Raw genomic sequence first — 57671 nt, 5'->3', positions numbered from 1 at the left:
GTTTTTTGTATCAAGTTTCTGCTTACAAGCGGAAGGTTCGAATAGAGTCTTGCATTTCCGCTGACAACCGCGCCACTTCAGCACTTGCCTCGTCGGTTTGAAGCGCTCCTGATTCTGCTCGTTCTGCAATTGCAACGATTTGCTCAAGCTTCTCACTAATCTCTTGGCTTGTTGCGTTTTGCTGCTCTGCGGCAGTAGCAATGTGCGTACTGCTGTCAGATGCTTGATGAACAGAGTCGGTAATGGCTTGCAATGCCGCAGCTGCTTCTTCGGTTTGCGTAACACAAGTTTCTGCCTGCGTACGGCCTCGGTCCATCACCTCAACGGCACGCCCAGAGTCGGTTTGTAGGCTTTCAATCATAGACTGAATTTCTTCTGTAGACTGCTGCGTGCGGCTTGCCAATGTGCGTACTTCGTCGGCAACCACTGCGAATCCACGACCTTGTTCACCTGCACGTGCAGCCTCGATAGCAGCGTTTAGTGCTAGCAAGTTAGTCTGGTCTGCAATGCCTCGGATTACGTCAAGAATACCGCCTATGTTCGAGCTGTTTTCTGACAATTGGTTAATCACTTCAGAGGCATTTTGAATTTCGCGAGCAAGACCTTCAATCGTTCTGCGGTTTTCGTCAGAAATAACCTTCACGCGACCTGCTTCTTCGTCCGAATGCTGAATTTCGCGTAACGCGTCGGTTGCAGCGCGTGCAACTTCAGCGGAAGTGCTTGTCATCTCTTGTGTCGCTGTAGCTACCTGTTCAACTTGGCTACGCTGCTCTTGGATAGCATTGCGGCTTTCGGCTGAAACTCCAGACGACTGCTCGGCTGCAGTTGCAAGCTGTGTTGCTCTTTCTGAGATGCCTTCAATAAGCGCTCGTAGGTTATCGATGAGCTTATTAACATAGGTCGCCAACTCGCCGAACTCATCTTGGCCAGAGTCATCCAGACGCTGCGTTAAGTCGCCGCCAGCTAGAGTATCTAACACCGTGTTAACTTCGCTAAGTGGACGGGTAATTGCACGAACAGTAAGGAAACTAATACCCGCTGCAAGCGCTATAGATACGATGGTTAGAATAATATTAATAACACTGCTACGCGTGATGACACTTTCCGCATCGGTTTTAGTTTGATCCGCAATTTCTTGAACCTGGCTTTGCAACGTAGCTAAGTCTTGCAGAAGCGTATCCATTCTGTTGGCGTTGTTTGAAACGATCTCATTCGCACGCTCTCTTAGACGCAGCGCTCTTTCCTTGGTTTCTACTAAGCTACCACTTGAACCAATTAAAGAGTCCTGCGCAGATTGCATGTCTCTTTGCACATTGCCAAGAAGTTCACTATTTGGAGCTAGTGCGCGAACTGCTTCGAAGCGTGTCGCTAGTGTTTCTTGCGCAACTTGGATTTCGCTGCGAATAATTTCGGCGCGACCCAGTTCTTCTACTTCCAAGAAGTCATAACCTAGAGTGATCAGGCTGTTTAAAGTATTTTCTAACTGACCTGCTTGGTTAAATAGCTCTCGAGAAATACCGTCTTGGTCTGTGAAGTCGATCAAACTCATAGCGGCGTCGCCAGCCGAGAATTCAACGTCGAGAATAAGGTCTTCGGTGCTTGCTGTTAGCGTAAGGTACTGTTCTTGAGCGTCTATAACCTCAAGAGTTTCACGAGTAAGGTTCGTCGCTCTGTTTTCTACTTCTTGAATGTTTGTACTATGACCGGCTTCGCGAAGAATTCTGTTTAATGTGCTAAACGAACGCTCTAATTGGTTTTGGTTTTCCTCAAAACGCGTTCTAGCTTGTGTAACAGCGTCCACATCTTGCGCGTAGAACGTTTCAAGCTCGATATTACTGATTTTCAGTAGTTGAGCTTGAACGTCGCCTGCACCCGTCAGTGAAGGTACCGCAACTGTATTAACTTCTTCATTAGAGGAACCAATGCTGCGTAAGCCAACAAACGAGCTTACACTTATCACGAACAGTAGTGCTGTGATTACAGCAAAGCCACCTATAATTCGCAGGGCAACAGTTATCTTCATAAACAGCTCCAAATATAGCCGGTGTCTTGGTGTTCATCGCAAGCTTGCTTTTAGTCGCAATTGGCTAGCGAAATTCTTTCTTGCTTGCTCCAGTCGTAAATGGTTAGGTTTTCACCCCACACACAACCAGTGTCTAATCCTATAATATCGTTTCGCTGAGTTTTTCCAGCGAGCGCAGCCCAATGACCAAAAAAAATAGTTTGAGGGACTGCTGGCCAGAAAGTATACCACGGTTCTAATGGCTCTGGCTTTGCTTTGTCAGTCGGTGCTTTCCAGCTCAACTCTAACGACTGATCGGGTCTTAAATACCGCATACGCGTTAAAACGTTGATTATAAATCGGTATCGGTCTAATTCAGATAAACTTAAGGACCAATTTTCCGGTTTGTTGCCATACATATTTTCTAATATTTTTTTGAAATCTTTTGACTGTAAGGACTTACTAACTTCATCCGCTAGCTGACTGGCGAGTTCTAGGTTCCAAGCTGGGTGGATTCCAGCGTGAACAATCGCAAATTTATCCGATTTTTTGTCGAGTAAAGGTTGCTCTCTTAACCAACTTTCAATCAAGTTGAATTTGGAGCTCGAAAGAATGGCTTGAGTATTGTCCTTTGGGTTTTGTGGCTTTATGCCATGGGCAACGGCCAAAAAGTGTAGGTCATGGTTGCCCAAGACACAGCGAAACGAATTCCCCAGCCCCATTAAATATTCAAGTGTTTCGAGTGCTCTCGGTCCTCGACCAATAAGGTCACCTACCGACCACAATGTATCTTTACTGGGGTTAAACTGTAATTCCGCAAGGAGCTTCTTTAATGTGCGCTCACAGCCATGGATGTCTCCGACAATGTATGCGCTCATAATAACCCTTTAATTTAATGCAGGAGTGTAGGAACAGCCAAACGAAAGCACGGAATAGGAATATCGACAGGGTTGCTGTCATTTAAAGTGATGATGCCGTATTGACCTTCCATAGTTCCAATTGGAGTTTTGAGTACAGCCCCACTGGTGTAACTGAAAGACTTACCCGGACCTATCATGGGTTGTTGGCCTACCACACCTTCGCCAGATACTTCAGTTACTTTGCCGTCCGCGTCAGTAATTGTCCACTCCCGGGTGAGCAGCTGAATGACTTCTGGGCACTGATTGGTAATCGTAATGGTATATGCAAATACGTAGTAGTCTTCATCAGGTTTAGACTGACCAGACAAGTACTTGGTTTTAATCTTTAAGCCAACTTCTACTTCACTCATGTTTTAACTTTGCTGTTCTACCCAATTTGCTATTTTTACAAAATCACTCACGGCTAGTGTCTCAGGGCGTGCCGACGGCGATAGCCCTAACTCAATGATTTGCTCTTCAGACATTAATTTCTTCAAGTTATTCCGCAGTGTTTTCCGGCGTTGATGAAAAGCCGTATGACAAACATGATTCAATGTTGCCAAATTCTCTACTGGATAGGGAGGGTTTGCATAAGGGGTTAGCCTAACCACTGCCGAATCGACTTTTGGGGCTGGTGTAAATGCATGAGGCGGTACATGAAGTACAGGCTCTACTTTGCAGCGCTGCTGTACCATCACCGACAAGCGGCCAAATGTTTTGCTACCAGGACCCGCCGCCATGCGGTCAACGACCTCTTTCTGCAGCATAAAATGCATGTCTTGTATGTGTTCCGCAGAATTCAGTAGATGAAAAATAAGTGGGGTTGAAATGTTGTAAGGCAAATTACCAAATACACGCAAGGGTTGCCCTAACTGTTCACTAAGTTCTATGAAGTTGAACTTCAGCGCATCACTACGGTGAACAATAACTCGATCGCCAATAGTGGGGTGGCTTTCTAGTCGGTCGGCTAAGTCGCGGTCGAGTTCAACTACATGCAATTTCTGAATGCTTTCCGCGACTGGAAGCGTTAGTGCAGCCAGGCCAGGACCTATCTCAACTAGAGCCTCACCATCTTGGGGTCGAATGGCCGCAACAATATTGTCGATAACTTGTTGGTCATTCAGAAAGTTCTGACCAAACCTTTTTCGGGCTCTGTGACCGTCTAATGAATTATTCATATTTTTTACTCTTCACCATCGAGATTGCTTGCTCAATGGCTAATTTAAAACTGCCTATGTCTATAGCTCCGCTACCCGCGAGGTCTAATGCGGTTCCATGGTCTACTGAAGTGCGAATAAAGGGTAAACCAAGGGTAATGTTCACAGCGTTGCCGAACCCTTTATATTTTAATACAGGAAGGCCTTGATCATGAAACATGGCGAGAACAACGTCTGCATCTTCTAAGTATTTAGGCTGAAACAATGTGTCCGCAGGAAGAGGACCTGAAAGGCGGTACCCTTTCTCTTCTATTAAGGCTTCGAGTGTCGGTGTAATAACCTCTATTTCTTCTCGGCCTAAATGCCCGCCTTCACCTGCATGTGGATTAAGCCCACACACTAGAATATGTGGTTTCTTGATACCAAACTTGTCTTGCAAGTCGTTGTGAATAATATCAATAACCTTGGTTAAACGATCTTGAGTAATGGCTTTAGAAACGTAGGCTAAGGGTATGTGAGTAGTTACTAACGCCACTCTTAAGCCTTCGGTAGCGAGCATCATAACGACATCTGAGCATCCTGCTTGGTGGGCGAAATATTCGGTATGCCCACTAAACGCGACGCCGGAGTCGTTAATAATGCCTTTATGTACAGGTCCGGTGACTACAGCATCACATTGTCCGTGCAGGTTCATCTCACTCGCTACGCGCAATGTTTCTACCACATAAGGACCATTTTCAGCGTTTAGAGTGCCTGGTTCTACTTGCGTTGCTAGTGAAACGTTATAAATAGTCACTTCACCGGCTTCAGATGAACGAGCAGGTTGGCTTACATCGAAGTCTCGAAATGTCAGATCAATTCCACGTTGCTGCGCTCGTTCTTGAAGGAGTTTTTTGTCAGCGATAACGACAAGTTCAGCCGGCCAATCAAACTGGGCCAGCTGAACCACTAAGTCCGGACCTATTCCCGCAGGTTCACCCGGAGTTATCGCTAAACGTGGTGTCATTCGGTTACGAACTCTACGTATGCTTCGTCTCTAATTTCCTGTAACCAAATGTTAAGTTCTTCACTGAACTTACGGCGATAAAGTAACTGTTGTGCGCGCTCTCGAATACGCTGTTCTGTAATGTCTTGAGTTCTGCGCTCGAGTACTTCCACAATGTGCCAGCCATGTGTACTTCTGAAAGGCTCACTAATTACGCCAATTTCCATACTCTGAATACGGTCACGAAACTCAGGTACAAATACGCTTGGGTCTGCAAAGCCTAAGTCACCGCCATTTTGCGCTGAACCTGTGTCACTTGAGTGTTCGCGTGCTAGTTCAGCAAAGTCTGCTTCACCACTTTCTAGTTGCTGTTTAAACTCAGAAAGCATCTGTTGAACACGCTCTTCAGACAAAATAACTGAAGGGCGAATTAAGATGTGACGCGAGCGCACTTCTTCAACCTGAGCCTGTTGTAATCCTCGAACATCATGAACTTTCAAGATGTGATAACCCACGCCGCTTCTTAATGGACCAAGAACTGCGCCAGGTTGATTGTTTGCTTCAACTGCTTCTGCGAACAAAGTAGGCATGGCGTTTAAAGTGAGCCATCCCATGTCGCCACCCTCAAGAGCATTCGACGCCGACGATGCAGATATAGCTATATCTTCAAACGGTTCTCCTGCTTCTAGCAACTCTAGAACTTGTTCTGCACGAGCTAACGATGCGTTCATATCTTGCTCGCCATTTTCGTCTTGGGTACGAATAAGAATGTGGCCGATGTTGTATTCCGTTTGAGAACCGCCTTGCTCTTTAATCATATTCACGAGCATGTCTACTTCTTGCGGACTCATGTAAATACGACGCTGAATAGCAATACGCTGTACTTCTTGAATCACAATTTGCTTGCGAATGTCTTCTCGATACGCTCTCCAGCTTTGACCTTCTCGCTCAATTTGGGTACGCATTTGGTCTAGTGTTAAATTATTTTCACCGGCAATACCCGTGATTGCTTGGTCTAGTTGAGCATCGTTAATGACAAGGCCCATGCGTTCCGCCATTTGAAGTTGCAAAGCTTCTGCAATCAGACGCTCTGTAACTTGGGTTCTAAGCGCTGAGCTTGAAGGCAGTGAGCGGCTTGAAGCCTGAAGTTCAGAGCGTACTTTGCCCATCATATCTTGAACTTCGCTTTCCAATACTACGCCGTTGTCCACGACAATTGCGATGCGATCGCTCATCTGTGCATTGCTTGGTGTACTTGTCACCGAAAATGCCAAGATCAAGCTGGCGATCATTACCTTAAATTGCTTCATACTTCTTCCATCAATCGTTTAAATAAAAAGGTCTTCGGTATCCGAAAATACTTTGTTGCAGCATATTAATTATTCCGCCACCACCGCCCAGTCCAGTTAACATAAACTGTAAACTTAACCCGTTGTCGAAACGTGCGTCAGGCACGTTATCGCCAGGAACCGTAATGTCGAACCTACGGTTTATGCGACGGTAAGCACTTAGTCTCAAAGACCAGCAACAACTTTCATACTGTAATGCGAGAAGAGCATCCATAGTCGTGCCTTCTCTAATGTCTTGGTATAAATGTGACGCGAGCACCCAGTCTTGGTTTAACCGCCACGCCGATACCACACCTACTTGCTCCACTTGCTGGTTGGCTTCGGTTAGGCCACGAACACGTCGATAGTTAAACTGTACCAAGTTCTCGCTATCTTTTCGATATTCTGCGGCTAGTCTTGCCTTGCGCGCCAATTCTAAGGTCGTGTCGTATTGAATTGCGCTACTAAAATACCAATTGTCAGACACTCGGAAATCAAGTTCGCCAGAAAGTTCCGAATTACTTGCAGTTATTCTGCTCGACTCGTCAAAAAGTTGTGTTTGGCTTTCGTCCAAGTAGAAAATTTGTCCCAAACTAAACCGAAGTAATTCTTGGCCTGTATCTGCGAAATAGCTGGTTGAGGCTCCAAGCGTTACTTGGTGTGCGTCGGCTATACGGTCTAAGCCAGCAAATCGCCTTGGGCGGAATAGGCTGTAGTAGTCGTCTTGAATTAAAATAGTGTCGTATATTCCTATTTCGCTTTGGTCTTCATATGGAACATACAAGTATTGTATTTGGGGAGATAGCGTTTGCATACGTCCGCTCTCGTCGAGAGAACGTTCTAAATGAATACGAGCACGCGCTCTAAGCTGAGGCAAACCGCGAGTAATTGACCGGTCTCTTCCTGAAAGGTCATTACTTTGTTCGTAATGGGTAAGGTAGTAGCTTAAGTCACTTTCAACGTCCCAGCCGGGTCTTTGCCACGCAAATGAAAGTTTTGGTTCTAAGTGTAAGCGAGTGGCGTAGTCATCCGCGTTTTCTGAATTACGGAAATGAGTAAACTCACTGAATAAAGAGACTTCTGTATGGTTGGCAAATGGCATCGTTTGCATGTAGCTGATACGAGGAACTGTTCTGTAAGGGCTGGTGTATGGCCCTAACATTTGGAAGTCTTCTATTTGAAACTGAGCTTCTATATTTTCGGCTTTGTAGTTAAGTTGCGCGCGGCGATATAAATGGGCGTCTGCCCGATTGGCAAACTCGCTGGTAAAGTCGTTGATATACCCGCTATCACTAACCTCCATAACTTCGATATAGCCCGTAAATTCATCGTTAAACTCAGTAAATGACTCGAGTCTGAAGGCATATCGGTCAGCCCGATCGTCTTGCTTTTTGTCAGAGCTTAAATACTCGATATTAAATTGATTGGAGGTGGTTTCGTCTAAGGTTCGATACTCGGTCATCATCATTAACCCACGTTCACTCATGTAGCGTGGGGTAATTGTGAGGTCTTCATTCGGCGCTAGGTTAATGTACCAAGGTGTCTCAACTTCAATTCCGTTTCTTGAGGTACTTTTCACTGTCGGGTAAAGCAGTCCTGTTTTACGCTCGTCAGTGAGTGGAAAAGTAAACTTAGGAATATAAAGTAGGGGAATATTAAACACTCTGAACTGAGCATTCCGAGCCGTTCCCCACGACTCTTGCTCGTTCATTTCAATGTCTTGAGCAATAATTTGCCACGCAGGATTTTCTCCGGGACAAGTGGTAAAACTACTTCCCCCCAAACGAACACTGCGTTGTCCAGCTTGCGCATCAATGTCGATAGACTCGGCTCGACCATGCGCGGAGTTTCTCAACATGACATACTCGGCTGCGCCTACGTGCGCATTCTGCCGCTCCATGTCAGCTGTAATTTCCTCTGCTCGAATTGCAATGTAGCCGTCACCGTATCGAATACCGTCAAAGGCTTTAATTTCTCCGGTAAACTGATCTACTTCTGCGCTCTCGGTGAGTAACCATTGGTTTTCCTGCCTGAAAGCGACATTACCCGAATATAAGGCGTTTCGGTTGCCGGTAATTTCCGCATAATCAGCCCATACATCAACACTACCTGGCTGACTCTCACCATTGAAAACCTCATCAGATGGCAGCCAGTCTGGGTCTGCAGAACATTGCTGAGTAAAAAGTGAAGATGACGACTGAGGTTCTTGGTTAGACACGGGCGAACGCGTATCAAGTGCTTGTGCATGGGCACTTAATGATACGGCAGATGCAATTAGAATAGTGAGGTGTCTAACGACCATTGAAACTCATGTTGTTTATCTATTTTATAACCGCCTATGATAAAGCAATTTTCTTCATGCGGCTATTTGATAAGATGCCATTTTAAAGGCACGAAAAAGTTTTTATCGTGTTCTCAAAATATTTTAACTTCGAGATCCTTTATGAGTAGTGAAAATCGTCAAGAGTTCCTGAAACAATGGATAAATAAAAGTGAACTTATATCGATTGAAAACATAGAGTTGCTAGCGGGCGATGCCAGTTTTCGTAAGTATTTTCGAGTTTCAGGGAAATTGAGAGATGATGCAGAGAAAAGTACGTTAGTTCTAGTTGATGCTCCACCTCCTGAGTCTTTAGAGCCGTTTGTGTCTGTGGCGATGGCTTATGAAGAACAGGGTGTTCGGGTTCCGCGTATTTATCTTTCAGACGAAAACCTCGGCGCAATGTTGCTTGAAGATATTGGAGATCGTTTACTGCTTTCAGATACCAACAACAATATTGAAGCCGTTACGCAAAGGTATAAACAAGCAATTGATTTGTTGCCGGGAGTTATGGCTGTTACAGGCACTCGCCAAGGCGATTTACCGCCCTACAACGAAGAGCTGCTGGCGCGCGAAAACGCATTGTTTAAGGACTGGCTACTCGAGCAGTATCTGGGTTTAACGCTGGATCATGAAGAGCTGAAGCTGTGGACCGAGTTTAGTACTCAACTTACTCAGAAAGCTCTTGCTCAGCAACAGGTTGGCGTACATCGTGATTATCACTCACGAAACCTTATGGTAAACGAACAGAACGAACTCGTGGCTATCGACTTCCAAGACGCGGTAGTTGGACCTATTAGTTATGATCTGGTGAGCTTAGTGAGAGACTGTTATGTAGATTGGCCAGCAGAACTTGTCGAGAACTTGCTGGGATATGGTTTCGATACTTTAAGAAAGCACAACTTATTAAACTCTTCATGCAGTGCCGCACAATTTCAGTCTGATTTCGACTGGATGGGTATGCAGCGTCATACTAAAGCAAGTGGTATTTTTGCACGGTTGTTTTTGCGAGACGGCAAAGCGGGTTACTTAAACGATATACCTCATACTGTGAATTATTTATTAGCTGTTTCAGCTCAATACCCTGAATGTGCCGAATATCATGACTGGTTAAAAAGCAGAGTTGTACCGGCATTAAATAAGGTTAGCTCATGAAAACTGCGATGATTCTCGCTGCGGGGCGCGGCAAACGAATGCAGCCGCTAACGGACCATTGCCCTAAGCCATTGCTTAAGGTCGGAGGGAAGCCTCTTATCGTTTGGCATATTGAGAAATTGAAGCGCATGGGCGTTACCGACATTGTTATTAATGTTGCTTGGTTGCCTCAGCAAGTCATTAGTACGCTTGGAGGTGGCGAACGTTGGGGCGTTAATATTCACTATTCAGAAGAGCCGGAAGGTGGCTTGGAAACCGCAGGCGGTATTGTTCGGGCACTGCCTATGCTCGGTGACGCTCCTTTTATTGTTGTAAACGGTGATATTTGGACTGATTTCGACTTTCAGCGCTTTCCTGAGCTGCCCTCGGATGAGCTTGCTCACTTAGTGCTGGTTGAAAATCCGAGCCATAACGAAAGCGGAGATTTCGGTTTAGTGCAAAACAAAGTTGTGAACAGTGGTGCTAGGTATACGTTTTCCGGAATGAGCGTGCTTCGTCCTGAACTATTTACGGGTATCACCGACTCTTTTTTAGCGCTCAAACCCATTTTTGATCAAGCAATTACTGGAGGCTATGTTTCTGGTCAATTATATCAAGGGGCTTGGACTGACGTAGGCACGCCGGAACGGTTGCAGGCGATCAACGCATCAATTGAGGAAAGTGAGTAAACGGTGACGGGAAAAATACTGGGTATATTGTTAGGAGCTTTGTTGGCCAGACTACCTGGAGCTGTCGTCGGCTTTCTTTTGGGCGCTTGGTTCGACTGGCAGTACGGCAAAAATCTATACGGCAAAGGTGGCTTTGGTGCCTTTTTTGAAGGTGATAAAAAGGCGGAAAGTGAAGCTTCATTTTTGTACGCGCTGTTTTCTGTTGCCGGCCATATCGCTAAAGCGAAAGGGCATGTCACGCAACAAGATATTCGAGCGTCACAAAGTTTAATGGAAGAGTTTGGTTTAGACCGAACTTTTACGAAGGAAGCTCAAGCTGCATTCCGAGAGGGGAAAAGTAAAGACTTTCCGGTGCGCCAGGTCCTCAAACAATTTCAGGAAGATCATCACGGCCGACGTGACATGCAATTGCTCTATTTAGAGTATTTAGTTGGGCTGTCTGTCGCTGCACAATCTCACGACAACCAAACGCTAAAAACATTAGTTAGAGCAGCCTCTTACTTAGACTTTGAAAAGGCCGATGTTGAACGTTTTATAAGTATGGTTATCGGGCGGAAAAAGTTCGAGCGAAACGCTTCAACACATAAACAACGCAATACTGAGCGTTTAGCTGCGGCTTATGAAGCGCTTGGGGTTAAAAGTCAGTGTAGCGACGAAGAACTGAAGCGAAGCTATAGAAAACTGATGCGAGAACATCACCCTGATAAGCTCGCGTCACAAGGCCTGCCAGCCGAAGTAGTGAAGTCTGCGACTCACAAAGCTCAAGAAATCCAGTCGGCTTACAATTTTATTAAGACGGTAAGAGAAAAAAGTTAGAACCCTTCGTAACTTAGCCAACCATAAATGACTTGCGCAAATGTATGCTCATTTTGACGATGGGTTTGTGGGCTTAATCCGCGTTGGCGATAACCCATATGTTGGTAGCGACTGGCTAACATGACTCTGCGCTCGGCTTCTTCTAAACTCCAATGGGTTGCTTCTGAACTTTGAAGGTCAAGCGTAGGAATGTCGAGTCGAGCTAATTTTCGACTCATCTCACGATTGAGCTGCCATTGCGGAATATTAGGATTAATCACTACTAACGCATCAATATCAGTAAGTTCACCGCGACTTATTAAGTCTATAACTATGCCTGCTGAAACCCCTTCGCTAATAAGAATCCTAAAGCCAGGTTCATCCGCTAAATGAGTCATTACAGCTTCGACACGAGTAAGTACTTGCTGCCTAATGTCATCAAGCTCACGGTCCTCTGCTGCGGTTGGGTACGGAGTACCATTCTCGGTTTGCCATGGGAAGGTCGATAAGTCAGAAGTGGGCGCATGAACTGCTAAGGTTTCCCAGCCATACTGTGGCATGGCTTGGTAAGACATTTTTGAATATGTTGTTGTGAGTGGGTGAAAGCCCCAATCCGGAAGAATAATGGCTGCTCCGCGTAAGAAAGGAAGCTGGTTTTCTCGATGCAAAACTAAATAGCGCGATTCTTCACTATCACCTAACCAAAAGTATTCGTGCGGCGGCAAATAATAGGCAAGATCGTCTTGCCCGGCCTGTAAAGGCTGGGAAATATAAAAGATTATAAATAGCGGTAACATTAAGTATTTGCTCATACGTTTAGTATCGGCAAAGACTTAGATATCTGGAATGATTTAACGAAAAAATGCGACGTTTAAAATGGTGTCGGAATCTCGAAACACATGGGTTCGTTTGTTATGGGGTGGTGAAACTCAATTTCTCTTGCATGCAACAACAACCGCGGTGATTGTTTAACTGCGACGGGTTCACCATATAATCGGTCACCTAAAATCGGATGTCCTAAAGACAACATATGAACGCGCAATTGGTGAGAGCGGCCCGTAATAGGTTTGAGTTCTACTCTTGTTGAGTTCGTTTGATGCGACAACACTTTGAAGTTCGTTTGCGCAGGTTTTCCTTCTTCGTGATCAACCATTTGCTTAGGTCGGTTGGGCCAGTCACACCGAAGAGGTAAATTCACCATTCCTTCATGTTCTGCGAGCTTCCCCAACACTTCTGCTTCGTAGGTTTTATGCACGGTGCGTTTTTCAAACTGCTTACCCATTTCACCTTGAGCTTTTTTATGCAAGGCCATAACAAGTATCCCAGAGGTAGCCATGTCGAGGCGATGAATAATTCGTGCGCTGGGTAAACTCGTGGTTACTCGGGTGTATACACTGTCTTTATGCTGAATATCTTTGCCTGGGACGGTGAGTAAGCCGGGCGGCTTGTTCACAACTATGATGTCTTCGTCGCGGTAAATAAATTCGAGCCAAGGCTCCGTAGGTGGGTTATAGACAAACATGACAGCCTCGTTGCGAATATGCGGCGAATTGTAACAATGTTTTCAAAAAAATTTAATCGATGTCATTACTTTTTAATCTCGGTCGGCTATGGTTAAAGTAACTACAACAAAAAATAATCGAGGCAAAAACTATGGCTGAAAGCGGTGGGAAATATTACCTTCTCGACACCAATATCCTGTTACATGAACCCCTCGCATTTCTTAATTTCCAAGAGCACAACGTTGTTATTCCCATGGTTGTTCTGGAAGAACTAGACCGCATTAAAGATCGCCAAAAAGACGTCAGTCGAGACGCCCGTGTAGCTATTCGAGCATTAGAAGATGCGTTAAGTGACGCCTCACCTGAAGATATTACAGCAGGTGTACCGCTGAAAAATATGGCAGGCGAACACAAAGCCCAAGGTACTCTTTCTATCTTCCCCGACTTCCAGCTGCGCCAAAACGAATCGGAACTTTCCCTAAGCGAAAACGATCATCGTATTATTCAAGCTGCTCTGGAGATGCAGAAAAAGCACAAGTCAGCGAGAGTCGTACTCGTTACAAAAGACATCAATATGCGCTTGAAGGCAAAAGGTGCGGGCGTGAAATTGGTGGAGGATTATCGTACCGACCAGCTAATTGACGATATCCAATTTTTAACGAAAGGTTTTTACCAATTTGAGGGCGATTTTTGGTCTAGCGTTGGTGATGTCACTAGCGAACAAGATGGACGTGACACTTACCATTTCTTGCCCCGTGAAGTATTTCCGTCGCTGTTCCCAAATGAGTATCTAATTGATGAAGAGGGCGCTTTTGCGGCGCGAGTAGAAAGCTTTACCGACACGCATGTAAAAATACTTGATTTAGGCCATGAGCGGCTGATGGCTCAACGGGCTTGGGGAGTTGCACCGAAGAACATTTACCAAGCTATGGGTATGCAGGCGTTACTTGACCCTACGTTAGACTTAGTCATCCTGACTGGTCCTGCAGGTTGCGGTAAAACCATTTTAGCCTTAGCAACAGCTTTAGAGCAGGTTATTGAGCGTGGCATTTATGAAAAAATTATTGTTACGCGTAATACCCCTGAAATTGCTGAGTCTATCGGTTATTTACCGGGCACTGAAGAAGAAAAAATGGCGCCTTGGCTAGCGGCGATTACGGACAGTTTAGAAGCGCTCCATAAGCAAGACGAAGACATGGAAGTAAGCCTGAACTACATTATGCAAAAGGCTAATATTCAGTTTAAGTCGCTTAATTTCATGCGCGGCCGTAGTATCCAGAACGCTATTGTTATTCTCGACGAAGCTCAAAACCTCACTGCTTCTCAACTCAAAACCATTGTAACGCGCTGTGGGGCAGGAACGAAGATTATTTGTTCAGGTAACCTTGCGCAAATAGACAGCTATTATCTTACTGCTGTGACGTCTGGCTTAACCTACATTGTAGAACGATTTAAAAACTACCATGGTAGCGCCACGATGAACTTAAATGGTGTTGTACGTAGCCCGTTGGCACAGTACGCAGAAGAGAATTTATAAGTTTCTAGGTGTAAAGTAGCGTAACGCAATAGAACCGTTCGCTAAATAAATGAGGCTAAATGGGGCTGGCTCTCCTAACTTTAATAGCGCTGGTCCCGTAGGCTCCATAATAAGAAGCTCAGCACCAGAATTTCTTATCGTTGTCTCATGATTTTCTGGCGATATGGCAACGGCAAAAACTGCGTGTTGAGGTAGATAAACGATAGCCATTTCTAAGTTAGGCATAAGGTTTCTAAGGATTGATGCCAGTAAAGTCACCTTACTGTCGCAATCACCTTGGTTGCTTAATAAAACATTCACGGGCGACTGAAAACCTGCACCATTGCTCTCCATACGATTAGAAAGCTCGTTATACGGTATAGACTGCACAAAGCTACTAATAACTTCGATATATTGGCGTGGTGTAGCGCCGCCTAAATACTGATAAAAAGCTGTTGCCAGCGGTGCTACTGCCTCTTCTGACTCTCGCGCAATTCGAACATGGTCTGGAATGTAGCCTGAAATATTTGGTGGCATTGAAATTCGAGTTAAATAATTCTCAGACAGGATGTTGTCAATTTCTTGCTGTGCTTGTGCGTGCATAAGCCGGATGCGACGCGAACTTTCCTCTTCATTTCTTATGTTGGGATTAAAGGTCACGTGTTCGCGCGAAGAGTCATAAGAGATATGCATTTGAAACCAGTCTCGGCTTCGAGCATAGCTCTGTAATGGCCGAACGATGTCACGCTGAAGGCGCGCAGGACTTAAATGTCTCAGATTGTTGGCGGCAAAGTTCTTTTGTTCTTTGTCTAGAGTGAATGATATCTCGTGTTGCCTTTCGTATTGGTCTTCCCAAACATAGTGAAAAGAAGTGCCGCTCTCAGTTGACGTCGTTTCAAACGCGAGTTGTTGTGCGTAAACAACAGGGGAGAGGAGAAGGGCAAAACAGGTGTAAAGCAAGACCCCGCGATAAATGGGTGAAGATACTCGCGAGGTCGCCATAAAGTTAAAGTTAAAACTTAACTTCGCTAATGGGCGCGTCTGCAAACTTCAAATCGACCTGGAATTCAACGCCGCCTGCGTTCACGAAAAAGTAGAGCTTTTCGCGCTTAAACAATTCGCTGAGATAGACATTTTTTACCCCAGGACGACGGTCTGGTTTCCAGTCCGTCATTTCTACGCCGTACCGGCTAACCAGAATATTGTCGAAGCGTTCTGGTGTAACGAGCAATAACTGCTTGTTCTCGTCTATTAGCGTAATGGTGTTCCCCGTAATGCGGTACGGTTCTTCTTGTCTGTACAAAGCTAACTCTCCTCAATAGGTTTCTGCTATCACTATAACTAAAGTTAATGAACTCGCCAAGTCATTGAAACTTTGTTGTGGTGTTCTCGTTTTCAGAATGTATTTGCCTAATTTTCCTAGTTCGAGAAAAAGTCTTCCGCAATTAAGCAGGCGGAAACGCTGTCTACCTTATCTTTGCTCAGACCTTTAAAGCCATACTCAGAAAAAATCTCTTCCCGAGCACTTACCGTTGTTAGTCGCTCATCTTGTAGCTCAACTTGAATGCCAAATCTGCCGTGTATGCGATTCGCGAACTTTCGTGCTTGCTGTGTAAGCAGTTGCTCGGTTCCGTCCATATTGAGTGGCAAACCCACGACGCATAAGTTTGGTTGCCATTCTTTGAGTAGCTTGTCGACAAGCTCCCAATTGGGCTTGCCTTCATTGGCTTTTAGGGCTGCCAATGGCGTAGCGCTTCCGGTTAGACTTTGCCCCACAGCAACGCCAATGCTTTTAGTTCCGAAATCGAACGCCAGAATAGTGATCGCGTTGCTCATGAATTAGGCGTGTCCCGCTTGGCTACTTAACTGCCACATGTCGATACCCAGCTTGCTGGTAGCCTTCTCCCAGCGCTCGTTGCTTGGGGTATGAAACAGGATGTCGGCGTCGGCCGGAATAGTTAGCCAGCTGTTTTCCGCAATTTCTTCTTCCAGTTGGCCAGCTTCCCACCCAGCATACCCCAGCGTAAGCAAGTAGTCGTGCGGTGCGCTGTCAGAGCCAAATGCCGCCAATATATCTTTGGAAGTTGTGACCATGATGTCGTCGCTCAACTGTAAGCTACTTTTCCAACCTTTTTGTGGCGTGTGTAAAACGAAGCCACGGTCGGTCGCAACTGGGCCTCCAGCGTAAACTGGCTTGTTGTCTAACTTTGCACCCTGCGGAGGAGTAATCTCAATTTGCTCTAATAGTTTAAGCAAAGAGAACTCTACCGGTTGGTTCACAATCAAGCCCATGGCCCCGTCTTGGTTGTGCTCGCAAATATAGGTTACAGACCGATTAAAAAAAGGGTCTTCTAAACCTGGCATAGCAATCAGGAAATGGTTTTGAAAGCTTTCAATCGTTTCTGTCAAAAGTACCACCTAGTTCACGTCTTCAGTTGCGCGTGAAGTCTGCTTCAATTGCCTCAAAGAACTGCTTTGCAATGTTAATGTCGAAGGCCGCTTCAATTTCTCTCATGCAGGTAGGGCTGGTGACATTAATTTCAGTAATTTTATTACCTATCACATCCAACCCAACTAAATATAAGCCTTTCTCTTTCAGGATTGGACCGATAGCTCTTGCTACTTCCCAGTCAGTGTCTGAAAGTGGTTGCGCACGACCTGTACCTCCTGCGGCTAAGTTGCCTCGCGTCTCACCTTTACTCGGAATTCGCGCTAGTGCGTAAGGTACTGGCTCGCCATTAATAATCAGAATACGCTTATCGCCGTCGACAATTTCAGGCAAAAACTGCTGCGCCATCGCGTATCGAGAACCATGCTCTGTTAGGGTTTCAATGATGACGCCTAAGTTGTTTCCATCAGGATTCACTTTAAATATAGACGCACCGCCCATGCCATCAAGCGGTTTCATGATAACTGTGCCATGTTTTTCATGGAATTTACGGATTTGCTGAGCGTCGCGAGTGACTAAAGTTGCTGGAATATGCTCGGGGAACCAAGCTGTGAATAGCTTTTCGCTGCAGTCTCTAAGACTCTGCGGATTGTTAGCTATCAGTGCGCCGTCTCTTTTCGCAAGGTCGAGTATGTGTGTCGCATAAACAAACTCGGTATCGAACGGTGGATCTTTGCGCATAATAATGGCGTCTAACTCACCCAGCTTTATTGTTTGCTGCTCACCCAAGGTGTAGAAATCTTGATTTTGGTCCCGAACTTCTAAGCTTTTTACTTGACCGTAAGGCGTGCCATTTTCAACGAATAAGTCTTTAAGTTCTAAATAAAATAAGTCATGCCCTCGGCTCTGACCTTCGAGCGCAAGACGAAAACTGGTGTCTTTGTAGGGGGTAATAGTTGCGATGGGATCCATCACGATGCCGATACGAGCCATACACACTCCGAAAGGTTATTGAAGGTCTCCAAACTTTAATTGTAACGCGGTTAAGGCTGCGAGCGCAGCAGTTTCTGTTCTTAAAATACGCGGACCTAACAGCACGCCTTTTGCACCTTGCGTTATACAATGTTCTATTTCTTGTTCACTCAGCCCACCTTCAGGGCCAATAACGAGCCCGAATGCATCTGATTTATCGAGTTGAGCAATACTATGTTTCGCAGTTGGGTCTAACACTAATACACGTTGTTCTGAATTCTGCTGCAACCATTGTTCTAGCGTAATAGCAGGATTCACTTGCGGCACGAAATTCCTACCACTTTGCTCACAGGCGCTAACCACTATTTTTTGCCACTGTTGCAGTTTCTTTTCTAACCGTTCGCCTTGTAGCTTTACTGTGCATCTTTCTGTAAATATTGGGGTTATTGTGTGTACGCCAAGTTCAACGGACTTTTGCAATGCAAAATCCATACGGTCACCACGAGAAATACCCTGCGCCAAATGAATACGAATAGGTGACTCTGTTTCAGTGGGCTGTTTGCTCTCGATGGCTACCTGAACATGCTTTTTCGACGCCGAAGTAATAGTTCCGAAATAACTACAATGATCGCCACAAAATAACTCTACTTTTGCTCCATCTGTTAGCCGAAGAACGCGACCAACATGGTTAGCGGCATCAGGATCTAATGCTATATTTTGCCCCACCTGAAGTGGGGCTGAATGGTATATTCGTGGAACTCTCATGCTTACACAGAGTTCTTCAAAAGTTCAGCTTTGTCGGTTTTTTCCCATGGGAACAAATCACGACCAAAGTGACCATATGCTGCAGTTGGCTTATATATCGGACGTTCCAAATCGAGCATTTGAATAAGCCCGTATGGACGCAGATCAAAGTGCTCACGCACCAACTTAATTAAGGTCTCTTCGCTGTATGGGCTAGTACCGAAAGTATCGATACTAATTGATGTTGGCTCAGCAACTCCAATCGCGTAAGACACTTGTAGCTCACAGCGGCTAGCTAAACCCGCTGCAACAATGTTCTTAGCAACATAGCGTGCAGCATACGCGGCACTGCGGTCTACTTTTGAAGGATCCTTACCTGAGAACGCACCACCACCGTGGCGTGCCATACCACCATAGGTATCTACGATAATTTTTCGACCTGTTAGACCGCAGTCACCCATAGGCCCACCAATAACAAAACGGCCTGTTGGGTTGATGTGGAACTGAGTATCTTTATGTAGCCACTCTGCTGGAAGCACCGGCTTAATAATGGTTTCCATAACCGCTTCACGTACTTGCTCTAACGTAACGTCTTCGCTGTGTTGAGTAGACAGTACTACTGCATCAATACCTACTGGCTTTCCGTCTTCATATACAAATGTAAGCTGACTTTTTGCGTCTGGTCGCAACCATGGCAATTCGCCTCTACGAACTTCAGCTTGTCGCTGTACTAGCTTGTGAGAATACATTACCGGTGCTGGCATTAGCTCTTTGGTTTCATCAGAGGCGTAGCCAAACATCAAACCTTGGTCGCCTGCGCCTTGTTCCGCAGGGTCACCGCGGTCAACTCCTTGGTTAATGTCAGACGACTGTTTACCGATTGCATTCAGTACCGCACAGCTACTTCCGTCAAAACCCATATCTGAATGGGTATAGCCGATGTTGCGAACAGTTTCGCGGGTAAGCTCTTCGATATCTACCCACGCAGACGTATTGATTTCGCCACCTACGAGAACCATGCCGGTTTTCACGAAAGTCTCACAGGCAACTCGCGCCCTAGGGTCTTGTTCTAGAATCGCATCTAGCACTGCATCAGAAATTTGGTCGGCAATTTTGTCTGGATGTCCTTCAGAAACCGATTCTGAGGTGAAAACATGACGTGTCATAAATTTGTGTACTCTTTATAGGTGGTAGGTTCGTAGTTTCAACTGTTACGAAGCAATTTGCCAAGAAGACTACCCGAAAATAAAAAATAAATCTAGTTTTAGACGTCTAAAAGTCTAAATAGAGAAATATCCCACGCTTTAATTTGCGCCAAAACGGCAGATGATAGACAATATCGCGCCATGCGAAATACGTGTGGTTGAATAAAAGCAAAAGGGGCTTTAAACATGACAGATCGTCGCAAGTTAGCGAACGCAATTCGTGCACTCAGCATGGATGCAGTACAAAAAGCAAAATCCGGTCACCCGGGTGCGCCTATGGGTATGGCAGACATCGCTGAAGTTCTATGGCGCGATTACATGACTCATAACCCGTTGAACCCTGAATGGGCGAACCGCGACCGATTTGTTCTGTCGAACGGCCACGGTTCAATGCTTATTTATTCATTGCTGCACCTCACCGGCTATGCATTGTCGATTGAAGATCTCAAGCAATTTAGGCAGTTACATTCTAAAACACCAGGTCACCCAGAGTATGGATATACGCCAGGCGTAGAAACAACAACTGGGCCTTTGGGGCAAGGTATCGCGAATGCTGTGGGCATGGCTTTGGCAGAGAAAACGCTGGCGGCACAGTTCAACAAGCCTAACTTCCCGATTGTGGACCACTACACATATACCTTCTTAGGCGACGGCTGTTTAATGGAAGGCATTTCTCATGAAGTGTGCTCTCTAGCAGGCACTTTAGGTTTGGGTAAACTGATTGCGTTCTACGACGACAACGGTATTTCCATCGATGGTGAAGTTGAAGGATGGTTTACCGACGACACTGCAAAAAGATTCGAAAGTTACGGCTGGCATGTCATTCGTAACGTAGACGGACACAACAGTACTGAAGTGAAAACTGCCATTGAAGCAGCACGTCAAGAAACAGACCGTCCAACCATGATTATTTGTAAAACAGTTATTGGTTTTGGTTCTCCTAACAAGCAAGGTAAAGAAAGCTGCCACGGCGCACCTTTAGGTGATGACGAAATTGCATTAGCACGTAAAGAGTTGGGTTGGGAACATGGTCCGTTCGAAGTGCCTGAAGATGTAATGCGTGATTGGTCGGCACAAGATGCAGGTCGAAAACAAGAAGCCGCTTGGAATGAGCTAATGGATGCTTATCGCCAAGAGTTTCCTGAGTTGGCAAAAGAGTTTGAACGCAGAATGGCAGGTAAATTACCTGAAGACTGGCGCGAGAAAACAGACCAATGGACAGAGCGTTTGCAAGCAAACCCAGAAGGTATTGCTACGCGTAAAGCCTCTCAAAATGCTTTGAATGAGATTGGCCCAATGTTACCGGAATTACTGGGCGGTTCTGCAGACCTTGCTGGTTCGAACCTAACACTTTGGAACGACAGTAAACCCGTTTCTGCGAAAGACGCAGACGGCAATTATATTTATTACGGTGTGCGTGAATTTGGCATGTCGGCAATTATGAATGGCATCGCATTGCACGGTGGCTTTAAACCTTACGGTGCAACGTTCCTTATGTTTATGGAATACGCGCGTAATGCAGTACGTATGTCTGCACTTATGAAGCAGCCTGTTGTTTATGTGTACACGCACGACTCAATTGGCTTAGGAGAAGACGGACCAACTCACCAACCGGTAGAGCAAATTGCAAGCTTGCGTATGACTCCGAATATGCAAACTTGGCGCCCTTGTGACCAAGTTGAATCAGCGATTGCTTGGCAAGCTGGCGTTGAGCGTTACGACGGGCCTTCTGCACTCGTGTTTACTCGCCAAGGTTTAGCGCAACAAGAGCGTACACCAGAGCAATTGGTAAACATTCGCCGCGGTGGTTACATCTTAAAAGACAGTGCTGGCGAGCCAGACTTAATTCTAATTGCCACGGGCTCTGAAGTGGCTTTAGCTGTAGAAGCCGCAGAGAAACTTACCGAGCAAGGTGAGAACGTGCGTGTTGTTTCTATGCCAAGCACCTGTGTTTTTGATATGCAAGAACCCGAGTATCGTGAAGAAGTTCTACCTGCAAAAGTACGTCGCAGAATAGCTGTGGAAGCAGGTATTGCTGACTTCTGGAACAAGTATGTGGGCCTAGACGGCAAAGTGTTAGGTATGACTACCTATGGTGAGTCTGCTCCTGCAGGAGATTTGTTCAAGCACTTTGGCTTTACTGTAGACAACCTTGTAGCGCTGGCGAAAGAGGTTTAAATGCAAAGGGCTCCGATTCGAGTTGCTATTAATGGTTTCGGTCGTATTGGCCGAAGCCTTTTGCGTGCTTGGATTGAATCTTCCAATGCTAATGCGATTGAAATTGTGGCGGTGAATGAGCTTGCAGAAATCGACGCAATGGCTCACCTACTGAAATACGACACAACGCATGGACGTTTTCAGGCTCAAGTTGAAAGTGTAAACGGAAAGCTTCAAATAGATGGTAAAGCGGTTGAGGTGTCTCACATTTCGGAGCTCCATGAGCTTCCTTGGGAAGCCTTGAATGTTGACGTGGTGATAGACTGCACGGGTGTTTTCCATAGCCGGGAGCATGCGCAAGCTCATATTGAAGCTGGCGCAAAACGCGTCATCTTCTCTCACCCTGCCGACCCAGACGTAGATGCGACAATTATTCAGGGAGTGAATGATTCACTCTTGCAGCCAGAGCACCGAATTATTTCGAATGGCTCGTGTACCACTAATTGTATCGTTCCAATTATTCAAGCTCTGGATGAAGCATTTGGTGTTGATAGCGGCACGATAACCACTATTCACTCGGTGATGAATGATCAACAAGTCATGGACAGTTATCATTCTGACATGAGATTGGCTAGGTCTGCTTCGCAGTCTATTATTCCCGTCGATACCCGTTTGGCGCGCGGAATTGAAAGAATTTTACCGAAGTTTGCAGGTCGTTTTGAAGCCATTGCAGTGCGGGTGCCTACCACCAACGTAACCGCTATGGACCTAAGTGTGACTCTGGAAACTGACGTTTCGATTGCAGCGGTGAACAGCGCGCTAGAAAAGGCTTCATTAGGAAGTTTGGCAGGCATTCTTGGATTTGAACAAACTCCGCTAGTTTCTTCAGATTATATTCACGATCCTCGTTCGTGCATTGTCGACAGCACTCAAACTCGAGTGAGCCACAAACGGTTGGTGAAAATACTGAGTTGGTGCGACAACGAATGGGGCTTCGCTAACAGGTTGCTAGACACCACCGTAGATGTAGGTCGGTTAATTGAACAGAATGAGAAATACTTAGAGGAAAGAACATGACTATCCAGTTAATGGAAAATATGGATTTACGCGGTAAGCGTGTGTTAATTCGTGAAGACTTAAACGTGCCGGTAAAAGACGGCAAAGTGACCTCAGACGCACGACTGCGTGCAGCACTACCAACTATTGAGCGTGCACTGCAGCAAGGTGCGAAAGTTATGGTGATGTCGCATTTGGGTCGTCCTGAAGAAGGTGTTTACGACGAAGCATTCTCGATGAGTCCAGTGGTGCGTTATCTCGAAGCAAAATTGTCATTCCCCGTTCGCCTAGAGTCTAATTACCTAGAGGGCGTAGAGGTTGCTGGCGGTGAATTAGTGGTGTTTGAGAACGTACGTTTTAACGCGGGCGAGAAAAAGAACGATCCAGAGTTAGCCAAGAAATTAGCCGCGCTTTGTGATGTGTTTGTTATGGACGCATTCGGCACAGCGCACCGTGCTCAAGCTTCTACATACGGCGTTGCTCAGTATGCACCGGTAGCTTGTGCAGGCCCTTTGCTCGCTAACGAACTCGACGCTTTAGGTAAAGCGTTAGAAAACCCGAAGCGCCCATTGGTTGCTATTGTCGGTGGCTCAAAAGTATCCACTAAACTTATGGTGCTTAATTCACTGGTGCGTAAAGTAGACCAACTAATTGTTGGTGGTGGTATCGCGAATACGTTTATCAAAGCAGCAGGCCATGGTGTTGGGAAATCGCTATACGAGGAAGACTTAGTATCTGAAGCACAGCGTTTATCAGAGTCTGCAAAAACCCGTGGTGCAGACATTCCTGTTCCAACTGACGTAGTTGTTGGTGATAAATTCGCGGACGATGCGGTAGCTGCAACGAAGGCCGTTCAAGACGTGAGCGATGAAGACATGATCTTTGACATTGGCCCTGACACTTCTGAGCAGCTGGCAGAGCTTTTGAAAAGTGCAGGAACAATCGTGTGGAACGGCCCTGTAGGCGTGTTTGAATTCGACGCTTTCGGCCAGGGTACAGAGAAGCTAGCGCGCGCTATTGCGGAGAGTCAGGCTTTTAGTATTGCTGGTGGTGGTGACACACTAGCCGCAATCGATAAATACGGTATTGCCGACGATATTTCGTACATATCGACCGGTGGTGGTGCCTTCCTTGAGTTTTTAGAAGGTAAAACCCTACCCGCGGTTGCAATTCTGCAGGCGCGTGGGCAAGATTCATAAATTATAAGCTGATTAGATATACAAATTTAAAAGAGAAAGGAGTTTCCAATGGCATTAGTTTCAATGCGCCAATTGCTAGACCACGCAGCAGAGAATGGCTACGGGGTACCAGCATTTAATGTGAACAACTTAGAGCAGATGCGCGCCATTATGGAAGCGGCGGACGAAACCAACAGTCCAGTAATTGTTCAAGCCTCGGCTGGCGCTAGGAAATATGCCGGTGCGCCGTTCTTACGCCACCTCATTCTGGCGGCAGTGGAAGAATTTCCGCATATTCCTGTGGTAATGCACCAAGACCACGGAACATCTCCGGCGGTTTGCCAACGTTCTATTCAGCTTGGATTCAGTTCAGTTATGATGGACGGTTCATTGCGTGAAGACGGTAAGACTCCCGCTGAATACGACTACAACGTAGACGTAACGCGTAGAACTGTAGAAATGGCTCACGCGTGTGGCGTGTCTGTGGAAGGTGAATTAGGTTGCTTAGGCTCACTTGAAACAGGTCAGGCAGGTGAAGAGGACGGCGTTGGCGCGGAAGGTACTTTATCTCACGACCAATTGTTAACCGACCCTGAAGAGGCAGCGCAATTTGTTGAAGCAACACAAGTTGACGCACTTGCAATTGCATGTGGTACTTCACATGGCGCATACAAGTTTACTCGTCCACCAACGGGTGACATTTTGTCTATCGACCGTATTAAAGAAATTCACAAGCGTATTCCTAATACTCACTTGGTTATGCACGGTTCTTCTTCGGTACCGCAAGAATGGCTAGCTATTATTAACGAGTACGGTGGTGAAATCCCAGAAACTTATGGTGTACCGGTTGAGCAAATCCAGGAAGGTATTCGCCACGGTGTACGTAAGGTGAACATCGACACCGACTTACGCCTAGCGTCTACAGGAGCTGTACGTCGTTTCTTAGCTCACAATAAATCTGAGTTTGATCCACGTAAATTCTTAACCACTACGGTTCAGGCGATGAAAGATATCTGTATCGATCGTTACCAAGCGTTTGGTACTGCTGGTCAAGCAAGCAAAATCAAGCCAATGTCTTTGGAAGTTATGTTCCAAAAATATGAAGCTGGTGAGCTAAAAGCAGTAATCAAATAACGATATAAAAATGTAAAGAGCCAGTTTCAGGTGCGAAACTGGCTTTTTTTTATCCAATTTTCTTATGTTTAGACTACGCATTCCCCTAATTGATTTGGTACACTACGCTATCTATCATATTTGCTAGCGATATTTTTTGGGGGATCTGTGCGCAAGTTTGTTTTAGCTACCAGTATACTTGCGGCACTATTTACAAGTGCTGTTCAGGCTTCTTCTTTCATGTTCGACGATATTCAGGATCGCGATCCCGCAGTTGAAGAAGACAGTTGGTCTGCAAGTGCAGAATTCGGTTTCTTGATGCGTTCGGGAAATACCGAAACGGAATCTTGGAAAGCCAAGTTTGACCTTTCTCGTGACGCAGGCATGTGGCGCCATAAAAGTATGCTCGACTACTACCGCCAAGAACGTGAAACTGACGCGGGTGACACTGCAATCGACGCAGATCGTTTGTTTATGTCTATTCAGTCTAATCGCTTGTTCAGAGGGTCAGAGCACTCTTCACTATTTATCTATGGTTCATACGAAGACGACGCACTGAACTCGTTTGATTACCAATCCACCATTGCGGCTGGTTACGGTGCTCGTTACCGTTTTACCGAGAAGCTTTATGCTGACTTCGAAGTGGGTCCGGGTATGTCATACAACAAATATGAGCTTACTGGTGAAACTGAAAGCGAAGGCATTTTGCGTATGGCAACAAACGTAAACTGGACGATTTCTGAAAACTCTAAGTTTACCCAACTAATTTCTACTGAAATTGGTGAAGATAATACGCGTTCTAGAGCGGTTTCTTCGCTAACGTCTAACTTGAACTCTAAATTGGCGATGCGTTTGTCATTAACACTTACGCATAATAGCCAAGTTACGATGCAAGGCGACGGTACTTTTCCTGAAAAACTCGATACCGAAACAGCGGTAACCTTAGTTTATACGTTCCAATAAGGTCGAGTTAAGCTTATGCAAAGGGTTGATAATTTTTCGAACTTGAAGCTATTGGAAATTATCAACCGTTTGGACTTCTTTCGGCAATTTTCCATTGAAGACCGCAAGGTGTTATTGGAAGACCGAATTGAAGTTTACGTTTGTAATCAAGACTTTAATGTTTTCAGAGAAGGTGAGGTAGACTCCACTTTCTATCTTCTTCTTGCGGGTAAAGTGAAGATTATTCAGAAGTCTGGAAATCGTAAATTGGGCTCTATTGGCCCTGGCGAGTTTCTGGGCGAGGGCGCTTTTGTCACTCGAGCTCCCCGAACGGCTTCAGCCGTTGCCGAGGTAAAATCTATTCTACTGAGAATTGACTCAAAAGCGTTGAGTTCAATGTCATCTTCGATTCGCGAAAAGCTCAAAGACGCTATTATTGCCGGATTAGGATTAAGAATTAACCAGTTAAATGAACGTTTAAAGACTCTCGAATAAATCTCACCCTGTCGTTCATCTCATCGCGTTCATTTCTAAATTAAGTTTGCTACAATGCAGCCCGAACGAGCATATCTAGATGTTGTAATGACACTGTTGTTAGACGCTTGTTGCGAAGCATAACAACCAGAGAAACTAAAAAAGGGGCAATGTATGCCAGCAAGTTCATTTTTAGGAGTGTTCGCAAAGTCTCCTATTAAGCCCGTGATTGAGCATATCAATCAGATTCAAGACACAGCCATGGCGCTGAAACCATTCTTTGAATCTGTATATGCGGGTGACTGGGAAGCAGCGGAGAAAGCGCAAAAGGAAATCGCGAAACTTGAAAAAGAAGCGGACCACACTAAACGCGAAATTCGTTTGAACCTTCCGAGTGGTTTGTTCTTGCCTGTAGAACGAGCAGATTTGTTAGAGCTTGTTTCGCAACAAGACAGAATTGCGAACAAAGCTAAAGACATCGCAGGTCTTATTGTCGGTAGACAACTTACAATCCCTGCCTCGTTGTTGGAACCATTCAAAAATTACCTCGACAGATGTCTGGACTCAACGAAGATGGCGAGAGACACCATCAACGAGTTTGATGACTTGCTAGAAACAGGGTTCAAAGGTAGAGAAAGAGACCTTGTTGTCAGCATGATCGCTGAACTCGACAAAATTGAAGGTGACACCGATGTTTTGCAAGTAAGTCTTAGACGTGGTTTGCGTGACATTGAACACGACATGAACCCACTTGATGTGATGTTCTTGTATCAAATCTTAGATTGGGTGGGCGACCTTGCTGACCTTTCCGAACGTGTAGGCAACCGTTTCGAGCTAATGCTCGCGCGCGTTTAGGCAGACAGCGGAGATAGACAATGGATTTTATTACTTCTTACGGAACAATCTTAATTGTTCTGGCAGCAGTTTTCGGCTTTTTAATGGCTTGGGGTATTGGTGCTAACGACGTTGCGAATGCAATGGGTACTTCAGTTGGCTCTAAAGCATTAACTATTAAACAAGCAATTATTATCGCGATGGTATTCGAGTTCGCCGGGGCTTATTTAGCCGGTGGCGAGGTAACATCAACGATTCGTAAGGGTATTATTGACCAAGCATACGTGGTGAATGCGCCAGATTTACTGGTTATAGGTATGATTTCGTCATTGCTAGCCGCCGGTTTGTGGTTGGTACTGGCGTCGTACTTAGGTTGGCCGGTATCTACAACACACTCCATCATTGGCGCGATCGTAGGCTTCGCGGCAGTAGGCATCTCTATGGACGCCGTAGAGTGGGGTAAGGTTGCAGGCATCGTAGGAAGCTGGATCGTTACCCCAGCCATATCCGGTATTATTGCTTACTTTATATTCATGAGTGCTCAGAAGCTCATCTTCAACAAGGAAAACCCGCTACAAGCGGCTAAAACCTACGTACCATTCTACATGGGTGCTGGTGGTTTTATCATGGCGCTTCTTACCATCAAGAAAGGTCTAAAGCACGTTGGCTTGGAGATGGGTAACCTTGAAGGTTACATATGGGCGATCGGTATCGGTCTTGCTTTGGTTGTTCTCGGAAGAATCGTTATTTCACGATTGAATTTTGAAGAAAGCAAAGACCGCCACGTGAACTTCGCCAACATCGAAAAAGTGTTCGCTATTCTTATGGTAGTTACCGCATGTTGTATGGCATTTGCACATGGTTCAAACGACGTGGCTAACGCGATTGGTCCATTGGCTGCAGTAGTCAGCGTAGTTTCTAGCGGCGGTATGGTTGAGTCGAAAGCAACTCTAGCTTGGTGGGTATTACCACTAGGCGCGTTAGGTATTGTTGCTGGCTTGGCACTGTTTGGTCATCGCGTTATCGCAACCATTGGTAAAGGTATTACACATCTTACGCCAAGCCGTGGCTTTGCGGCTGAACTTGCAGCAGCGAGTACCGTTATTATTGCTTCGGGGACAGGTTTGCCTATCTCCACAACGCAAACGCTAGTAGGTGCTGTGCTGGGTGTAGGTCTTGCGCGTGGTATTGCGGCACTTAACTTAAATGTTGTAGGTAGCATCGTAGTTTCATGGGTTATTACTCTACCTGCGGGCGCTATCATGTCGATTATCTTCTTCTTCGGCTTGCGCAACATTTTTGGTGTTTAATCTGAGTAAATTTATGAAGGAAAACAAGCGGTATGAAACGGCAAGATTTTTACTTTGAGTTACCTGATGAGTTAATAGCTCGGTATCCTCAGTCGGATCGTACAAGTAGTCGCTTACTTCATTTAGACGGCCCTACAGGGGCCGTTTCTCATTCTCGCTTTACTGACATTCTGGAGTTAGTTAATCCGGGTGACTTGATGATTTTCAATGACACTCGCGTTATTCCTGCTCGTTTGTTAGGTCAGAAAGTGTCGGGTGGAAAAGTTGAAGTTTTAATAGAACGGGTTTTAGACGAACACCGTGTTCTTGCTCACGTACGGAGCAATCGTAGCCCTAAGCCAGGTGCATTGTTCAAGTTAGAAGACGCGGTAGAAGTTGAAGTTCTGGGGCGACAAGATGCACTTTTTGAACTGCAATTTGACGCATCTAAACCCGTTTTGTCGTGGTTAGAAGAGTATGGGCATATGCCTTTACCGCCATATATCGATAGACCTGACGAAGAGTCAGACCGTGAGCGGTATCAAACTGTTTATGGTAAAAAGCCAGGTGCTGTAGCTGCACCAACAGCCGGTCTTCACTTTGACGAGAACGTGCTTACTGCACTTAAGAACAAAGGCGTGAGTATTGAACATGTAACTTTGCATGTTGGTGCTGGCACGTTCCAACCGGTACGTGTAGACGATATTCAAAGCCATGTGATGCATAGTGAATATGCAGAAGTACCGGCAAATGTAGTGGACGCAATAAAAGAAACCAAACAACGTGGTGGGCGTGTTATTGCGGTAGGTACAACTTCGGTAAGAAGTCTAGAGTCGGCGGCGCAAGCAAGCGAAGCAGAGCTGCAACCGTTCTATGATGAAACCGACATTTTTATCTACCCTGGGTACGAATTCAAAGTTGTAGACGCGATGCTGACGAACTTCCACTTGCCGGAGTCTACATTAATTATGCTGGTTTCTGCGTTTGCAGGTCAGCAAGAAGTATTGGCGGCCTATCAGGCTGCAGTCAACGAGAAATATCGGTTCTTTAGTTATGGCGACGCGATGTTCGTAACTAAAAAGCCTTTGAGAGGTTCATGATGAGTCGTATGTCCTTTACGTTAAAAGCAACACAAGGCAAAGCCCGCCGCGGAGAGCTTTCATTTCCGCGTGGAACTGTGCAAACACCAGCATTTATGCCCGTGGGTACTTTGGGTACGGTGAAGGGAATGACCCCAGAAGAGCTTGCCGACACAGGTGCAGAAATTTGTTTAGGAAATACGTTTCACCTCATGTTGCGCCCGGGTACTTCAATTATTCAGCAGCATGGTGATTTGCATGACTTCATGCACTGGGACAAGCCAATTTTAACCGACTCAGGCGGCTTCCAAGTATTTAGCTTAGGTGAGTTGCGTAAAATTTCAGAAGAGGGCGCTACGTTCCGGTCTCCGATTAACGGTGAGAAAATTTTGCTTACGCCTGAAAAGTCGATGGAAGTTCAGCGAGAGCTTGGTTCTGATATCGTTATGATTTTTGACGAGTGTACACCACACCCGGCGACGCATGAGCAAGCAAGAGTTTCTATGGAGTTGTCATTGCGTTGGGCAGAACGCTCTAAAACCGCGCATGAAGGTAATGACGCAGCACTCTTTGGAATTATTCAAGGTGGTATGTACGAAGAGCTGAGAACCATCTCTTTGGAAGGCTTAGAAAACATCGGTTTCGACGGTTACGCTATAGGAGGTCTTTCCGTAGGCGAACCGAAAGAAGACATGATGCGCATTTTAGACCATATCGCGCCGCAAATGCCCGAAGACAAGCCCCGTTACCTAATGGGCGTAGGAAAGCCTGAAGACTTAGTTGAAGCCGTTCGTCGTGGTGTAGACATGTTCGACTGCGTTATGCCTACACGGAACGCGCGAAATGGTCATTTGTTTACGTCGACGGGTGTCATTAAAATCCGTAACGCAAAACATCGCACAGACACTGGTCCTCTTGACACAGATTGTGGCTGTTACACATGTAAGAACTATAGCAGAGCCTACTTGCATCATTTAGACCGTTGTAACGAGATTCTTGGTGCGAGGTTGAACACAATTCACAACCTTTATCACTATCAACAAGTGATGAAAGGTATGCGAGATGCTTTAGATGCGGGGACATTCGACGCATTTGTGCAGAGTTTTTATGCTAAGTTGGGCTTAGAAGTGCCCGAAGTTAGTTGAATAAGTGCAGTGGAAGCCTTGCGCAATAGCTAATGCTTGCACACAATATGTAAAGATTTAAATTCTTAGGCCGACAATTAGTCACTATGAAATAGCAAGTTTGTTCAAGGAGTTGCAAGTATGAGTGCAGAGGGTTTTACCCCTTCCATTCGACCGGTGCCGGTGGAGATGGAACTTCGTTTTGGAACACACAATGAGCGTGTGAAAGGGCTTCTTGTTGGGCAGAGGCAACCTGAGTACCTTGCTGTTGAGATATCTAAAAAGTACAACTGGAACGAAGTGAATGACTGGTTTGGTAGTTGTGCAACAGTAGTGATTCGTGGAGTTCTAAACCAAGGGCAAATTGTTGCAGCTGCAACCGGATTTTTAAGTTCGATAACCCGTCCGCAGCGTATTGTCTTTTTACAGTACCCTAAACGATTCGAGGCTCGAGGCCTGCGCCAAGCACCAAGAATTGAAGTGGAATTAGACGCTACGATCCGTCCAGCGCCTAGTGTCCCCTCTCCGTTCCCACAAGGCTCTGGAATCGAAGAAGTGCAAGGTACAATTAAAGATATTTCTCGGGGTGGTATGGGATTTTCAGCGAAGGCCGATCCTACGATCAGTGCAGATAAACTGAATGGCGGGGTGGTTGAAGTTGAGATCAAAGACGGTGAAAAATCCTTACTGAAGACAGTTGCCGAGATACGTGGCTCTAAGCAGTCAGGTGTAAGTATGGTTATGGGATTATTGATTGATAAGAAAGATCAGGCGTACTTGGATGCACTAGATGATCTAGTTTTACATTCCAAATTGATCAAACAAGCGATCCACGGATAGAAATTACACAAAAGGGTTTACAGACCCTGTGTATTTGTTTAGAATTCAGCACCAATTTTTTCCGACTCTGATGTGTCGTTGAACAAGAGTTTCGAGACATCAATAGATAATGTTTTTGAGGTGAGAGGCTAATGCCAGCAGTTAAATTGAAAGAAAACGAGCCATTTGACGTAGCGTTACGTCGTTTTAAGCGTTCTTGTGAAAAAGCAGGCGTTTTGTCTGAAGTTCGTAGCCGTGAGTTCTATGAAAAGCCAACGGCAGAGCGTAAGCGCAAGAAAGCTGCGGCGGTAAAACGTCACGCAAAAAAATTGGCTCGTGAAAACGCACGTCGTACGCGTTTGTACTAAGAACTGCTTCACAGCTAAGTTTTCGAAAAAACCGTGCTCGGCACGGTTTTTTTGTGTCTGGTTTCTTTGTCGAAAAAGAAAGAGTACATTAACCGCATGGCTGGTTTAATTCCTCGTGACTTTATTCAAGACTTAATCGCTAGAGCCGACGTTGTGTCGGTTATAGACAGTCGCTTGCGCTTAAAAAAGGCGGGTAAGAACTACCAAGCCTGTTGCCCATTTCATGGCGAGAAAACTCCTTCCTTTACGGTTGCTCCTGACAAGCAGTTTTATCATTGCTTTGGTTGTGGAGCGCACGGCAATGCTCTCGATTTCATTATGGAGTACGAGGGCTTAGAGTTTCCTGACGCTGTAGAAGCGTTAGCAGCAGATATGGGTTTGGAAGTTCCGCGTGAGAAAGGAACCGGGCCTACTCGAGACAAGTCAGAAATAGAAGACGACTTTGCACTCATGGAGCAAGCCGGTCAGTTCTTTGCAAGCCAATTACGAAAGCATCCTAACTCCGAAAAGGTTATCGATTACCTAAAAGGGCGTGGCTTAACTGGTGAAATCGTTAAAGCTTTCGGTATTGGTTATGCGCCAGATGGCTGGGACGGCATACTTAAGCATTTAGGTGCTGGCGGTAAAAAAGAGAAGCAATTACTTGCTTTAAAACTGATCTCTGAGAACGATCGCGGTAAGCGCTTCGACTTTTTTAGAGACCGCATCATGTTTCCAATTCGAGACAAGCGGGGCAGAACCGTAGGTTTCGGAGGACGAGTTCTAGACAACGATCAAGGTCCTAAGTACCTAAACTCACCGGAAACACGGTTGTTTCATAAAGGTCGAGAGCTTTACGGCTTTTACGAAATGAAGCAGAAGATTAAGCAACTAGACACGGTGCTTATCGTTGAAGGCTATATGGATGTGGTTGCGTTATCGCAGCATGGAGTTCATTACTCCGTTGCCGCTCTGGGTACTGCTGCTACATCAGATCACTTACAGCTATTATTCCGCCAGGCGCCAAAAGTAGTTTGTTGTTTTGACGGTGACCGCGCAGGACGCGACGCGGCTTGGCGTGCATTAGAAAACGCGTTGCCACTTATGCGAGACGGCCAAGATTTACGCTTCTTATTTCTCCCTGACGGAGAAGATCCAGACAGTTTAATTCGCAGGGAAGGTAAGGAGCAGTTTGAAGCCAAGCTGAACGATGCTCGCTCATTTAAAGACTACTTCTTTGATCATTTGTGTGAGGGAGTAGATCTTACTCAAGATGCAGGTAAAGCCAAACTCATTGCTGACGCGAAACCTCTTATAGAGAAAGTACACAGTGACTTTTATGGCGACCTGTTGAAAGAAGAGCTTGCGAAGAGGCTAGGTCGAAGCGTGGCGCAGGTTGACCATATTACGCCGAAAACAAACAGTACCTTCAAAGCGCAAGAGAAGCGGCAAAAGTACACGCCTGTGGAGCGCGCTATTGGGTTGTTACTACAGAACCCGTGGTTAGGAAAATCAGTCAAGCCCAACAAAACGTTGGAAAAGCTGAAAATGGATCATGTGAAGGTGTTGCTAGCGTTACATCGTCAAACTCAGTCTGACGGACTTACCCCGGCTACAGTATTAGAAGGCTGGCGCGGAACGAAACATGAAGAAAAGCTTCGTGAACTCGCACTCTGGGACCATGCGGTAAGCGAGCAGAACATTGAGAGAGAATTTCAAGAAACGTTTCTATTTCTGGTGGACCGTTATTTCGAACAAAGATATGAAGAATTACGGTTATTACCGAAAGAAGAACTTACTCCAGAAAAGCAGCAAGAATTAGTTTTTATTTTAAAGTCTTTAAAAGGTATGAGTTAACAAGGCTTTTCAGAAAATATTATCATCTCGACTGGCTGAATCCTCGTATATTTGTTATACTATGCGGTCATTTCGAGCGGTTCCCAAAATTCTTTGATTGAGGTGTTGGCCTGTATGCAGACTAAACAGTCGCAACTTAAACTTCTTATTGCCAAAGGCAAGGAACAAGGCTACTTAACGTACGCTGAAGTAAACGATCATTTACCACAAGATTTAGTCGATTCGGATCAGATTGAAGACATCATCCGAATGATTAACGACATGGGTATCAAAACGTTTGAGAATGCCCCAGACGCTGATGAACTCATGATGAGCGAAGACACGGCTGACGAAGATGCAGCCGAAGCTGCAGCAGCTGCCCTAGCTACCGTAGAAAGCGAGATAGGTCGCACTACAGACCCTGTGCGTATGTATATGCGTGAAATGGGTACCGTTGAGCTACTTACGCGTGAAGGCGAAATTGATATCGCAAAGCGTATCGAAGACGGTATTAACCAGGTGCAGTGCTCTGTTGCGGAGTATCCTGAAGCAATTAACTTCCTACTCGACCAGTGGGATGCTTATGAAGCTGAAGAAATTCGCTTAACCGAAATTATTTCAGGCTTTATCGACCCAGACGAAGCTGACCAAGCGCCAGTAAGCGCAACTCATGTGGGCTCAGAGCTTACTGATGATCAGCTTGAAGATGAAGACGATGAAGATGAAGACGAAGACTCGGATGACGATGATTCTGCTGACAATGGTATCGACCCAGAGTTAGCGAAAGAAAAATTCGGTGAGCTTCGCAGTCAATACGAGTCGACGCGCACTGCAATTAAGAAGCACGGGCGCGGTCATAAGAAAGCTAAAGAAGAAATTGAAAAACTAAGCGACCTGTTTAAGCAGTTCCGTTTGGTTCCTAAGCAGTTCGACCGTTTAGTGCGTGACATGCGCGAAATGATGAACCGTGTACGCATTCAAGAACGCCTTATTATGAAAGTTGTTCTTGAACAAGCGAAGGTTCCTAAGCGTTCTTTTGTAACTTCTTTCTCTGGCCACGAAACGACTATGGAGTGGTTCGACGGCTTTGTTGAAAAAGGCACGGGCTCTACTGAAGTATTAACTGAGCAGCGTGAAGAAGTAGAGCGCTGTGTACAGAAGCTTCGCAGTATTGCAGAAGAAACTGGATTGTCGATTGCGAACGTAAAAGACATCAACCGTCGCATGTCTATTGGTGAAGCAAAAGCTCGCCGTGCGAAGAAAGAAATGGTAGAAGCCAACCTACGTTTGGTTATTTCAATCGCGAAAAAATATACGAACCGTGGTTTGCAGTTCTTGGACCTAATCCAGGAAGGTAACATTGGTTTGATGAAGGCTGTTGATAAGTTTGAATACCGTCGCGGTTATAAGTTCTCGACGTACGCCACATGGTGGATTCGTCAGGCAATCACGCGTTCTATTGCCGACCAAGCAAGAACAATCCGTATTCCGGTACACATGATTGAAACAATCAATAAGTTGAACCGTATTTCTCGTCAAATGCTTCAGGAAATGGGTCGTGAACCGCACCCTGAAGAACTGGCAGAGCGTATGGCTATGCCTGAAGACAAAATTCGTAAAGTGCTTAAAATTGCCAAAGAGCCAATTTCAATGGAGACGCCAATTGGCGACGACGAAGATTCGCATCTTGGTGATTTTATCGAAGACACAACGCTGGACCTTCCGGTTGACGCGGCGACTTCAGATAGCTTAACGAATGCTGTTGTAGAAGTACTTGGTGGCTTAACACAGCGTGAAGCGAAAGTGCTGCGTATGCGTTTTGGTATCGGTATGAATACTGACCATACGTTAGAAGAAGTAGGTAAGCAGTTCGACGTAACGCGTGAGCGTATTCGTCAAATTGAAGCCAAAGCACTTCGTAAACTGCGCCACCCAAGCCGCAGCGAATCTTTGAAGAGCTTCTTAGACGAATAAGTAGCCAACTTCATCAAAAAGCGTCTTCGGACGCTTTTTTGTTGCGTTCGATTTGGGTATACTTGCCGCCGCTTATCAAAAAGCACTTCCTGATATGGCCCCTTAGCTCAGTTGGTTAGAGCACCCGACTCATAATCGGTAGGTCCCCAGTTCAAGTCTGGGAGGGGCCACCATCTACGCTAAATTTGTATGTATTGCGAGAAGTTTAGAATTACTTTGCTTCTATTTATCAGTATTTTCCCAGTTCCGACCTTCAAAGTTGGTAGCTCGGAATACATGTTGTGATTTTAACTTCCTAAAACCTAGCTGAATAACTGGGTGGATTCGGACTAGTGTAATAAAAATCGTGTGACTCTGAATAGTTCGTTTCTCGCCACACTCTATCAGGTAACCCCAATTAAAAGTTAAATTTAGCATGGACTAAAGTGTACTTACTTTAAAGATATCGAGGGTCCTATACCTAAGATTGCCTTTTACTCAATAATGAGAGGATTCTAGGTCCTGTTCTGCTACGCAAACCCAAGTTCTAGGTTTTGGACATCAGAGAACATTGAACTATTTACTTAGTAACAGGTAACTTCAATCATACGGTGATTCGGCTCAAGAATTATGCTAGAAATCATCAATATTTATTTGGAAACGCCCAGAATGAACATTACGAGGATATTCATCCCTACAGTAATATATCAGACTCCGCATCTGTCTTTGAATCGAGGCTGGTAAGTCGGTTTAAAAAGCTAACTCTTTGATAGGAATTGAAGATTTCTTCCCCATACTTTTAGTGGTCAAAAATTTGCCACTGAGAGCTTGATTGTCATTAATGACAGTTGTTGTTAACATGCGTTAAAGTCTTTAATAATCAGGCATTTATGAAGATTCGGTGGTTATGGAAATCATTGATCTTAAAAGGGAAATTTATAAATGACGAAAAGTCTACGTAGTGTGCAGGTATCAGTCAATGTTCCGAAAACATTACTAAGCCGCATAGAGAAAAGCCGTAAAGGCTTGAGTAGGTCTGACTATATCAGGCAAGTGCTTGAGGAGTCGGAAAGCTATAAAGCGGAAAAAAAATTGAATGGTGTAGTATACACTCCGCAAAACCTTGCTGAGTATGTTTCTCATAAGGTGTTATCTTACTTTTTTTTAAATCAGAAGAATATAAAAAGGCTAGGTAGCCAATCAAAGAAATTAAGGGTCATTGATCCTGCATGTGGTGATGGCGAGCTTCTGCTAGCAATATCAAATGCCTCCTTTCCGGTAGATGGCTTTTTAAAGAGTGAACAACTTGAACTATATGGCTTAGATATTGATAAAAAATCCCTTTTGCAAACACAAAAAAGATTAACCGAGTATCATACTTTTACACCAATTCATACAAATGCTCTGTGTCCATTTAAGTCAGAACATGACATCGGTTGGTTGAATTTAAAGAAAAGACATTGTGGATTCGATAGCTTTGATATAGTTATAGCTAATCCCCCATGGGGAGCTGACGTTAGCGATTATTATAATCTTCTTTCAGATGGTAATTTTTCATTATTGAATAGGCAGTTCGATAGTTCAGATTTATTCATCGAATCAGCTCTAAAGAACCTTGAAGATGGTGGTTTTATTGCTTTCATTATTCCTGATTCGCTATTTTCTCAAGAAAGAGAGAGCTTGAGAGGTTATTTACTTTCTAAAACCAAAATCCACTTTATAGGCCGTTTCGGCGAAAAAATATTTAAGGATGTTAATCGGGCGTGCGCAGTCGTTATATGTGAAAAAGGTAAAGCTAATGACCAACATAAGATCGATTGTTTCAGACTTTCGGTTGAACATCGAAACCTTATTTTAGCTGGTAGTACTGACTTCCATTCCGCAGAGTTGGAATTGAGTCACAAAGTAGAGCAGTCCAGGTTCGAAAACAATAAAAACTATCTTTTTAACATTGATATAGATGCTGAGCTCGAAGCCACTTATAACAAGATACTCGGTCAATTAGATACTCTAGAAAATCATTTAAACAGTTCACGAGGTGTTGAGCTATCAAAAAAAGGTAATGTGATCCAATGCGTTAATTGTAAAAAATGGTCACCCTCACCCAGCAAAGAAACTTTCAAATGCTCTCATTGTAAATCATCTATGACGACTTTGGAGTGTCAAAAAGATATTATCATTCATAAACAAGTAATTAAAAACAGCAGACCTTTGATTGTTGGGGAGCACATCAGTCGTTACAGCTTACGATCTGATCTGTGGATAGATATTTCTAAGGATGGAATAAAGTATAAAAATTGTGACTTATATGAGAGTAATAAGTTAGTCGTCAGAAAAACTGGGATTGGAATTTCTGCTTCGATCGACTACTTGCAACGCATGACAAACCAAGTCGTATATATATTTAAATTAAAAGAAAAAAAGACAAAGTCATTTCCACTGGAATTTTTTTTAGCTTTGATAAATTCAAGACTAGCTTTTTTCCTAATAGCTATGTCGAATGGTGAGATTGAATGGAAATCCCATCCTTATATTACTCAGAAGCAAATTCTAGATTTCCCCGTACCAGATATTGAGAAGATTCCTACTGCCATGTTTGAAGAAATTTTATCAATTAGCAGTGAGATAAAAGAATCTCTAAAGCAAGGGGAGTTGATTTCTGAAACTCTTGACGCACGTTGTGAGAAGCTTATTGCTGCGCTCTATGGATTAAATAAAAAGGACTATAAATCGATTTTTATTGCAATAGAAAAATCTCAAGAACTTCTATCAGTTAAAGCTCTTAAAAATATTAAAATCGAAGATATATTTAATACAAAGGCTGTTTAATGGGATATAGATATATAGGCTCTAAATCGAAGATTATAGATGTCCTTTTAAAGAAAATTGGGGATATTGTTCCAGAAGGAGCCCACGTAGCCGACTTAATGACCGGTACTGCGACTGTGTCTATGGAGCTTCGTAAACTCGGATATAAGGTGACAGCAAATGATTTAATGACTTATTCGTATCATCATGCTGTTTCAGGATTAAAATTTTCAAAGCTTCCGACATTTCAACGGGCTAGAGATTTTGTTGAACAGTATTATAAACCAAAAGAAAATGAATCAAGCCCGACGCATTATCAAATGATGATTAACGCGCTGAATAACTCCAAACCCATTAAAGGTTATTTTTGGAAAGAGTTTTCACTTTCCGGAAAGCCAAGTAACACGGACAAACCGAGAAATTACTACAGTAGTGAAAATGCTGCGAAAATTGATGGCATTCGTGCAAATATTGAAAAACTGACAAAAAATAAGGCTTTAACTCATAACGAGAAAAGTCTTATTTTACACGACTTGATAATGGGGACGAATGATGTAGCTAATATTGCAGGGACATATGGACATCACATGGCGAATCTTGTCGGTCGCGCTAAAGATACTCTTAATTTATACCCCAGCAATTTGCTTTTGAAAAATGATGTTAAAAATCACACTGTACTACAAGGGTATGCTGAGGAGGTTTCAAGCAAAATTTCGTGTGATATCTGCTACATTGATCCTCCTTATATGAAAAGGCAATACGCTGCTAACTATCACATACTAGAAACTTTGGCTCGCGGAGATGAACCGGAAGCTATAGGAGTGAGTGGTCTGAGGCCTTGGCGAGACCAATATTCAAATTTTTGTACTAAAACAAAAATTCGTGACTCATTTCGGCTCATTTTCAATAATATGAAAACCAATAATTTTCTTATTAGCTACAGTGAAGATGGATTATTAAGTATTGAAGATTTTGTTGAACTATTATCTCCATTCGGAGATGTATACATAGACGAATTTGTTCACAAGCGGTTTAAAAGCAATAGCAGCCATCTCAAAAACCACTTAACTGAATATCTCATACATCTCAACAGATAATAGTTCAATCATAAGCTAACTCTAATTGGCATCTTTAAATAGCTCAGCATGTTCAGGATGCCAATGAATAGTGTAAGCCTTACCGTTAATATACAAGTCTAATAAAGCACTTCCATCTTCCATATGTAGCATGTCTTCCAAATTTATTGGAGAAACATCTGCATGATGGAGCATTGAATGTATTAGTGGGCTTAAGATTACCAAGTTTCTAGGGGCGTCAGAACCTCCTCTTCCAAGAGGGATCAAGTGATGAGCTTCAGTATAATTAACGCCATTTTTCTTCTTGAAGATAAACTCATCACCCGTAACTTGACATCTATTGTTATAAAGTCCTTTTAACTTTTTAACTAGTTTGGCGTTTCTTTTTCTAACCTTGACTGTCTTTTCAGAAGTCTCTACTTTTTCATCCGTAAAGTCTTCATCAAAAAGTTGGTCTATAACTTCAGTCTCGTCAATCTGATCTGCTTGGTTGTCAGGCTCTTTTACACTAATAACGCTGCTTGTTCTGAAAGGATGTTTAAGATCACCTATCGATAATAACAGTTGTCCATCATCGAAACTGAGAAAACCGGAAAATCCTTCCCGCCTAGACTCAGGTGAAAACATCTTTTCAAAAATTGAAGTGTCCTCTCCAACAAATGGAAGGTCTGCGGCGCCGTCATTTAAATACCAACCAGCCCATACTTGGCCATCAAAAGTTGATGCAATGAAGACTATCAGGCCGTCAGGACATTGATTGCGATCAGTAGGATCAATTGGCTTAGGAAAGCCGTAATGGGGCAACCATGCCTTAACTCTATTTGATCGGCTCGATTGTAGCTTCTGACTAGTTATACTCACCGATGCTGCTCGCCGCTGATAGATTTTTAATTCTTGACTAGAATCATGAGCCTCGTCTATACCAATACTAAAAATCGGAAACTCCCAGCAGGGGCCTTGAGTCGCAGTAGTTCTTTTTAAATTTTTAATCCCGGAAAAAAACTTTTCCCACTTATCAATACCTATTGATCTTACTGGAAAGTCGATATAGGCCTGCCCTCCACCACCAGTTTCAGTTCCCGGAGGTTTATTAATATTGAAGAAATCCGCTTGCGTTAAATGCCTAAAGATTAAATTTTTAACCGTCTTCAAGATAACCACCTGATTTTAATATAATACTCCCTTGACTTTTATTGTGTAGAACTCCGTATACTTACGCAAGTTCTAAAACTAAAAAGGAGTTAATTTATAATCTGTAAGTATGCCTTGCTCATAAAATCCTATAAATCCATGGGGTTAATTACCCTAAGGAATAAACTATTAGGAGAAGTGGTAGCGCTGGAATGACCCCTAATAAAAAAGTGCAATCATTTGTTTTTTGGTACTAACTCTGATAGACCAGTATTTTGGGGCTATATTGGAGACGATACAATGGATTGTGAAATAGGAAAAATAACTCTTTATTTATCCAAAACAGATAAATCCTTTGCGGACGTTATCGAGACTGGCAAACTTCCTGAAGAAGATTCTGATAAGTTCAAAATCAGGCGATTCACTGTTGCTGAACACCAATGTATTTTCTATTGCCAGCAAGTTAATAATCCTGCTCATGAAACACCCCCGTGGATAGACTTCATCAACGAAAATTTGGAGTATGAACAGCTTCTTAATTTCAGGCCTAGTTCAGAGCGTCCAAGTGGGTTACTACTAATCAAGAAGGAGAATCGCATATACGCTGCCGCTTTTGGAACAAGAGGCACAAGTTGGCTCGATAAGAAGAAATTTGAGCCTGACTTTGGTATTAAAGTAGCGATGAATATGTGTGGTAATGAAGAAGTTCGTCAAGCTAAGAGCGCAATCCAATCACATACAACCCAAATCATTGATCGGCAACTAACTAAACCTTCAAATTCATTTGATTTTGGCATGTCTGAAATTGAGTTTTTGAGATACATTTCTGCTCATATCCAAGACGATAATAATATTACATTACAAGGCAAAGACTGCTTAACAATTAAGATAATTGGCGAAGAAAAACTTAGTTGGGAAAGGTTAATTTATTTTCTTGACAAGTTTGTCGACTCATACGGTTCGGAGGCATATAAGGAGCTATTTCCGAATTACCCAAATTTATCGCCTGTTACAGAAGAAATACAAGAAACTTTAGATAACGTGCTCATAGAGAATTTAGTAAACGAACAGCTCGATACAATTCATTTGGCGATTCCGGACTTTTTATCTGATGACGAATATAGTTTTTCTTACTCCAACAAAGAAAAACGAAATAATTACATAGTCTCACACATTCGAATCGAAGATTTATACCAAGGTGCTCAAGCCATATTTAAAACAAAAGATGATATAACTGCCAAGTCAATAAAAAACAAGAAAGTTTACGCATATTCACATGATGAAGACAAAATCTTAGCTAACCTCTGTTGGAGCTTATACTCCTGCATAATAGCAGAGATTCAATACGAATCTCAGTGTTACATACTATCATTAGGTGAATGGCGGAAGGTCGACAATGACTTTTACGCTGCATTGAACAGCTTTGTTATAAATGACCTCCCCGAAGATAATCTAGCAGAACACTTTAACGGTATCGATATATCTTGCATTCAAAGCAGCCAAAATAGAGAAGGAATATTCAACGACAAGTATTGTGAAGTAAATCCCAATGCTATTAAATTTGATACTGCAAAACTTCGAATTGGCCTAGCAAGAAAAGACAAGGAGTTTTGCGACATACTAGAGCTTGAAAACGATATAGCTCGTATCGTTCAAGTCAAAAAGTATGGTGGTTGCAGTTCTATTAATTATTTATTTTCTCAGACTCGATTTTACTGTGAATTTTTCTTGACTGATGATGTATTTCTTGAGGAGATTAGAGGGTTCATTCAGAAATCCGGACACCCTAAAAGCAACGATTTCCTTGAACACATTAAGGAATCTACTGAAGATGTTGTTGGTGCTAATTATGAGGTTCAGATGTGGCTTCTCTATGATGAGAAAAAAGATAAACCTATGAAAGAAAATTTGCCTTTGATGGCTAAATATGAATTAAAGCTAACCTATGAACGCTTGCGAAAAACGTTAAAATATAAAAGGGTGAGCGTGGTTATGATTCCTGTAAAAATAGTAAACTTCACTAAAGCAAAGAAAAATAAAGTAACTTAAAATTGCCTATATTGCGCTCGTTACTTAACGTGGTAATGGATTATGCTTTCCAAAACATCTTATCTACCCCCCTGTTAATGCCTCACCGTGATCAAATGAAATTCCACCACGAACACAATCAGTATGGTTGAAATACGGCTAAGCGCATAGTGGGGAGCGCATTAATTGCTGCTATTTTTGTAGATTCTGAATCTCGTCTATGGGGCCTCATAATAGATAGGTCCCGAGGTCAAGTCTGGGTAAAAAGCGCCCGGAGCGAGCACCGCTCGATCAGCTTTTTACGCGAGGCATGGAGCGGAGCCTGACGATGCTCAGGGACGTTTTTTAGCTGGTGTCGAGAGCGCGCATAAGAAATAGCACCCAACTCTACTCTCTGTAACCCGACTCAGGGTTTTACCTCAAACCTCACAAAACATCTCTAGATTTTGATTAATATCACCAAAATATTTTTGTTGAAGCTCTTGGTATTCCGGTGTTTGCCAAACTTGGCTTTGGGCTTCATTGAACCGGTCTCTTAGGTTTGGGTCTTTAAACGCGACTTGGTAGTTGGTGGTAGCGATAGTGAGTCTGTTGAGCGGAGATGGATTATCGCTGGTGAGTAAGTAGTGGTTCAGAATGTTTCTGTCAATAACAATGGCTTGCACTCTGCCTCGTAACAGCATTTCTACTTGGGCACTCTGGTCGACTGTCTCATTGTAGTCTTCAGCTCGTTCTATGGCATTGCTAAAGTCTTCTCCGAGAACAATGTTTGCTGTTTGAAACGCTAACACGGAGAGCCCTAGTAAATCTTCCAAACTATTGATGGTTAGCCTGTCTTGCTGGCGCGTAACTACCATGTTCTGATACTGAATATAGGGGCAACTGTAGTAATAATCGTTAGGGCCAGTTTCTTCCTTTTGTAGGCTAGACGCGTCGAAAGCGTCCGCGCTTAAAGTTTCTCCTATCCGGCCGTTGGGAACATGAGTAAAGTTCACGTGAACACCCATGTGCGCGCCAATAAGTTCCATAAGCTCAATTTCATAACCGGAGTTAGACGTGAGGTCGATATAAGGTGGTTTGTGTAATCCCACTAAAACGTGCAAGGACGAAGCAGCTACCGGTGAAATCGAAAGCCATGTGACAAAGGCCAATGTAAGAGCCGTGTAACGTGCTGCTGCCTGAACCATAACTACCGCCTTAAGTCAGATTTATGCCTACTTAAGATCAGATTAGAATACTTTGGATGGAACGCACTATGACAAAAGGCAGAGTAACAACCAATTCTTAAAAATCACAGTGGGCGGCTAATTGCTGGTTCACTGTATTGAAATATTTTCTTTGCAGCTGTTGATAAGCCTCGGTTTGCCAAATACGTTGCTGTGCACTATCGAAGCGTTGTTGCAGAGAAGGGTCTTTAAACGCGACTTGATATCGTGTGGTGGCAATGGGGTATCTATTAAGTGTAGGCACATCACTGTATTGGCCAAGGTAGTAATTCAAAATATTTTCGTCTAACACTATGGCATTGGTGCGTTGGCGCATAAGCATTTCTACCTGGCTTCCTTGGTCTACGGTTTCAACATATTCGCTCGCTTGCTCAGCTGCGTTGGCAAAAGACGGTCCTAGAGCTCTGGTAGCGGTTTGAAAGGCAATAACATGGAGTCCAATGAGGTCATTGAGTTGGTTAATGACAATGTTATCGTCGGCTCGTGAAACAATTAAGTTGTGATACTCGATATAGGGGCAGCTGTAGTAAAAGTCGATGGTGTCGCTTGTTGGGCGCTGTAATGTAGCGGCATCAAATGCGTTTGCGGGCAAAGTGGTGCTGAGCCTTGCGATGGGAACATGGGTATAATTTACCGTTGCCCCCATTTCCTCTACGATCATTTCTATAAGTTCGAGTTCGTAACCCGTATTGGTCGACAAGTCTATATACGGAGGCATGTTCAGAGGAAGGAGAAAATGCAAAATTTCATCGGCGTCACTGGAGTCAGTGACACCGAAAAACAAGAATACCGCCGCTACTGTGCTTAATACCTTGCGCATATTTTGTGTAGAACCCGATTCTTTTTTGGTTTAATCCCTACACAAAGTTAGCATAACAGGGCGAAATTACGAATGACTCATTTTTGCACGGTGTGCATGAAGCTTTTTATAGCTTTCTATGAGTCGCAAGTGGCGATCTAGACCATCTAACTGCATATTTGTTTCAGTAAGTCCGTAAAAGCGTACAGAACCATTCACCGAGCCTGTAGCCGCCTGAAAGACATCGTCGCTATACATTCTAGCTAGGTTGTAGCTGTAGTCTTCTAGGTCTAAATCATCGTCCAGTGTAATTTCTAACACGGCTTCAAGTGCTCTATAAAATAGAACCCTAGCCACAGTGTTGTCGTTGTATTGTAAAAACTCTTGGACTAGCTCGTAGGCACTCTCTAGTTGTTCTAATGCAAGGTAAATAAGTAGCTTGAGCTCCAGAATGGTGAGCTGTCCCCAAACTGTATTCTCGTCAAACTCGACGCCAATAAGCGTAATAATGTCGATATAGTGGTCGAGCTGACTTTCTTCCAAGCGTTCAACTAGGCTTTGTAGTTGCTCTTCGTTAAGCCTGTGTAGGTTCAATATGTCTTCGCGGAATTGCAGCGCAACGTTGGTATTGTCCCAAATAAGGTCTTCTACTGGGTAAACCTCTGAATAGTTCGGAACGAGCATGCGTACAGCTGGTGCGCCTAAGTCGGTATAGATCGCGGTGTACACTTCTTTGCCCATATCCTGCAATATCGCCATCAGAGTTTGTACCTCTTCATCGTTCGAGCCTGAAAAGTCCCACTCAACAAAATCAAAGTCAGGTTTAGCGCTGAAAAACCGCCAAGAAATAACTCCGGTAGAATCGATAAAGTGCTCTACAAAGTTATTCGGCTCGGTGACTGCCATCGAATTAAAAGTGGGCAGTGGAATGTCGTTTAAGCCCTCAAAACTTCTTCCTTGCAATAGCTCTGTTAAGCTTCTTTCTAGAGCAATGGAGAAGCTGGGGTGAGCACCAAATGAGGCAAAAACGCCACCTGTTTTTGGATTCATAATGGTGACGCAGGCGACCGGGAATTGCCCCCCGAGAGAGGCGTCTTTAACTAGCACTGGAAATCCTTGGGCCTCCAGCGCATCAATACCTTCTACAAGATGCGGATACTGCTCCAACACATCTCTCGGCACTTCTGGAAGCGCAATTTCGTTCTCAATGATTTCACGCTTAACTGCGCGTTCGAAAATTTCTGATAAACACTGAACTTTAGCTTCTGCCAGCGTATTTCCGGCACTCATGCCATTACTAAGAAATAGGTTCTCAATCAGGTTAGAGGGAAAGTAAACCGTTTGTTGGTCTGATTCTCGTACGTAGGGTAACGAGACGATACCTCGGTCGATACGTCCAGAGTTAGTATCGATTAAGTGCGAGCCTCGCAATTCTTGTTCAGGGTTGTAAATACTTAAGCAATAGTCGTCGAGTAAGCCTGCTGGAATACTGTCGTCTTTTTCCAACGCAAACCATTTCTCGTTGGGATAATGCACAAAGTCGCTATGGGCAATTTCTTCTCCAAAATACTGGTCGTTGTAGAAGAAGTTGCAGTTGAGACGCTCGATAAATTCCCCTAAAGCGGAACATAAAGCGCTTTCCTTCGTTGCGCCTTTTCCGTTGGTAAAACAAGGTGGTGAAGCCGCGTCGCGAATGTGAAGTGACCAAACATGAGGAACAATATTTCTCCATGAAGCAATTTCTATTTTCATGCCGAGGTCTGCAAGAATTGAAGACATGTTAGAAATAGTTGTTTCGAGTGGAAGGTCTTTCCCTTCAATGTAGGTTTGAGAAGAGCCGTCGGGCGCACCTGTTAATAAAGCCTGTGCGTCTTCATCTAAATTCTCAACCACTTCAATTTCAAACTCTGGACCAGTTTGAACGACCTTCTTCACAGTACAACGGTCGATAGAACGCAAAATGCCTTGGCGATCCTTCTCGGAAATATCCTCGGGTAGCTCGACCTGAATTTTGAAGGTTTGGTTGTATCTATTTTCCGGATCAATAATATTATTTTGCGAGAGTCGAATATTCTCTGTCGGAATATTTCTGGCAACACAATATACTTTTACAAAATATGCAGCGCACATGGCTGACGAGGCAAGGAAGTAGTCAAACGGACTCGGCGCAGAACCGTCGCCTTTGTAACGTATCGGCTGATCGGTAATGACCGTAAAGTCGTCGAATTTAGCTTCTAGTCTTAAATTGTCTAGAAAGTTAACTTTTATTTCCATGGGAATGCCTAATTGAAGTGTACATTGCGTTTAGTGTGTATTATCGCCCGAATGCACCTGTCTTGTCACATCATTGGCAGCGCAGTAGCAATATAAAAATAGGAATAAGTATAGAATGCGGTTATTGATTAGGGTTGGCTCACAGAACCCAGTGAAAGTGAATGCAGCAAAAGTCACACTAGCTCGATATTTCCCTGAAGCTGAGTTGGACGTGCAAGGTGTTAGCGTGCCTTCTGAAGTTTCTGACCAACCGATGTCTGAGCAAGAAACATTGCTTGGAGCGAAGAACCGAGTAGTAAACCTACAACAGCAAACTGAAGCCGATTTTTATGTAGCATTTGAAGGTGGTGTGGACCAATTTTCGTATGGCACAGCCACGTTCGCTTACGTGGTTATTCAACATAAAAACCAGACTGCTGTAGGGCGCACTGGAGACTTACCTATTCCAGATGTTTTTTACCAAGAATTGAAAGCGGGTAAAGAGTTAGGCGACGTGCTTGATGACCACTTCCAAACCCAAAACATTAAGCAAAAGGGCGGAGCCATCGCGTTATTAACCGAGCAGCTTGAAACACGTGAAAGCACGTATGTTCAAGCGATGACTCTGGCAATGGCTCGAATAGTCAATTCTAGCCTTTTCACTTCATAATTGTGCCATTAGATCGTGAAGCTCGCGGTCGTTGTTGGCGCTATTTTCAAGAGCTAAGTTTTTGTAATGGGTTACTAGGTCTGCGTTGTTTTCTAAGCTTTGAAGTTGTGCCATGCGAGCGTAAGCCCATGGCAAGTCGGGTATTTCTAACTCGGAGTTGTAGTCAGTAATATATCGCTCCATAGCTTCAATGCCTTGGCTCACCCTTTGATGACTAAATACGGCGTTTCTGCCGATTTGATACAAGGCATTGAAATACGTGTCGTCGTGTTCAAAACCCTGTGAAGTAATGCGTACAAAAGACTCATGTGCCAATTCGTATTCTCCATGCTCTTGCAGGTTTAATCCCAGTCGTAATTGAATATTCGTAGCCTGCGGGTATTGCTCAGCCATTTTGTGTAACTCTTCTGAGTATCGCTCTGTATCAAACTCACGAACTATGCGTAGGTGAGCGACAGCTCCTTGAACTTCGTCGAGCTCCTGAATATTGCGCATTTCTTGTTTCGCAGCTTCCTCCCCGCCACCTACAATACTGGGGGCACTTAGATAGTAGTTGAATAAGGCGAGTCGGTAAGTCAAATTCCTAGGCTCGAGAGTTACCGCGTTTTCTAAACAACGGCGGCTCTTTCCGGCGAAGCGCATCGCTTTCATTATGCCTTCACTGGCTCGTATGCCGTAAATAACACCACAGTAGTAATTCACTTGAGCATGGTTAGGAGCAATATCTAGGGCTTGCTCCATGAACTGCTGCGCTTGGTTCAACCGGTCAGGAAAATGTATTTCGATGTTTTCAACTAGGCTGTTTACATGCTGCTCTTCTGCATTTAATTGGGTCGAACAGACAATGAGTGCGATCAACAGGCCGTTTTTGATTCTGGATATAAATTTCATAAGGTATCTCCCGTTTATTGCCGCACTTAAATAGTGCTCGTGGACTCTGGTTTATGTTGTTTAGGAGGGTCGTATTTTCTAGAAAGCTTGGCGACAAAAAATGTACCTATAATGCCCGGAGCAATCCAAAGCGCTGTGTAAAAGTCACCCGTAACGGACAACCACGTAGCGCCGCCAAAAACTAAAAAAGCAGTGTATGCGCCAATCCCTGATCCGATATAGGCACCGAGATGCTCGCGCAACCATGCCTTTTTAGAAAATGACTTTGAGAAAATGAACTTGATATTGGAGAGGCCGACCCACGCACCTAAAGCTCCAAAAACAATATGCAAAATTAAACCGTTGAGCGAACCCACAATAATGAGTGCTAATCCATTCAGGGCTAACACCCCACATACCGCGATAAGGTAGGGCTTTTTTAGGCCCTCGTGATTACTTTTGTTGCGGAGCACTGCGTTGCCATAAAGCACCGAAGAGTGAATAAGTACGCCCAAGTGAATGAGAAACCATGCGAAAAGGTGAGCGTATTGCACCCGTTGTTCCGCCAAGTGGGCTACCGAATAGAGATGAGGTTTAACCTGAGCGGTAAAAAGTAATACGAGTAAAGACATTGCTATACCACTGAAAGCGACAGTGTTCATGCTTAAACCGTAATACCCACCAAATTTCTTGTGGTTTAACCCTCCCTTTCTTGATACAGCAGGTATCCAGAAAAGAAGGAGTGATAAGGTTCCTGCAACCACGTGTGTTATTAGGAAAATGTGAAATAGATTTTGCATAACAAGCCCCCGATGGGTGTTTAACGATGAGGCAATGGTAGGGAAAAGGAAAAGCTGCGTGCAGTGACAAAAGTCATGACTTGAAAAGTGACTTTTGACCTATTGGTCTTATTAAAGAGGCAGGGCATACTTGCTCAATGAACTTTAAATCATTCAATTTCAAAGTAGGTGCTGATCAAGTAAGCGGTGTGTTTACCGTTGCACTGGTCGCTTGTATCGACATTTGGCTCTTATGGAGTCAAATGGGCGCAAGTGTGGGTAGGTTGGCGCTACTCGCGCTGATTTATGGCGCTTTTGCTGTTTTATTTTTTGTGTCTACGCTCGACACGAAACCACCACAAGCACCTAAGCTAAAGGCAATATTAATTGCTATACAGTTCACTTTAGTTTGCGGCATTGTCGTAACTACACCGAACCCTTTCGCTGCCATTCTGTTAGTGATATGGATAGCCCAACTGCCATATTTGATGTCGTTTAGATTGGCGTTAGCCTTGTCTCCTGTGTGGAGTGTTATTACTTGGTCGTTGTATGCCTGGCGCTGGGAAACCGACGGTGTCTTTATTATGGGGTTGCTTTATTTTGCATTCAACGTGTTTGCTTTAATTATGATGGAGGCGCGTAAAGAGGCTGAATTTGAACGCGAACGTGCAGAACAAGCAAATAGAGAGTTAATAGCCATGCAGTCATTGTTGCAAGAAGGAAGCAAGCAAGAAGAGCGGCTGCGTATTGCGCGTGATATTCACGATTTGGTGGGGCATCACTTAACTGCTCTTAACTTGCAGTTACAAGTATTGACGCGAACCGTTCCTGAAAACTGTAAGCGAGAGGTAGAGCAGAGTCATGCTATAGCCAAACTGTTACTGGCAGACGTGCGAGAAGCTGTCAGCGATATCCGTGCACATGACTACTTAGACCTGAAACAAGCAATTGAAAAATTGATAGATCGCCTGCCAGGAGTAGAGGTACGTTTGACTATTCCAGAGAAGGTGGCTGTTTTAAATTTAGAGCAAGGCATGGTGCTCTTACGAAGCGTGCAAGAGGCAATGACTAACGCCATAAAGCATGGAAGGGCTTCACTGATTCACATTCGAGTAAGGCAGAGCAAAACAGAGTTGCTCGCAGAAGTTGAAGACAACGGAATAGGTGCTCACTACTTAGTAAAAGGCAATGGCTTAACGGGCATGCAAGAACGTATTCACCAGTTAGGCGGAGAGCTAACGTTGCAATCCTTAGAGCCAGGCTTTTTGCTGCGTTTAACGCTGCCACTTAAGAGGCTTGTATGAGTCAGAAATCCTATCGTGTGCTGCTCGTAGACGACCAGAAGCTCGTACGTCAAGGTTTAAAGAGTCTATTGTCGCTCTCACCAGAAATAGACGTAATCCATGACGTTCCCGACGGTACTGAAGCGTTAGAGTGGCTGCGTGAACATTCCAGCTCCGTTGATGTCATTTTACTCGATATTCGTATGCCGAAGTTGAATGGTATCGAGACCCTGCAAGCGATGCATAGTGAAGGTATTCATATTCCAACGTTGATTCTAACTACGTTTGACGACCATGAGTTGTTGCTTGACGCGTTAAAAGCCGGGGCTAAAGGGTATTTACTAAAAGACGTTGAATTAGAAACACTAGTCAACGGTATTGAGCGGGTATTTCATGGCGAATCAATGATTCAGCCTTCGATTACCACTCAGCTGTTGAGTGGCTTAAGCAACTTGAAGTCCGAGTTTGATGCTTTTGAACAGCCAGAGCCATTGTCTGTAAAAGAGGTTGAAATATTAAGGCTGATGGCTGCAGGGTGCAGTAACAAGGAGATTGCAGAAGCTTTGTTTAAGTCAGAGGGAACGGTGAAAAACCAAGTGAGTACGATTATGTCTAAACTTGGAGTTAGAGACCGAACCCGCGCTGTTCTTAAAGCTATCGAGCTCGGTCTTCTATCTTCTTAAGCTATAGTTAGTGCTGCTCTTGCGCTATTGCGTCGTCCATTTCACTTTCAAGTTTGGCACTTTCGTCAGCACGTGGCTTCACAAATCGAGCAAGCCCTAAATACAGCACAGGTGTCAGATAAAGCGTAAACACCACAGCGATACCGAGCCCACCGAAGACAACCCAACCAATTGCGTTACGCGCTTCTGCACCTGCTCCTGTGGATAGAATAAGAGGTAATGCACCGAGCAAGGTTGATACCAAAGTCATCACAATCGGGCGCAATCGAATAGTGGCAGCTTTCTCAACCGCCTCGCGTACCGAAAGTCCTTTGTCTCTTAATTGGTCGGCAAACTCTACGAGTAGTATTGAGTTCTTCGCCAGTAGACCAATAAGCATGACCAAACCAATTTGTGAATAGATGTTGATACTATTGCCGGTGAGGAACAGGGCAAATAAAGCTGCTGCAATACCAAACGGCACAGTAATCATCACCACAATGGCACTATTCACACTTTCAAACTGTGCGGCCAATACCAAAAATACAATAAGGAAAGCTAACACATAGGTTAAGACAACCTCGCGAGCGGTTTCTTCAAAGGTTTGTGCTTCACCCAAGAAAATTAGACCGATGCCTGCTGGCAGCTCGTCTTGCGCTATGGCTCGAAGAGACTCAACAGCTTCTTCAATTGTAAGGTTTGGTGGCAGTTCCATGTCTATTTCAATGGCACGACGCTGTGACTGGCGCTCTAGCTCCGCTGCAACACCTTCTTCGGTAATGGTAGCAAGGCTGGACAGTGGTACTAATGTTCCGTCTTGCGCGCCCACATAGAGGTTTCTCAAATCACTTGGATCTTGAACACGGCTTCTATTCGCGCGCAGCATAATAGGAATAGATTGGTCTCCCACATTTAGGTCTGCAATATCGTCGCCGTTAATCGCTACCCGAAGTGTGGTGGATATGTCTGAAAGGGCTACACCAAGTTCCTCGGCTCTTCGGCGATCAATGTTGACTCGAAGCTGAGGCTGGGTTGGCTGGTAGCCGATACGCGGGTAACCGACTTCCGGAAGTTCGCTGCGAATTCTAGCGGTGAATGCCAAAGCAGCTTCATATATGCCTTCGTATGTAGGCCCAGTAAGTGCTAACTCAAGACCTCCGCCTTGCCCACGTAGGTTCAAACTATTACTACCAAAGGCACGTCCGGATACACCCGCAACATTGGAAATAGGCCCATTTATTTCTTCAATAATTTGCTGCTGCGACTTTTCCCTTTCATCCCAGTGTTTAAGCTGGACGGTAATGAAGGTTAAGTTCGGATCCCACTGACCTACCACCGTATAAATAGAGTCGATTTCTCCTTCCGCAGCATAAGGCAGTAAAATCTCTTCTAGTTTATACGCTTGGCGATCCATAAAGTCTAAGCCGACTCCGTCAGGACCTCGTGCGAATATTCTCACTGTTCCGCGGTCTTCGGTTGGCATAAGCTCATTTTCAAGTAACTGGTATGCGCTGAACGCTCCTGCAGCCAGTAGCACGCTAATTCCAAATACCCACCATGCATGGTTTAAGCAAAATTTAAGTGAGCTGCCATATAGCTTTACTAGTTTGTCGCCAATGCGTACTAGCATGCTTTTCTTATGGTTTTTCAACGGAAGCTTTGCTGTTAACGCTGGAACCAAAGAAAGTGCCACGAAAGACGAAATAATTACTGCTATGGCAAGTGTTCCGCCAAACTCTCGGAACAGCATTCCCGCTGTAGAAGGCAAAAAGGCGATAGGAATAAATACAGCAGCCAGCACAGCAGTAGTTGCGACTACCGCGAAGAAAACTTCACGCGTTCCTATTACTGCTGCAGCTCTTTTACCCAGCCCCATAGCTCTGCGCCGCTGAATATTCTCGGTAACAACGATGGCATCGTCCACAATAAGACCCGTGGCGAGTACAAGGGCTAACAAAGTCAAAATGTTGATCGAGAAGCCAAGTACCCAAAGTGCAGAAAGTGCACCCACAAGTGCTACTGGAATGCTTGCGGCAGGAATAATTGTCGCGCGCCATGAACCAATGAATAAACGAAGCGTGAGCACGACCAGAATAATCGTCAGGGTAAGTGAGAAAATAACTTCTCTTACGGAACCACGTATGAACTCTGCATCATCAGACGTCACCTGGAAGGTTAAATCAGGAAATCGTGTTTTAAGGTTTTCGATTTGCGCTAAAACCTCATTAGAAATCTCTATGGTATTAGAGCCAGCTTGACGCAATATCCCTAGTCCGATAACTGGGCGCCCGTCTAAGCGAACCATATTTCCCGCATCTGCTGGACCAAAAAATACATTGGCGACGTCACTTACTCTAGTCGTTCCAGAAATAACAATGTCTTCAACTTGCTCTGCGCTTACTGAAGTAGCGTCGGCTCGCACGATGAGCTGCTGATCGGTCGACTTCAATGACCCAGCAGGAACGTCAAACGGCGCTTGGCGCAGCGCGTTTGCTACATCCACTGCTGTTAAATTAAAACTCGCCAAACGCAGCGGATCTATATTTACGCGCATGACACGCTCACGCGCCCCGCGTAGTTGCACGTCGGCAACGCCTGGAATATTTAGGAAAAGCGGCGCTAAGTCCGTTTCAATACGTTCTGTGAGCTGTTCGAGCTGCAGGGTTTCACTAGAAATAGCGACACTAACAACCGACTGAGCGTCGTTGTCGGCTTTAATAATAGCTACTTGCTCTACCTCTGGTGGTAGCTGGCGCTGTACTCGGCTGACAGACTCCCGCGTTTCATTGGCAGCAGTGTCCAAGTCGACGTTCGGGCGAAACTCAATCACTATCCGTGAACTGCCTTCTTCACTAGACGAGCGAATCGACTTAACTCCACTCACGCGAGCGGCTGCAGCTTCTAATCGGCTGGTAACTTCGTTATCTACGGTTTCTGGAGAACCGCCTGGGAATCGAGCGGTTACCGACACAATGGGTCGGTCTACGTCTGGAAGTTCACGAACTTCAAGGCCGTTCAACGCTGCTATACCCGCAATAATAATAAGCAGGTTGAGTACAACAATAAGAACAGGTCGTCTTATGGAAAGAGACGGTAAGTCATTGGTGAGTTTGTCTGTTTCGTGGCTCATGGCTACTCTCCTTGCATACTCACCGAAAGTGCTTGTCCAGGGCGCAGGGTTTGAACACCCTCAACAACAATAATGTCTTGCGCGGTTAATGCTGACTCCACAAGTATTTCGCCGCGGCGACGTTGCTGTATTTCTACATTGACGCGCTCTGCTTTGTCGTCGTTAACCCGCCATACGTAAGCGCCTTCAGCCCCCCACATTAGCGCTGCTTCTGGTACTACAGCGTAAAATTCCCCTTCTACTTCTAGGTTCACTCGAAAGCTCATACCTGGGCGATATTTGTCTTCTTCATTGTCGAGAATCGCACGTACGCGAATGGTTCGTGATTGGGCGTCTACGCGCGAGTCGATGTCGGCAATGCGTAGTGTTAAGGCCTGAGTACTATTCTGCCAAGGTGTAGCTGTAACTGTGTCTTCTGTTTGCAGCATGTTAAGTGCGGTTTCTGGTGCTTGGAAATTCACAAATAGACGCTCGCGCGAATCGATCGTTGTGATCACAGTACTGGTTGAAATACGGTCGCCTACTTCAATATCTGTTAAGCCAACAACCCCGTCGAATGGTGCGCGTACAAACCTATCTTCCAAGTTGGTTTCTGCTTCTCTTTTTCTTACCTCTGCTAAGTCTCTGGCTGTTATGGCGTCGTCTAATTCGCTTTGTGGAATAGCACCGCGTTCTCGGCTGGCTGCTAATCTTTCTACGGTGCGCTGTGCGTCAGCAAGCTCAATTTCAGCACGAGCTAGGTCGGTGCGTTGACGGCGGCTATCTAACTCAACAAGTACGTCGCCTTGCTCTACACGCTGGCCGGTACCGAAATGCACGTTAGTCACTAAGTCGCCTACTGCTGGATAAATCACAACAGAATTTATCGCTTCGGTATTACCTACAGCTTCCACCCGCTGTGTTCTGGCGTCGAAAGTAATAGTGGATGCCACCACTTGCGCTGCTCTGCTTCCCCCCCATTGTTGAGCGTGGGAGCTCGGTGCAAAGGCTATGAAAATAGTAAGAAGTGCGACTACAGCAATGCGCATGAAAAATTCCTTGTAAAGATAAAGAAAAAAGCTCGTGACTATAGTACGTATTCTTGCGGAAGTTGATCAAAAAATGCCATCAGATGAGAATAATTTGCGATTAGAGAAGGTTTTGAGAACGCTTACGTCAAAACTGTCAAAAAGTGTTCGTAAATGTTACGAACTGTGCTTTTCGCTTGCGTTTGAATTATGAGGTTCATAATATCCGTACGTAACCTATTTGGAGGCGTTATGAAAATTATAAAATCAATTTTAATTTTAACTTTCGCAGCTGTTGCTGCTGTGGGATGTGCAAGTTCTTCTAACGAGAGTTCTATTTCTCCTACAACGGTAAGTGTGCCTGAGTACCGTACATTTTTGAATGAACTAGACGTAGCGGTTCAGCAAGGCGTACCACGTGAAATGGAAGAAGACGAAATTAACCAAGTGAATGCATTAACTAGTGGCATTCGTCGTATTCTTGAAGGCCATGAGTCAATTGATACTGTGAGTGAAATGGACCGTACTCGCGTTTTCAACATGCACGAGAACTTACAAGCTGTATTGTTAGGTGACCGCGCAAGCCAAGTTATTTGCCGTAGTGAACGTTCTACAGGTACGAACTTTAAAACTACAAGCTGCATGACTCGTGCAGAGTGGGATATGCGTAAACAAGCTGTAGAGCGCTTATTCAACCAAGGCACTGGTTTCGGTTCGAGTATGTCAGCACCTGAAGGGCGATAATCGTTCCTTGTTAATCTTTGAAAGCCCTTGATGAGCAATCGTCAGGGGCTTTTTTGTTTCTGCTCTGCGGTAACAGTAGTGTTTTTCCCAAGTTTCTTGGCTTGGTAAAGCGCAGAGTCTGCTTGCTCTATAAGCTCGTACGCTCCAGTCTCATGCTCCGCATAACTGGCAATTCCGATACTAATTTGAAGCTTGGTGGTGTCGTTATCGATATCAAAAGTTTGTTTTTGTAAGTCCTGATGCAACTGGTGAGCAAGTTGCTCAGCTTGTGTTGAGTTCAAACCCGGCAACATAAACAGGAATTCGTCACCGCCAAAGCGGAATATAATGTCAGAACCGCGCCTATTGGAGCGGAGAAAACGACCGAAGTCTCTCAGAACTTGGTCACCCACTTGATGTCCGTAATTGTCGTTGAGCTGTTTAAAGTTATCTAAATCGACCATCATTATGGAAAGTGGAACTTTTTGGCGCTGTGAGCGAGCGATTTCATGATGAAGAAACTCGTCAAGATGTCTTCGGTTCAATAAGCTCGTAAGCGGGTCGCGCATCGACTCTTCAGCGAGTTGCTTGTGCACAACTTCCAGTTCTCTAACTTTACTCTCAAGCTTACGTTTGCTGAGTTCTAACGACTCTTCGATCGATTTTCTCAAGCTTATATTTCTACTTATACCGCCAATGCGGTACTGGCCAGTTTCTGGGTCTTCAAAACGAAATAAGCTTGTTTCAAAAACTTCGTAGTCAAAGTCTGTGCCTCCACTGTCTTCTTCATAAACAAGGTGACGACCTGACTCCAATACTTGCTGATATGTCGCAATAATCCTTTCTGCCGCAGCTCCCTCTCCTAAAACTTGTCTTAGCGTTCTTCCAATCACTTGTTCTGGTTCCATACCAAAAAACCTAAGCATGGTCGCGTTTCCAGAGACAAGCTCAAAGTCTCCATCCTCGCAGGGCTTTGCGATAAACAAGTGATCGGTGAGTTGGTTGAAGTACTCAACTAACACTGAGTTGGGTATTGGAAAATGCTTAGATTCCATGGTCGACGTATTCCTTACAACAAGAGTTTGCAAGATAGCACGATTTTTAAACACTGCTCAACGCGTTCCAGCGTGAAAAACTTCTCTAAAATTGTGTATCATTCGGATGAACATAATTTAGGGCGCTGCTTATTATCAACGCTCACATATAAAAACAGAAGGCAGTGAATATGAAATTAGCACAGTTAAGCCGTCTTACCATTGCCATGGGCATTGGTGGTTTGCTGATGGCATGTAGTCCAGCAAGCAACGACACAACAGAAACAGCAGCACAGAATGAGTCTTCAGTACTTGTTGCCGGAGCAGAAGACAGACTAGATATTTATCAATCGG

The 57671-nt window shown here is 44.5% G+C and carries 51 protein-coding genes and 1 tRNA gene (1 of these 52 cut by a window edge); 27 read left to right on the top strand and 25 right to left on the bottom strand.

Annotated features, from left to right (window positions below; translation table 11 throughout):
* Positions 1-22 precede the first annotated feature (22 nt).
* From EYQ95_RS12010 to EYQ95_RS11980, 7 genes are read right to left on the bottom strand one after another with little or no spacing between them, the layout of a single operon-like run.
* On the bottom strand, positions 23-2023 hold the full coding sequence (locus tag EYQ95_RS12010; RefSeq protein ID WP_111916198.1) for a methyl-accepting chemotaxis protein: 2001 nt from the start codon (positions 2021-2023) through the stop codon (positions 23-25).
* A 50-nt stretch (positions 2024-2073) separates the two neighbouring features.
* Positions 2074-2880 (bottom strand): symmetrical bis(5'-nucleosyl)-tetraphosphatase, encoded by an 807-nt coding sequence (locus EYQ95_RS12005; protein WP_111916197.1) that lies wholly within the window; start codon positions 2878-2880, stop codon positions 2074-2076.
* A gap of 14 nt (positions 2881-2894) precedes the next feature.
* The gene (gene apaG, locus EYQ95_RS12000) at positions 2895-3272 is read right to left on the bottom strand and encodes a Co2+/Mg2+ efflux protein ApaG (protein ID WP_111916196.1); all 378 of its coding nucleotides are present in this window, start codon (positions 3270-3272) and stop codon (positions 2895-2897) included.
* A gap of 3 nt (positions 3273-3275) precedes the next feature.
* Positions 3276-4079, bottom strand: a complete 804-nt coding sequence (rsmA, locus tag EYQ95_RS11995; protein WP_111916195.1) for a 16S rRNA (adenine(1518)-N(6)/adenine(1519)-N(6))-dimethyltransferase RsmA — start codon at positions 4077-4079, stop codon at positions 3276-3278.
* Positions 4072-5064 carry a 4-hydroxythreonine-4-phosphate dehydrogenase PdxA gene (pdxA, locus tag EYQ95_RS11990; protein ID WP_111916194.1) on the bottom strand — a complete coding sequence of 331 codons (993 nt, stop codon included), beginning with the start codon at positions 5062-5064 and terminating at the stop codon, positions 4072-4074. Before pdxA ends, rsmA begins: the two co-directional genes overlap by 8 nt.
* Positions 5061-6353 carry a peptidylprolyl isomerase SurA gene (gene surA / locus EYQ95_RS11985; protein WP_111916193.1) on the bottom strand — a complete coding sequence of 431 codons (1293 nt, stop codon included), beginning with the start codon at positions 6351-6353 and terminating at the stop codon, positions 5061-5063. The genes pdxA and surA overlap by 4 nt, the downstream gene beginning before the upstream one ends.
* A 10-nt stretch (positions 6354-6363) precedes the next feature.
* Positions 6364-8589 carry an LPS-assembly protein LptD gene (locus EYQ95_RS11980; RefSeq protein ID WP_165924714.1) on the bottom strand — a complete coding sequence of 742 codons (2226 nt, stop codon included), beginning with the start codon at positions 8587-8589 and terminating at the stop codon, positions 6364-6366.
* 225 nt (positions 8590-8814) lie between these two features.
* On the opposite strand from EYQ95_RS11980, the gene EYQ95_RS11975 reads away from it, so the two are divergent.
* From EYQ95_RS11975 to djlA, 3 genes are read left to right on the top strand one after another with little or no spacing between them, the layout of a single operon-like run.
* Entirely contained in the window at positions 8815-9846 is a 1032-nt protein-coding gene (locus EYQ95_RS11975; protein WP_165831997.1) for an aminoglycoside phosphotransferase family protein, read from the top strand.
* Positions 9843-10514, top strand: coding sequence for an N-acetylmuramate alpha-1-phosphate uridylyltransferase MurU (gene murU / locus EYQ95_RS11970; protein WP_111916190.1), 672 nt, complete (start codon positions 9843-9845; stop codon positions 10512-10514). The genes EYQ95_RS11975 and murU overlap by 4 nt, the downstream gene beginning before the upstream one ends.
* Before the next feature lie 3 nt (positions 10515-10517).
* Positions 10518-11330 (top strand): co-chaperone DjlA, encoded by an 813-nt coding sequence (gene djlA, locus EYQ95_RS11965; RefSeq protein ID WP_111916189.1) that lies wholly within the window; start codon positions 10518-10520, stop codon positions 11328-11330.
* On the opposite strand, the gene EYQ95_RS11960 is transcribed toward djlA, so the two are convergent.
* Positions 11327-12121: a DUF3530 family protein gene (locus EYQ95_RS11960; RefSeq protein WP_111916188.1), complete on the bottom strand. Its 795-nt coding sequence runs from the start codon at positions 12119-12121 to the stop codon at positions 11327-11329. The two genes, djlA and EYQ95_RS11960, sit on opposite strands and share 4 nt — an antisense overlap.
* A gap of 59 nt (positions 12122-12180) precedes the next feature.
* Complete coding sequence (locus EYQ95_RS11955; RefSeq protein ID WP_111916187.1) at positions 12181-12831, bottom strand: RluA family pseudouridine synthase; 651 nt, start codon at positions 12829-12831, stop codon at positions 12181-12183.
* Between the two features lie 131 nt (positions 12832-12962).
* Here EYQ95_RS11955 and EYQ95_RS11950 point away from each other — a divergent pair, with 131 nt between their 5' ends.
* Positions 12963-14348, top strand: a complete 1386-nt coding sequence (locus EYQ95_RS11950; RefSeq protein ID WP_111916186.1) for a PhoH family protein — start codon at positions 12963-12965, stop codon at positions 14346-14348.
* Here EYQ95_RS11950 and EYQ95_RS11945 read toward each other — a convergent pair.
* From EYQ95_RS11945 to metK, 7 genes are all read right to left on the bottom strand, one after another.
* Positions 14343-15374, bottom strand: coding sequence for a hypothetical protein (locus tag EYQ95_RS11945; RefSeq protein ID WP_132327493.1), 1032 nt, complete (start codon positions 15372-15374; stop codon positions 14343-14345). The genes EYQ95_RS11950 and EYQ95_RS11945 overlap by 6 nt on opposite strands.
* The gene (locus EYQ95_RS11940; protein ID WP_111916184.1) at positions 15340-15630 is read right to left on the bottom strand and encodes a hypothetical protein; all 291 of its coding nucleotides are present in this window, start codon (positions 15628-15630) and stop codon (positions 15340-15342) included. The genes EYQ95_RS11945 and EYQ95_RS11940 overlap by 35 nt, the downstream gene beginning before the upstream one ends.
* A 116-nt stretch (positions 15631-15746) precedes the next feature.
* A complete protein-coding gene (gene ruvX / locus EYQ95_RS11935) occupies positions 15747-16163 on the bottom strand; it encodes a Holliday junction resolvase RuvX (protein WP_111916183.1) in 417 nt (138 codons plus the stop codon).
* Positions 16164-16166: 3 nt separating this feature from the next.
* Positions 16167-16736 carry a YqgE/AlgH family protein gene (locus EYQ95_RS11930; protein ID WP_243699906.1) on the bottom strand — a complete coding sequence of 190 codons (570 nt, stop codon included), beginning with the start codon at positions 16734-16736 and terminating at the stop codon, positions 16167-16169.
* Between the two features lie 22 nt (positions 16737-16758).
* Positions 16759-17709 carry a glutathione synthase gene (gene gshB / locus EYQ95_RS11925; protein WP_111916182.1) on the bottom strand — a complete coding sequence of 317 codons (951 nt, stop codon included), beginning with the start codon at positions 17707-17709 and terminating at the stop codon, positions 16759-16761.
* A gap of 15 nt (positions 17710-17724) precedes the next feature.
* Positions 17725-18453 (bottom strand): 16S rRNA (uracil(1498)-N(3))-methyltransferase, encoded by a 729-nt coding sequence (locus EYQ95_RS11920; protein ID WP_111916181.1) that lies wholly within the window; start codon positions 18451-18453, stop codon positions 17725-17727.
* A gap of 2 nt (positions 18454-18455) precedes the next feature.
* Positions 18456-19598 carry a methionine adenosyltransferase gene (gene metK / locus EYQ95_RS11915; RefSeq protein WP_111916180.1) on the bottom strand — a complete coding sequence of 381 codons (1143 nt, stop codon included), beginning with the start codon at positions 19596-19598 and terminating at the stop codon, positions 18456-18458.
* Positions 19599-19823: 225 nt separating this feature from the next.
* Between metK and tkt the strand changes: the two genes are divergently transcribed.
* The 17 genes from tkt (at position 19824) to EYQ95_RS11830 (ending at position 39743) form a co-directional block, all read left to right on the top strand.
* Positions 19824-21815, top strand: coding sequence for a transketolase (gene tkt / locus EYQ95_RS11910; protein WP_111916179.1), 1992 nt, complete (start codon positions 19824-19826; stop codon positions 21813-21815).
* Positions 21816-22871, top strand: a complete 1056-nt coding sequence (gene epd / locus EYQ95_RS11905) for an erythrose-4-phosphate dehydrogenase (RefSeq protein ID WP_111916178.1) — start codon at positions 21816-21818, stop codon at positions 22869-22871.
* Positions 22868-24049: a phosphoglycerate kinase gene (locus EYQ95_RS11900; protein ID WP_111916177.1), complete on the top strand. Its 1182-nt coding sequence runs from the start codon at positions 22868-22870 to the stop codon at positions 24047-24049. The genes epd and EYQ95_RS11900 overlap by 4 nt, the downstream gene beginning before the upstream one ends.
* A 48-nt stretch (positions 24050-24097) precedes the next feature.
* Entirely contained in the window at positions 24098-25162 is a 1065-nt protein-coding gene (gene fba / locus EYQ95_RS11895; protein WP_111916176.1) for a class II fructose-bisphosphate aldolase, read from the top strand.
* Positions 25163-25309: 147 nt separating this feature from the next.
* Positions 25310-26104, top strand: a complete 795-nt coding sequence (locus EYQ95_RS11890) for a YdiY family protein (protein WP_207916387.1) — start codon at positions 25310-25312, stop codon at positions 26102-26104.
* Positions 26105-26119: 15 nt separating this feature from the next.
* Entirely contained in the window at positions 26120-26578 is a 459-nt protein-coding gene (locus EYQ95_RS11885) for a cyclic nucleotide-binding domain-containing protein (protein WP_111916175.1), read from the top strand.
* A 153-nt stretch (positions 26579-26731) separates the two neighbouring features.
* Positions 26732-27412 (top strand): TIGR00153 family protein, encoded by a 681-nt coding sequence (locus EYQ95_RS11880; protein WP_111916174.1) that lies wholly within the window; start codon positions 26732-26734, stop codon positions 27410-27412.
* 20 nt (positions 27413-27432) lie between these two features.
* A complete protein-coding gene (locus EYQ95_RS11875; RefSeq protein ID WP_111916173.1) occupies positions 27433-28701 on the top strand; it encodes an inorganic phosphate transporter in 1269 nt (422 codons plus the stop codon).
* Between the two features lie 32 nt (positions 28702-28733).
* Positions 28734-29780 carry a tRNA preQ1(34) S-adenosylmethionine ribosyltransferase-isomerase QueA gene (queA, locus tag EYQ95_RS11870; RefSeq protein ID WP_111916172.1) on the top strand — a complete coding sequence of 349 codons (1047 nt, stop codon included), beginning with the start codon at positions 28734-28736 and terminating at the stop codon, positions 29778-29780.
* Complete coding sequence (gene tgt / locus EYQ95_RS11865) at positions 29780-30904, top strand: tRNA guanosine(34) transglycosylase Tgt (protein WP_243699908.1); 1125 nt, start codon at positions 29780-29782, stop codon at positions 30902-30904. The genes queA and tgt overlap by 1 nt, the downstream gene beginning before the upstream one ends.
* Positions 30905-31024: 120 nt before the next feature.
* Positions 31025-31723, top strand: a complete 699-nt coding sequence (locus tag EYQ95_RS11860; RefSeq protein ID WP_111916171.1) for a PilZ domain-containing protein — start codon at positions 31025-31027, stop codon at positions 31721-31723.
* A gap of 131 nt (positions 31724-31854) precedes the next feature.
* Positions 31855-32070 (top strand): 30S ribosomal protein S21, encoded by a 216-nt coding sequence (gene rpsU, locus EYQ95_RS11855; RefSeq protein WP_111916170.1) that lies wholly within the window; start codon positions 31855-31857, stop codon positions 32068-32070.
* A gap of 33 nt (positions 32071-32103) precedes the next feature.
* Entirely contained in the window at positions 32104-33906 is a 1803-nt protein-coding gene (gene dnaG / locus EYQ95_RS11850) for a DNA primase (protein ID WP_207916386.1), read from the top strand.
* 114 nt (positions 33907-34020) lie between these two features.
* Complete coding sequence (rpoD, locus tag EYQ95_RS11845; RefSeq protein ID WP_111916168.1) at positions 34021-35859, top strand: RNA polymerase sigma factor RpoD; 1839 nt, start codon at positions 34021-34023, stop codon at positions 35857-35859.
* Between the two features lie 96 nt (positions 35860-35955).
* A tRNA-Ile gene (locus EYQ95_RS11840) sits at positions 35956-36032 on the top strand.
* A 748-nt stretch (positions 36033-36780) separates the two neighbouring features.
* Complete coding sequence (locus EYQ95_RS11835) at positions 36781-38667, top strand: N-6 DNA methylase (protein ID WP_111916167.1); 1887 nt, start codon at positions 36781-36783, stop codon at positions 38665-38667.
* Positions 38667-39743, top strand: coding sequence for a DNA adenine methylase (locus EYQ95_RS11830; protein WP_111916166.1), 1077 nt, complete (start codon positions 38667-38669; stop codon positions 39741-39743). The genes EYQ95_RS11835 and EYQ95_RS11830 overlap by 1 nt, the downstream gene beginning before the upstream one ends.
* Positions 39744-39764: 21 nt before the next feature.
* On the opposite strand, the gene EYQ95_RS11825 is transcribed toward EYQ95_RS11830, so the two are convergent.
* Positions 39765-40874, bottom strand: coding sequence for an HNH endonuclease (locus EYQ95_RS11825; protein WP_111916165.1), 1110 nt, complete (start codon positions 40872-40874; stop codon positions 39765-39767).
* Between the two features lie 279 nt (positions 40875-41153).
* On the opposite strand from EYQ95_RS11825, the gene EYQ95_RS11820 reads away from it, so the two are divergent.
* The gene (locus tag EYQ95_RS11820; protein ID WP_111916164.1) at positions 41154-42902 is read left to right on the top strand and encodes a DUF6119 family protein; all 1749 of its coding nucleotides are present in this window, start codon (positions 41154-41156) and stop codon (positions 42900-42902) included.
* A 398-nt stretch (positions 42903-43300) separates the two neighbouring features.
* On the opposite strand, the gene EYQ95_RS11815 is transcribed toward EYQ95_RS11820, so the two are convergent.
* The 3 genes from EYQ95_RS11815 to EYQ95_RS11805 form a co-directional block, all read right to left on the bottom strand.
* A complete protein-coding gene (locus EYQ95_RS11815; protein ID WP_111916163.1) occupies positions 43301-44068 on the bottom strand; it encodes an ABC transporter substrate-binding protein in 768 nt (255 codons plus the stop codon).
* Positions 44069-44165: 97 nt separating this feature from the next.
* Positions 44166-44927 (bottom strand): ABC transporter substrate-binding protein, encoded by a 762-nt coding sequence (locus EYQ95_RS11810; RefSeq protein WP_111916162.1) that lies wholly within the window; start codon positions 44925-44927, stop codon positions 44166-44168.
* A 66-nt stretch (positions 44928-44993) separates the two neighbouring features.
* A complete protein-coding gene (locus EYQ95_RS11805; RefSeq protein WP_111916161.1) occupies positions 44994-47180 on the bottom strand; it encodes an OsmC domain/YcaO domain-containing protein in 2187 nt (728 codons plus the stop codon).
* A gap of 115 nt (positions 47181-47295) precedes the next feature.
* Between EYQ95_RS11805 and yjjX the strand changes: the two genes are divergently transcribed.
* Positions 47296-47829: an inosine/xanthosine triphosphatase gene (gene yjjX, locus EYQ95_RS11800; RefSeq protein WP_111916160.1), complete on the top strand. Its 534-nt coding sequence runs from the start codon at positions 47296-47298 to the stop codon at positions 47827-47829.
* On the opposite strand, the gene EYQ95_RS11795 is transcribed toward yjjX, so the two are convergent.
* Entirely contained in the window at positions 47824-48720 is an 897-nt protein-coding gene (locus tag EYQ95_RS11795; RefSeq protein ID WP_111916159.1) for a lipopolysaccharide assembly protein LapB, read from the bottom strand. The two genes, yjjX and EYQ95_RS11795, sit on opposite strands and share 6 nt — an antisense overlap.
* A 26-nt stretch (positions 48721-48746) precedes the next feature.
* Complete coding sequence (locus EYQ95_RS11790) at positions 48747-49361, bottom strand: hypothetical protein (protein WP_126266361.1); 615 nt, start codon at positions 49359-49361, stop codon at positions 48747-48749.
* Positions 49362-49636: 275 nt separating this feature from the next.
* On the opposite strand from EYQ95_RS11790, the gene EYQ95_RS11785 reads away from it, so the two are divergent.
* Positions 49637-50782 carry a sensor histidine kinase gene (locus tag EYQ95_RS11785; RefSeq protein WP_111916157.1) on the top strand — a complete coding sequence of 382 codons (1146 nt, stop codon included), beginning with the start codon at positions 49637-49639 and terminating at the stop codon, positions 50780-50782.
* On the top strand, positions 50779-51444 hold the full coding sequence (locus EYQ95_RS11780; protein WP_111916156.1) for a response regulator transcription factor: 666 nt from the start codon (positions 50779-50781) through the stop codon (positions 51442-51444). Before EYQ95_RS11785 ends, EYQ95_RS11780 begins: the two co-directional genes overlap by 4 nt.
* A gap of 7 nt (positions 51445-51451) precedes the next feature.
* Here the strand turns inward: EYQ95_RS11780 and EYQ95_RS11775 are convergent, their stop codons facing one another.
* Positions 51452-54553, bottom strand: a complete 3102-nt coding sequence (locus EYQ95_RS11775) for an efflux RND transporter permease subunit (protein WP_111916155.1) — start codon at positions 54551-54553, stop codon at positions 51452-51454.
* 2 nt (positions 54554-54555) lie between these two features.
* Positions 54556-55581 carry an efflux RND transporter periplasmic adaptor subunit gene (locus tag EYQ95_RS11770; protein ID WP_111916154.1) on the bottom strand — a complete coding sequence of 342 codons (1026 nt, stop codon included), beginning with the start codon at positions 55579-55581 and terminating at the stop codon, positions 54556-54558.
* 231 nt (positions 55582-55812) lie between these two features.
* Between EYQ95_RS11770 and EYQ95_RS11765 the strand changes: the two genes are divergently transcribed.
* Positions 55813-56304 carry a hypothetical protein gene (locus tag EYQ95_RS11765; RefSeq protein WP_111916153.1) on the top strand — a complete coding sequence of 164 codons (492 nt, stop codon included), beginning with the start codon at positions 55813-55815 and terminating at the stop codon, positions 56302-56304.
* A gap of 41 nt (positions 56305-56345) precedes the next feature.
* Here EYQ95_RS11765 and EYQ95_RS11760 read toward each other — a convergent pair whose 3' ends face one another.
* Positions 56346-57338, bottom strand: coding sequence for a sensor domain-containing diguanylate cyclase (locus EYQ95_RS11760; protein WP_111916152.1), 993 nt, complete (start codon positions 57336-57338; stop codon positions 56346-56348).
* Positions 57339-57508: 170 nt separating this feature from the next.
* Here EYQ95_RS11760 and EYQ95_RS11755 point away from each other — a divergent pair, with 170 nt between their 5' ends.
* A protein-coding gene (locus EYQ95_RS11755) for a Zn-dependent hydrolase (protein WP_111916151.1) crosses the window boundary here: on the top strand, positions 57509-57671 show its 5' end (the start). 1514 nt of this gene lie beyond the right edge of the window; 163 of the gene's 1677 nt are visible here — the first part of the coding sequence; its start codon is at positions 57509-57511; its stop codon lies off the right edge, out of view.

Source organism: Lysobacter sp. N42 (assembly GCF_004344885.1).
This window is presented reverse-complemented; position numbering and strand designations above follow the sequence as displayed.

Coding starts and splice junctions, on each gene's coding strand:
- EYQ95_RS12010 (WP_111916198.1), bottom strand. CDS start 2,023: ATGAAGATAACTGTTGCCCTGCGAATTATAGGTGGCTTTGCTGTAATC.
- EYQ95_RS12005 (WP_111916197.1), bottom strand. CDS start 2,880: ATGAGCGCATACATTGTCGGAGACATCCATGGCTGTGAGCGCACATTA.
- apaG (WP_111916196.1), bottom strand. CDS start 3,272: ATGAGTGAAGTAGAAGTTGGCTTAAAGATTAAAACCAAGTACTTGTCT.
- rsmA (WP_111916195.1), bottom strand. CDS start 4,079: ATGAATAATTCATTAGACGGTCACAGAGCCCGAAAAAGGTTTGGTCAG.
- pdxA (WP_111916194.1), bottom strand. CDS start 5,064: ATGACACCACGTTTAGCGATAACTCCGGGTGAACCTGCGGGAATAGGT.
- surA (WP_111916193.1), bottom strand. CDS start 6,353: ATGAAGCAATTTAAGGTAATGATCGCCAGCTTGATCTTGGCATTTTCG.
- EYQ95_RS11975 (WP_165831997.1), top strand. CDS start 8,815: ATGAGTAGTGAAAATCGTCAAGAGTTCCTGAAACAATGGATAAATAAA.
- murU (WP_111916190.1), top strand. CDS start 9,843: ATGAAAACTGCGATGATTCTCGCTGCGGGGCGCGGCAAACGAATGCAG.
- EYQ95_RS11960 (WP_111916188.1), bottom strand. CDS start 12,121: ATGAGCAAATACTTAATGTTACCGCTATTTATAATCTTTTATATTTCC.
- EYQ95_RS11955 (WP_111916187.1), bottom strand. CDS start 12,831: ATGTTTGTCTATAACCCACCTACGGAGCCTTGGCTCGAATTTATTTAC.
- EYQ95_RS11950 (WP_111916186.1), top strand. CDS start 12,963: ATGGCTGAAAGCGGTGGGAAATATTACCTTCTCGACACCAATATCCTG.
- ruvX (WP_111916183.1), bottom strand. CDS start 16,163: ATGAGCAACGCGATCACTATTCTGGCGTTCGATTTCGGAACTAAAAGC.
- gshB (WP_111916182.1), bottom strand. CDS start 17,709: ATGGCTCGTATCGGCATCGTGATGGATCCCATCGCAACTATTACCCCC.
- EYQ95_RS11920 (WP_111916181.1), bottom strand. CDS start 18,453: ATGAGAGTTCCACGAATATACCATTCAGCCCCACTTCAGGTGGGGCAA.
- metK (WP_111916180.1), bottom strand. CDS start 19,598: ATGACACGTCATGTTTTCACCTCAGAATCGGTTTCTGAAGGACATCCA.
- tkt (WP_111916179.1), top strand. CDS start 19,824: ATGACAGATCGTCGCAAGTTAGCGAACGCAATTCGTGCACTCAGCATG.
- epd (WP_111916178.1), top strand. CDS start 21,816: ATGCAAAGGGCTCCGATTCGAGTTGCTATTAATGGTTTCGGTCGTATT.
- EYQ95_RS11900 (WP_111916177.1), top strand. CDS start 22,868: ATGACTATCCAGTTAATGGAAAATATGGATTTACGCGGTAAGCGTGTG.
- fba (WP_111916176.1), top strand. CDS start 24,098: ATGGCATTAGTTTCAATGCGCCAATTGCTAGACCACGCAGCAGAGAAT.
- EYQ95_RS11885 (WP_111916175.1), top strand. CDS start 26,120: ATGCAAAGGGTTGATAATTTTTCGAACTTGAAGCTATTGGAAATTATC.
- EYQ95_RS11880 (WP_111916174.1), top strand. CDS start 26,732: ATGCCAGCAAGTTCATTTTTAGGAGTGTTCGCAAAGTCTCCTATTAAG.
- EYQ95_RS11875 (WP_111916173.1), top strand. CDS start 27,433: ATGGATTTTATTACTTCTTACGGAACAATCTTAATTGTTCTGGCAGCA.
- queA (WP_111916172.1), top strand. CDS start 28,734: ATGAAACGGCAAGATTTTTACTTTGAGTTACCTGATGAGTTAATAGCT.
- tgt (WP_243699908.1), top strand. CDS start 29,780: ATGAGTCGTATGTCCTTTACGTTAAAAGCAACACAAGGCAAAGCCCGC.
- EYQ95_RS11860 (WP_111916171.1), top strand. CDS start 31,025: ATGAGTGCAGAGGGTTTTACCCCTTCCATTCGACCGGTGCCGGTGGAG.
- rpsU (WP_111916170.1), top strand. CDS start 31,855: ATGCCAGCAGTTAAATTGAAAGAAAACGAGCCATTTGACGTAGCGTTA.
- rpoD (WP_111916168.1), top strand. CDS start 34,021: ATGCAGACTAAACAGTCGCAACTTAAACTTCTTATTGCCAAAGGCAAG.
- EYQ95_RS11835 (WP_111916167.1), top strand. CDS start 36,781: ATGACGAAAAGTCTACGTAGTGTGCAGGTATCAGTCAATGTTCCGAAA.
- EYQ95_RS11830 (WP_111916166.1), top strand. CDS start 38,667: ATGGGATATAGATATATAGGCTCTAAATCGAAGATTATAGATGTCCTT.
- EYQ95_RS11820 (WP_111916164.1), top strand. CDS start 41,154: ATGGATTGTGAAATAGGAAAAATAACTCTTTATTTATCCAAAACAGAT.
- EYQ95_RS11815 (WP_111916163.1), bottom strand. CDS start 44,068: ATGGTTCAGGCAGCAGCACGTTACACGGCTCTTACATTGGCCTTTGTC.
- EYQ95_RS11810 (WP_111916162.1), bottom strand. CDS start 44,927: ATGCGCAAGGTATTAAGCACAGTAGCGGCGGTATTCTTGTTTTTCGGT.
- EYQ95_RS11805 (WP_111916161.1), bottom strand. CDS start 47,180: ATGGAAATAAAAGTTAACTTTCTAGACAATTTAAGACTAGAAGCTAAA.
- yjjX (WP_111916160.1), top strand. CDS start 47,296: ATGCGGTTATTGATTAGGGTTGGCTCACAGAACCCAGTGAAAGTGAAT.
- EYQ95_RS11795 (WP_111916159.1), bottom strand. CDS start 48,720: ATGAAATTTATATCCAGAATCAAAAACGGCCTGTTGATCGCACTCATT.
- EYQ95_RS11790 (WP_126266361.1), bottom strand. CDS start 49,361: ATGAACACTGTCGCTTTCAGTGGTATAGCAATGTCTTTACTCGTATTA.
- EYQ95_RS11785 (WP_111916157.1), top strand. CDS start 49,637: ATGAACTTTAAATCATTCAATTTCAAAGTAGGTGCTGATCAAGTAAGC.
- EYQ95_RS11780 (WP_111916156.1), top strand. CDS start 50,779: ATGAGTCAGAAATCCTATCGTGTGCTGCTCGTAGACGACCAGAAGCTC.
- EYQ95_RS11775 (WP_111916155.1), bottom strand. CDS start 54,553: ATGAGCCACGAAACAGACAAACTCACCAATGACTTACCGTCTCTTTCC.
- EYQ95_RS11770 (WP_111916154.1), bottom strand. CDS start 55,581: ATGCGCATTGCTGTAGTCGCACTTCTTACTATTTTCATAGCCTTTGCA.
- EYQ95_RS11765 (WP_111916153.1), top strand. CDS start 55,813: ATGAAAATTATAAAATCAATTTTAATTTTAACTTTCGCAGCTGTTGCT.
- EYQ95_RS11760 (WP_111916152.1), bottom strand. CDS start 57,338: ATGGAATCTAAGCATTTTCCAATACCCAACTCAGTGTTAGTTGAGTAC.